The organism is Streptomyces sp. NPDC047081 (assembly GCF_040643775.1).
Classification (GTDB): domain Bacteria; phylum Actinomycetota; class Actinomycetes; order Streptomycetales; family Streptomycetaceae; genus Streptomyces.
Window position 1 is genome coordinate 599,971 of the sequence record NZ_JBEYUY010000001.1, and the last position, 55,777, is coordinate 655,747.

55 protein-coding genes and 1 tRNA gene (2 of these 56 running past the window's edge) are annotated in these 55,777 nt (G+C 70.8%); 23 read left to right on the plus strand and 33 right to left on the minus strand.

The window, feature by feature from the left end:
• From ABZ848_RS02720 to rsmI, 4 genes are all read right to left on the minus strand, one after another.
• Nucleotides 1-61, minus strand: the beginning of a protein-coding gene (locus tag ABZ848_RS02720) for a ubiquitin-like domain-containing protein (protein ID WP_360824065.1). 1,331 nt of this gene lie to the left of the window's left edge; only the first 61 of its 1,392 coding nucleotides appear in the window; its start codon is at nucleotides 59-61; its stop codon lies off the left edge, out of view.
• Between the two features lie 116 nt (nucleotides 62-177).
• The gene (locus ABZ848_RS02725; protein ID WP_360824068.1) at nucleotides 178-1,059 is read right to left on the minus strand and encodes a TatD family hydrolase; all 882 of its coding nucleotides are present in this window, start codon (nucleotides 1,057-1,059) and stop codon (nucleotides 178-180) included.
• 37 nt (nucleotides 1,060-1,096) lie between these two features.
• Nucleotides 1,097-1,546 (minus strand): hypothetical protein, encoded by a 450-nt coding sequence (locus ABZ848_RS02730; protein WP_360824071.1) that lies wholly within the window; start codon nucleotides 1,544-1,546, stop codon nucleotides 1,097-1,099.
• Between the two features lie 245 nt (nucleotides 1,547-1,791).
• Entirely contained in the window at nucleotides 1,792-2,652 is an 861-nt protein-coding gene (gene rsmI, locus ABZ848_RS02735; RefSeq protein ID WP_242765667.1) for a 16S rRNA (cytidine(1402)-2'-O)-methyltransferase, read from the minus strand.
• Nucleotides 2,653-2,748: 96 nt separating this feature from the next.
• On the opposite strand from rsmI, the gene ABZ848_RS02740 reads away from it, so the two are divergent.
• The 3 genes from ABZ848_RS02740 (at nucleotide 2,749) to ABZ848_RS02750 (ending at nucleotide 7,974) form a co-directional block, all read left to right on the plus strand.
• Nucleotides 2,749-4,488, plus strand: a complete 1,740-nt coding sequence (locus ABZ848_RS02740; protein WP_360824074.1) for a phospholipid carrier-dependent glycosyltransferase — start codon at nucleotides 2,749-2,751, stop codon at nucleotides 4,486-4,488.
• A gap of 88 nt (nucleotides 4,489-4,576) precedes the next feature.
• Entirely contained in the window at nucleotides 4,577-6,205 is a 1,629-nt protein-coding gene (locus tag ABZ848_RS02745; protein WP_360824077.1) for a penicillin-binding transpeptidase domain-containing protein, read from the plus strand.
• A 95-nt stretch (nucleotides 6,206-6,300) separates the two neighbouring features.
• Nucleotides 6,301-7,974: a penicillin-binding transpeptidase domain-containing protein gene (locus ABZ848_RS02750; RefSeq protein WP_360824080.1), complete on the plus strand. Its 1,674-nt coding sequence runs from the start codon at nucleotides 6,301-6,303 to the stop codon at nucleotides 7,972-7,974.
• Nucleotides 7,975-8,241: 267 nt separating this feature from the next.
• Here the strand turns inward: ABZ848_RS02750 and ABZ848_RS02755 are convergent, their stop codons facing one another.
• Nucleotides 8,242-8,601 carry an SsgA family sporulation/cell division regulator gene (locus ABZ848_RS02755; RefSeq protein ID WP_360824083.1) on the minus strand — a complete coding sequence of 120 codons (360 nt, stop codon included), beginning with the start codon at nucleotides 8,599-8,601 and terminating at the stop codon, nucleotides 8,242-8,244.
• Nucleotides 8,602-8,769: 168 nt separating this feature from the next.
• Between ABZ848_RS02755 and ABZ848_RS02760 the strand changes: the two genes are divergently transcribed.
• The 6 genes from ABZ848_RS02760 (at nucleotide 8,770) to ABZ848_RS02785 (ending at nucleotide 13,699) form a co-directional block, all read left to right on the plus strand.
• Nucleotides 8,770-9,828, plus strand: coding sequence for an energy-coupling factor ABC transporter permease (locus tag ABZ848_RS02760; protein ID WP_360824086.1), 1,059 nt, complete (start codon nucleotides 8,770-8,772; stop codon nucleotides 9,826-9,828).
• A 1-nt stretch (nucleotide 9,829) separates the two neighbouring features.
• Complete coding sequence (cbiQ, locus tag ABZ848_RS02765) at nucleotides 9,830-10,591, plus strand: cobalt ECF transporter T component CbiQ (RefSeq protein ID WP_360824089.1); 762 nt, start codon at nucleotides 9,830-9,832, stop codon at nucleotides 10,589-10,591.
• A complete protein-coding gene (locus ABZ848_RS02770) occupies nucleotides 10,579-11,373 on the plus strand; it encodes an ABC transporter ATP-binding protein (protein ID WP_360824092.1) in 795 nt (264 codons plus the stop codon). The genes cbiQ and ABZ848_RS02770 overlap by 13 nt, the downstream gene beginning before the upstream one ends.
• Nucleotides 11,374-11,383: 10 nt before the next feature.
• The gene (locus ABZ848_RS02775; RefSeq protein WP_360824095.1) at nucleotides 11,384-11,854 is read left to right on the plus strand and encodes a MarR family transcriptional regulator; all 471 of its coding nucleotides are present in this window, start codon (nucleotides 11,384-11,386) and stop codon (nucleotides 11,852-11,854) included.
• A 145-nt stretch (nucleotides 11,855-11,999) separates the two neighbouring features.
• Entirely contained in the window at nucleotides 12,000-12,461 is a 462-nt protein-coding gene (locus tag ABZ848_RS02780) for an organic hydroperoxide resistance protein (RefSeq protein ID WP_360824098.1), read from the plus strand.
• Nucleotides 12,462-12,535: 74 nt separating this feature from the next.
• Nucleotides 12,536-13,699 (plus strand): serine hydrolase domain-containing protein, encoded by a 1,164-nt coding sequence (locus ABZ848_RS02785; protein ID WP_360824101.1) that lies wholly within the window; start codon nucleotides 12,536-12,538, stop codon nucleotides 13,697-13,699.
• 1 nt (nucleotide 13,700) lies between these two features.
• Here the strand turns inward: ABZ848_RS02785 and ABZ848_RS02790 are convergent, their stop codons facing one another.
• On the minus strand, nucleotides 13,701-13,976 hold the full coding sequence (locus ABZ848_RS02790) for a DUF1876 domain-containing protein (RefSeq protein ID WP_360824104.1): 276 nt from the start codon (nucleotides 13,974-13,976) through the stop codon (nucleotides 13,701-13,703).
• Between the two features lie 97 nt (nucleotides 13,977-14,073).
• On the opposite strand from ABZ848_RS02790, the gene ABZ848_RS02795 reads away from it, so the two are divergent.
• Nucleotides 14,074-14,817: a class I SAM-dependent methyltransferase gene (locus tag ABZ848_RS02795; protein WP_360824107.1), complete on the plus strand. Its 744-nt coding sequence runs from the start codon at nucleotides 14,074-14,076 to the stop codon at nucleotides 14,815-14,817.
• 36 nt (nucleotides 14,818-14,853) lie between these two features.
• Here the strand turns inward: ABZ848_RS02795 and ABZ848_RS02800 are convergent, their stop codons facing one another.
• Genes ABZ848_RS02800 through ABZ848_RS02810 form a run of 3 tightly spaced genes read right to left on the minus strand, consistent with a single transcriptional unit; the run spans nucleotide 14,854 to nucleotide 19,968 of the window.
• Nucleotides 14,854-17,613, minus strand: coding sequence for an alkaline phosphatase family protein (locus ABZ848_RS02800; RefSeq protein ID WP_360824110.1), 2,760 nt, complete (start codon nucleotides 17,611-17,613; stop codon nucleotides 14,854-14,856).
• Between the two features lie 4 nt (nucleotides 17,614-17,617).
• Nucleotides 17,618-18,976, minus strand: a complete 1,359-nt coding sequence (locus ABZ848_RS02805; protein WP_360824113.1) for an ABC transporter permease — start codon at nucleotides 18,974-18,976, stop codon at nucleotides 17,618-17,620.
• Entirely contained in the window at nucleotides 18,973-19,968 is a 996-nt protein-coding gene (locus ABZ848_RS02810; protein ID WP_360824345.1) for an ABC transporter ATP-binding protein, read from the minus strand. The genes ABZ848_RS02805 and ABZ848_RS02810 overlap by 4 nt, the downstream gene beginning before the upstream one ends.
• A 200-nt stretch (nucleotides 19,969-20,168) precedes the next feature.
• On the opposite strand from ABZ848_RS02810, the gene ABZ848_RS02815 reads away from it, so the two are divergent.
• Nucleotides 20,169-20,444, plus strand: coding sequence for a hypothetical protein (locus ABZ848_RS02815; RefSeq protein WP_360824116.1), 276 nt, complete (start codon nucleotides 20,169-20,171; stop codon nucleotides 20,442-20,444).
• Nucleotides 20,445-20,475: 31 nt separating this feature from the next.
• Here ABZ848_RS02815 and ABZ848_RS02820 read toward each other — a convergent pair whose 3' ends face one another.
• Entirely contained in the window at nucleotides 20,476-21,321 is an 846-nt protein-coding gene (locus ABZ848_RS02820; protein WP_360824119.1) for an EamA family transporter, read from the minus strand.
• Nucleotides 21,318-21,815, minus strand: coding sequence for a YbaK/EbsC family protein (locus ABZ848_RS02825; protein ID WP_360824122.1), 498 nt, complete (start codon nucleotides 21,813-21,815; stop codon nucleotides 21,318-21,320). The genes ABZ848_RS02820 and ABZ848_RS02825 overlap by 4 nt, the downstream gene beginning before the upstream one ends.
• 102 nt (nucleotides 21,816-21,917) lie before the next feature.
• Between ABZ848_RS02825 and ABZ848_RS02830 the strand changes: the two genes are divergently transcribed.
• Both ABZ848_RS02830 and ABZ848_RS02835 read left to right on the plus strand, forming a co-directional pair.
• A complete protein-coding gene (locus ABZ848_RS02830) occupies nucleotides 21,918-22,724 on the plus strand; it encodes a methyltransferase domain-containing protein (RefSeq protein WP_360824125.1) in 807 nt (268 codons plus the stop codon).
• Nucleotides 22,721-23,989, plus strand: a complete 1,269-nt coding sequence (locus ABZ848_RS02835; RefSeq protein WP_360824128.1) for a salicylate synthase — start codon at nucleotides 22,721-22,723, stop codon at nucleotides 23,987-23,989. Before ABZ848_RS02830 ends, ABZ848_RS02835 begins: the two co-directional genes overlap by 4 nt.
• On the opposite strand, the gene ABZ848_RS02840 is transcribed toward ABZ848_RS02835, so the two are convergent.
• Both ABZ848_RS02840 and ABZ848_RS02845 read right to left on the minus strand, forming a co-directional pair.
• Nucleotides 23,967-24,155: a DUF397 domain-containing protein gene (locus ABZ848_RS02840; RefSeq protein ID WP_360824131.1), complete on the minus strand. Its 189-nt coding sequence runs from the start codon at nucleotides 24,153-24,155 to the stop codon at nucleotides 23,967-23,969. The two genes, ABZ848_RS02835 and ABZ848_RS02840, sit on opposite strands and share 23 nt — an antisense overlap.
• The gene (locus ABZ848_RS02845; RefSeq protein WP_360824133.1) at nucleotides 24,152-24,997 is read right to left on the minus strand and encodes a helix-turn-helix transcriptional regulator; all 846 of its coding nucleotides are present in this window, start codon (nucleotides 24,995-24,997) and stop codon (nucleotides 24,152-24,154) included. The genes ABZ848_RS02840 and ABZ848_RS02845 overlap by 4 nt, the downstream gene beginning before the upstream one ends.
• Nucleotides 24,998-25,132: 135 nt before the next feature.
• On the opposite strand from ABZ848_RS02845, the gene ABZ848_RS02850 reads away from it, so the two are divergent.
• The 3 genes from ABZ848_RS02850 to ABZ848_RS02860 are packed head-to-tail and all read left to right on the plus strand — an operon-like array spanning nucleotide 25,133 to nucleotide 26,082.
• Nucleotides 25,133-25,591, plus strand: coding sequence for an ATP-binding protein (locus ABZ848_RS02850; protein ID WP_360824136.1), 459 nt, complete (start codon nucleotides 25,133-25,135; stop codon nucleotides 25,589-25,591).
• Complete coding sequence (locus ABZ848_RS02855) at nucleotides 25,560-25,826, plus strand: type II toxin-antitoxin system Phd/YefM family antitoxin (protein WP_360824139.1); 267 nt, start codon at nucleotides 25,560-25,562, stop codon at nucleotides 25,824-25,826. Before ABZ848_RS02850 ends, ABZ848_RS02855 begins: the two co-directional genes overlap by 32 nt.
• The gene (locus ABZ848_RS02860; RefSeq protein ID WP_360824142.1) at nucleotides 25,819-26,082 is read left to right on the plus strand and encodes a type II toxin-antitoxin system RelE/ParE family toxin; all 264 of its coding nucleotides are present in this window, start codon (nucleotides 25,819-25,821) and stop codon (nucleotides 26,080-26,082) included. The genes ABZ848_RS02855 and ABZ848_RS02860 overlap by 8 nt, the downstream gene beginning before the upstream one ends.
• 4 nt (nucleotides 26,083-26,086) lie before the next feature.
• Here the strand turns inward: ABZ848_RS02860 and ABZ848_RS02865 are convergent, their stop codons facing one another.
• The 4 genes from ABZ848_RS02865 to ABZ848_RS02880 form a co-directional block, all read right to left on the minus strand.
• Nucleotides 26,087-26,638, minus strand: coding sequence for an isochorismatase family protein (locus ABZ848_RS02865; protein ID WP_360824145.1), 552 nt, complete (start codon nucleotides 26,636-26,638; stop codon nucleotides 26,087-26,089).
• 39 nt (nucleotides 26,639-26,677) lie between these two features.
• Complete coding sequence (locus tag ABZ848_RS02870) at nucleotides 26,678-27,127, minus strand: hypothetical protein (protein ID WP_360824148.1); 450 nt, start codon at nucleotides 27,125-27,127, stop codon at nucleotides 26,678-26,680.
• 175 nt (nucleotides 27,128-27,302) lie between these two features.
• Complete coding sequence (locus ABZ848_RS02875; protein ID WP_360824151.1) at nucleotides 27,303-29,660, minus strand: MMPL family transporter; 2,358 nt, start codon at nucleotides 29,658-29,660, stop codon at nucleotides 27,303-27,305.
• A 171-nt stretch (nucleotides 29,661-29,831) separates the two neighbouring features.
• Nucleotides 29,832-30,431, minus strand: a complete 600-nt coding sequence (locus ABZ848_RS02880) for a TetR/AcrR family transcriptional regulator (protein ID WP_360824154.1) — start codon at nucleotides 30,429-30,431, stop codon at nucleotides 29,832-29,834.
• Between the two features lie 172 nt (nucleotides 30,432-30,603).
• On the opposite strand from ABZ848_RS02880, the gene ABZ848_RS02885 reads away from it, so the two are divergent.
• Entirely contained in the window at nucleotides 30,604-33,846 is a 3,243-nt protein-coding gene (locus tag ABZ848_RS02885; RefSeq protein WP_360824156.1) for a S41 family peptidase, read from the plus strand.
• Nucleotides 33,847-33,991: 145 nt separating this feature from the next.
• Here the strand turns inward: ABZ848_RS02885 and ABZ848_RS02890 are convergent, their stop codons facing one another.
• The 4 genes from ABZ848_RS02890 to ABZ848_RS02905 form a co-directional block, all read right to left on the minus strand.
• Nucleotides 33,992-34,222: a hypothetical protein gene (locus tag ABZ848_RS02890; protein ID WP_360824159.1), complete on the minus strand. Its 231-nt coding sequence runs from the start codon at nucleotides 34,220-34,222 to the stop codon at nucleotides 33,992-33,994.
• Nucleotides 34,223-34,308: 86 nt separating this feature from the next.
• Entirely contained in the window at nucleotides 34,309-35,193 is an 885-nt protein-coding gene (locus ABZ848_RS02895; protein WP_360824162.1) for an SDR family oxidoreductase, read from the minus strand.
• Entirely contained in the window at nucleotides 35,190-36,206 is a 1,017-nt protein-coding gene (locus tag ABZ848_RS02900; RefSeq protein WP_360824165.1) for an alpha/beta hydrolase, read from the minus strand. The genes ABZ848_RS02895 and ABZ848_RS02900 overlap by 4 nt, the downstream gene beginning before the upstream one ends.
• Nucleotides 36,203-37,792: an NAD(P)/FAD-dependent oxidoreductase gene (locus tag ABZ848_RS02905; RefSeq protein ID WP_360824168.1), complete on the minus strand. Its 1,590-nt coding sequence runs from the start codon at nucleotides 37,790-37,792 to the stop codon at nucleotides 36,203-36,205. Before ABZ848_RS02905 ends, ABZ848_RS02900 begins: the two co-directional genes overlap by 4 nt.
• 126 nt (nucleotides 37,793-37,918) lie before the next feature.
• On the opposite strand from ABZ848_RS02905, the gene ABZ848_RS02910 reads away from it, so the two are divergent.
• Complete coding sequence (locus tag ABZ848_RS02910) at nucleotides 37,919-38,569, plus strand: MerR family transcriptional regulator (RefSeq protein ID WP_360824171.1); 651 nt, start codon at nucleotides 37,919-37,921, stop codon at nucleotides 38,567-38,569.
• 23 nt (nucleotides 38,570-38,592) lie between these two features.
• Here ABZ848_RS02910 and ABZ848_RS02915 read toward each other — a convergent pair whose 3' ends face one another.
• Nucleotides 38,593-39,396, minus strand: a complete 804-nt coding sequence (locus ABZ848_RS02915) for an exodeoxyribonuclease III (RefSeq protein WP_360824174.1) — start codon at nucleotides 39,394-39,396, stop codon at nucleotides 38,593-38,595.
• A gap of 78 nt (nucleotides 39,397-39,474) precedes the next feature.
• Here ABZ848_RS02915 and ABZ848_RS02920 point away from each other — a divergent pair, with 78 nt between their 5' ends.
• Nucleotides 39,475-39,951, plus strand: coding sequence for a GNAT family N-acetyltransferase (locus tag ABZ848_RS02920; protein WP_360824177.1), 477 nt, complete (start codon nucleotides 39,475-39,477; stop codon nucleotides 39,949-39,951).
• 33 nt (nucleotides 39,952-39,984) lie between these two features.
• Here ABZ848_RS02920 and ABZ848_RS02925 read toward each other — a convergent pair whose 3' ends face one another.
• The gene (locus ABZ848_RS02925; protein ID WP_360824180.1) at nucleotides 39,985-40,644 is read right to left on the minus strand and encodes a response regulator transcription factor; all 660 of its coding nucleotides are present in this window, start codon (nucleotides 40,642-40,644) and stop codon (nucleotides 39,985-39,987) included.
• Nucleotides 40,617-41,978 (minus strand): sensor histidine kinase, encoded by a 1,362-nt coding sequence (locus ABZ848_RS02930; protein WP_360824183.1) that lies wholly within the window; start codon nucleotides 41,976-41,978, stop codon nucleotides 40,617-40,619. Before ABZ848_RS02930 ends, ABZ848_RS02925 begins: the two co-directional genes overlap by 28 nt.
• Nucleotides 41,979-42,176: 198 nt before the next feature.
• Between ABZ848_RS02930 and ABZ848_RS02935 the strand changes: the two genes are divergently transcribed.
• Together ABZ848_RS02935 and ABZ848_RS02940 are read left to right on the plus strand one after the other, a co-directional pair.
• On the plus strand, nucleotides 42,177-42,950 hold the full coding sequence (locus ABZ848_RS02935) for an ABC transporter ATP-binding protein (RefSeq protein WP_360824186.1): 774 nt from the start codon (nucleotides 42,177-42,179) through the stop codon (nucleotides 42,948-42,950).
• Complete coding sequence (locus ABZ848_RS02940) at nucleotides 42,944-45,433, plus strand: FtsX-like permease family protein (RefSeq protein WP_360824189.1); 2,490 nt, start codon at nucleotides 42,944-42,946, stop codon at nucleotides 45,431-45,433. The genes ABZ848_RS02935 and ABZ848_RS02940 overlap by 7 nt, the downstream gene beginning before the upstream one ends.
• Before the next feature lie 19 nt (nucleotides 45,434-45,452).
• Here ABZ848_RS02940 and ABZ848_RS02945 read toward each other — a convergent pair whose 3' ends face one another.
• From ABZ848_RS02945 to galU, 8 genes are all read right to left on the minus strand, one after another.
• Entirely contained in the window at nucleotides 45,453-45,815 is a 363-nt protein-coding gene (locus ABZ848_RS02945) for a hypothetical protein (protein ID WP_360824192.1), read from the minus strand.
• 114 nt (nucleotides 45,816-45,929) lie between these two features.
• A tRNA-Ala gene (locus ABZ848_RS02950) sits at nucleotides 45,930-46,003 on the minus strand.
• Between the two features lie 112 nt (nucleotides 46,004-46,115).
• Nucleotides 46,116-47,354 carry a gephyrin-like molybdotransferase receptor GlpR gene (glpR, locus tag ABZ848_RS02955; RefSeq protein WP_360824195.1) on the minus strand — a complete coding sequence of 413 codons (1,239 nt, stop codon included), beginning with the start codon at nucleotides 47,352-47,354 and terminating at the stop codon, nucleotides 46,116-46,118.
• Nucleotides 47,355-47,551: 197 nt separating this feature from the next.
• Nucleotides 47,552-48,208 carry a GNAT family protein gene (locus ABZ848_RS02960; RefSeq protein WP_360824198.1) on the minus strand — a complete coding sequence of 219 codons (657 nt, stop codon included), beginning with the start codon at nucleotides 48,206-48,208 and terminating at the stop codon, nucleotides 47,552-47,554.
• A gap of 20 nt (nucleotides 48,209-48,228) precedes the next feature.
• Entirely contained in the window at nucleotides 48,229-48,744 is a 516-nt protein-coding gene (locus tag ABZ848_RS02965; protein WP_360824200.1) for a MogA/MoaB family molybdenum cofactor biosynthesis protein, read from the minus strand.
• Nucleotides 48,741-49,253 (minus strand): cyclic pyranopterin monophosphate synthase MoaC, encoded by a 513-nt coding sequence (gene moaC / locus ABZ848_RS02970; RefSeq protein ID WP_360824203.1) that lies wholly within the window; start codon nucleotides 49,251-49,253, stop codon nucleotides 48,741-48,743. The genes ABZ848_RS02965 and moaC overlap by 4 nt, the downstream gene beginning before the upstream one ends.
• Nucleotides 49,254-49,383: 130 nt before the next feature.
• Nucleotides 49,384-50,706 carry a gephyrin-like molybdotransferase Glp gene (glp, locus tag ABZ848_RS02975; RefSeq protein ID WP_360824206.1) on the minus strand — a complete coding sequence of 441 codons (1,323 nt, stop codon included), beginning with the start codon at nucleotides 50,704-50,706 and terminating at the stop codon, nucleotides 49,384-49,386.
• A 4-nt stretch (nucleotides 50,707-50,710) separates the two neighbouring features.
• Complete coding sequence (gene galU / locus ABZ848_RS02980) at nucleotides 50,711-51,613, minus strand: UTP--glucose-1-phosphate uridylyltransferase GalU (RefSeq protein WP_360824208.1); 903 nt, start codon at nucleotides 51,611-51,613, stop codon at nucleotides 50,711-50,713.
• A gap of 133 nt (nucleotides 51,614-51,746) precedes the next feature.
• On the opposite strand from galU, the gene ABZ848_RS02985 reads away from it, so the two are divergent.
• Nucleotides 51,747-52,331: a 5-formyltetrahydrofolate cyclo-ligase gene (locus ABZ848_RS02985; RefSeq protein ID WP_360824211.1), complete on the plus strand. Its 585-nt coding sequence runs from the start codon at nucleotides 51,747-51,749 to the stop codon at nucleotides 52,329-52,331.
• A gap of 75 nt (nucleotides 52,332-52,406) precedes the next feature.
• Here the strand turns inward: ABZ848_RS02985 and ABZ848_RS02990 are convergent, their stop codons facing one another.
• On the minus strand, nucleotides 52,407-55,166 hold the full coding sequence (locus tag ABZ848_RS02990) for a penicillin acylase family protein (protein WP_360824213.1): 2,760 nt from the start codon (nucleotides 55,164-55,166) through the stop codon (nucleotides 52,407-52,409).
• A gap of 239 nt (nucleotides 55,167-55,405) precedes the next feature.
• Between ABZ848_RS02990 and ABZ848_RS02995 the strand changes: the two genes are divergently transcribed.
• A protein-coding gene (locus tag ABZ848_RS02995) for a potassium/proton antiporter (RefSeq protein WP_360824348.1) crosses the window boundary here: on the plus strand, nucleotides 55,406-55,777 show its beginning. Its footprint extends 1,164 nt past the window's final position; 372 of the gene's 1,536 nt are visible here — the first part of the coding sequence; it begins with the start codon at nucleotides 55,406-55,408; the stop codon falls past the right edge of the window.

The following is a 55,777-nucleotide window of genomic DNA, read 5'->3' on the forward strand; positions in this document are numbered from 1 at the left end:
GTGGTGGCGGGTACGCGTTCGGGCCGTACGCCTCGTACGTCTCGTACTGGGAACTGCTCACGCCGACACGCTCCAGGGGCCGTGGGGTCCAGAGGGGTCCGGATCGGGTCCCAGAACCTAGCGGAGCGGCCGTCACTCTCCAAAGCGGCACGGCTACGCACAGTCGTGCGTTATGGGTCAGTAATCGAAGGCGCGGGCGGTGTTCGAGGCAAGGGCCGTCGCCAGCGCGTCCTCGTCGATGCCGCGCACGGCGGCCATCGCACGCACCGTGACCGGAACGAGATACGGGGCGTTGGGCCGTCCGCGGTACGGCGCGGGCGTCAGGAAGGGCGCGTCGGTCTCCACCAGGAGCAGCTCCAGAGGGGCCACGGCGACGGCGTCCCGGAGGTTCTGGGCGTTCTTGAAGGTGACGTTGCCGGCGAAGGACATGAAGTATCCGGCGCGGGCGCAGAGCTCGGCCATCTCGGCGTCGCCGGAGTAGCAGTGGAAGACGGTGCGCTCGGGGGCGCCCTCCTCCTTCAGCACGCGCAGCACGTCGGCGTGGGCGTCGCGGTCGTGGATGACGAGCGCCTTGCCGTGCCGTTTGGCCATCTCGATGTGGGCGCGGAAGGAGGCCTCCTGCGCCTCCTTGCCCTCGGGTCCGGTGCGGAAGTAGTCGAGGCCGGTCTCGCCGACGCCCTTGACCTGCGGGAGTGCGGCGAGGAGGTCGATCTCGGCGAGCGCCTCGTCGAGCGCCCCCGCGCCCCCTGGTTCCCGCGCGCCCTGCCGGGACCAGCCATCGGGATCGCCGTGGACGATGCGCGGGGCCTCGTTCGGGTGCAGGGCGACGGTCGCGTGGACGCTCTCGAAGGCGGCGGCCGTCTCGGCGGCCCAGCGCGAGCCGCGTATGTCGCAGCCGACCTGCACGACCGTGGTCACACCCACGGACGCGGCCTTCGCGAGTCCCTCCTCCACCGTGCCGGACTGCATGTCGAGGTGGGTGTGGGAGTCGGCGACGGGCACCCGGAGGGGCTCCGGGAGCGGCGGTGCCGCGTTCTTCTCGGACTCTTTCGAAGGCATGCCCCGATCCTACGAAAGGGGCATGCAGCCGAAGCCGTCAGCTGGCCTTGCGGTGGGACTGGAAGGGGTGCAGGAGGTCGGAGAGGTGCCAGTGGTGGCGCTCCACGACTTCCCCGACCGAACCGTCGGCACCGGCCCCGGCGCCCTCGGCCGCCGGCTGCGGCACCTCGACGGGCCCGGCCTTCGGCGCCTTGTGCTGGTGGCGGTGCGCGGCCTCGCGGACCGACGAGACCTGCCCGGGCCGCATGATCCGTACGACATGGGCGTCGCAGTTCTGGCACGTCGGCTTGGACAGCGGGGAGGGGACGACCTGGCCGCCCGCGACGTACATCACGAACTCGTGGCCCTCGGCGTCCGTGTGGTGCTCAATCTCGTACGACTGCTCCCAGCCGTGCCCGCAGCGCATGCAGGCGAAGGAATACGACTCGTGCACGACTGCGGTCGCCGCACTGCGGAGGCCGGTCTGCTGCCCTGCGATCTCGCTCATGCCAGCTCCTCTGATCTGCTGGACCAAGGGACGGGTGCGTCCCTTCACCCAGTAAGACGCGCGAGCGGGGGCTGATGCATCAGGTCTGTCGACTGTTGGAGCCGATTTGGACTTTCCTTGCCATACCGGCCCTCCGCATCGGTCAGGGCTTTGCTTTTCACGACAGCCCTTTGCCTGCCCGTGGGGCGCGCGCTCAGCAGAGATGCGCCCTGCTCAGAGGGGGTGTGGCGGAGTTCACGAAGACCTCAGGAACCGCTCGCGGAAGCGGCGTTCTTCGCGGCCACAACCGCGTCGAAAACCTCCCTCTTGGGCAGCCCGGCATCCGCCGCGACCGCCGCGATGGCCTCCTTGCGGCGCTCGCCCGCCTCCTCGCGCACGCGCACACGGCGCACGAGCTCCTCCGCACTCACGGCGTGCGCGCCCCTCTCGGGCGCCCCCTCCACGACCACCGTGATCTCCCCGCGCACACCCTCCGCCGCCCACGCCGCGAGCTCCTCCAGCGGACCGCGCCTGACCTCCTCGTACGTCTTGGTCAGCTCGCGGCAGACGGCCGCGCGCCGGTCGCCGCCGAACACCTCGGCCATCGCGGCGAGGGTGTCGTCGAGCCGGTGCGGGGCCTCGAAGTAGACGAGCGTGCGCCGCTCCTCGGCGACCTCGCGCAGCCGGGTCAGCCGCTCGCCCGCCTTGCGCGGCAGGAACCCCTCGAAGCAGAACCGGTCGACGGGCAGCCCGGACAGCGCGAGCGCGGTCAGCACGGCGGACGGTCCGGGTACGGCGGTGACGCGGACGTCCTTCTCGACGGCGGCGGCGACCAGCCGGTAGCCGGGGTCGGAGACGGACGGCATGCCGGCGTCGGTGACGAGCAGCACGCGCGCGCCGCCGACGAGTTCCTCGACGAGCTCGGGCGTACGGGCGGCCTCGTTCCCCTCGAAGTACGACACCACGCGCCCCTTGGGGGTGACCCCGAGCGCCTGCGTCAGGCGCCTGAGGCGGCGGGTGTCCTCGGCGGCCACGACGTCCGCCGCGGCCAGCTCCTGGGCCAGCCGGGGCGGCGCGTCCGCGATGTCGCCGATGGGGGTGCCTGCGAGCACGAGGGTTCCGGTCACGCCCCCATCCTCCCAGGGGCCGACAGGGGTGAACGCATTCGAACCCTTACCGCGCATGCACGGGACTCACACAGAACGGTTCCCTACGATGGCGCGGTGACCAGTACCGCGTCCTCCCCGGACACCCGGCAAGGCCAGGCACCCGAAGACCAGCGGCCGTCGTGGCAGCAGCGGCTGCGCCGTTTCGGATACGCGGCCGAGCCCAGAAGCGACGTCCGTGAGCGCCTGGTGCCGCCGTTCGTGCAGCCCAGCCCGCGGCTGTGGCAGGTGCTGGGCGTGCCGCGGGCGCTGGCCGAGCGGATCACGCGCTGGTCCGGCTGGGGCGGTCCGCTGCTGGTGACGCTGATGGCGGGCGTGATGCGGTTCTGGCATCTGGGCAGCCCGAAGGCGGTGATATTCGACGAGACGTACTACGCCAAGGACGCCTGGGCGCTCGTCCACCGCGGCTTCGAGGTCAACTGGGACAAGAACGCCAACGACCTGATCCTGTCCACGAACGGGCACGTCACGATCCCGGCGGACGCGGCGTACGTCGTGCACCCGCCGGTGGGCAAGTACGTGATCGGGCTCGGCGAGCTGATGTTCGGGTTCAACCCGTTCGGCTGGCGGTTCATGACCGCGCTGCTCGGCACGCTGTCGGTGCTGCTGCTGTGCCGGATCGGCCGCCGCCTGTTCCGCTCCACGTTCCTCGGCTGTCTCGCGGGCGCGCTGATGGCGGTGGACGGGCTGGAGTTCGTGATGAGCCGCACCTCGCTGCTCGACGGGGTGCTGATGTTCTTCGTGCTGGCCGCGTTCGGCTGCCTGGTCGTCGACCGGGACAGGGCGCGCGAGAAACTCGCCGCCGCGCTCCCGGTCGGCCCGGACGGGCAGGTGCGCCCGGATCCGTACGCGGCGGAGGAGACGCGCCTCGGCCGGCGCCCCTGGCGCTGGCTGGCGGGCCTCATGCTCGGCCTCGCGATCGGCACCAAGTGGAACGGCCTGTACATCCTGGCCGCGTTCTGCGTGATGGCCGTCCTCTGGGACGTCGGCTCCCGCAGGGTGGCGGGCGCGCGGCACCCGTACAGCGCGGTCCTCAAGCGGGACACGGGGATCGCCTTCCTGGCCATGGTCCCGGTCGCGATCGTCACGTATCTCGTCTCCTGGATCGGCTGGATCCTCTCGCCGACCGACGGCTCCGGCGGCTACTTCCGCAACTGGGCGGTGACCGACGGCAAGGGCGGCGACTGGACCTTCCTGCCGGACTGGGTGCGCAGCCTGTGGCACTACGAGCACGAGGTCTACAAGTTCCACGTCGGCCTGTCCTCGCCGCACACGTACATGTCCAACCCGTGGAGCTGGATCGTCGACGGCCGCCCGGTCTCGTACTTCTACGAGTCCCCCTCGCCCGGCACGGACGGCTGCCCCGCGAACGCCGGCGGCAAGTGCGCCCGCGAGGTTCTCGCGATCGGCACGCCGCTGCTGTGGTGGGCGGCCTGCTTCGCGATCCTGTACGTGCTGTGGCGGTGGCTGTTCCGCCGCGACTGGCGGGCCGGCGCCATCGCCTGCGGCGTCGCGGCCGGCTACCTCCCCTGGTTCATGTACCAGGAGCGCACGATCTTCTTCTTCTACGCCGTCGTCTTCGTGCCGTTCCTGTGCCTGGCGGTCGCGATGCTGCTCGGCGCGATCATCGGCCCCCCGGGCGCGAGCGACACCCGCCGGGTGGCCGGCGCGACGGGCGCGGGCGTCCTGGTCCTCCTGATCGCCTGGAACTTCATCTACTTCTGGCCGCTGTACACCGGCACCGCGATCCCGATCGATGACTGGCGTTCACGTATGTGGCTGGATACCTGGGTATAGCGGACAGTAAAAGGAAACACCCCTCACAGCTCCCCCTCGGGCCACATACAGTGCGAGGACCGACAGGGGAACGGGGAGGGGGCCCTTCATGGGCAAGGGGGTCAAGGCCGCCGTCATAGGCAGTGTGTTCGCCGTGATGGTGGGGGGCGCGGGGTACGGCGCCTTCAACATCGTGTCCGCGCTGAACGACGACGGGGGCTCGGGGGCGGGCGGCTCGGCGTCCGTGAAGACCGGGCCGCCGAGCAAGGACGAGATCGAGCAGGCGTCGACGAAGTTCCTGACGGCCTGGGCCAAGGGGGACGCGGCCGAGGCGGCGACGTACACGAACAACGACGCCGGCGCCGAGCCGCTGCTGACGGCCTACGGCGAGAGCGCGCACATCAAGGACGTGAGGATCACGCCGGGCGCGGCCACCGGCGCGACCGTGCCGTTCACGGTCAAGGCGACGGTGTCGTACGAGGGGACGTCCAAGCCCCTGTCCTACAAGAGCGAACTGACCGTGGTGCGCGGGAAGACCACCGGGCGGGCGCTGGTCGACTGGCAGCCCTCGGTCGTCCATCCGCAGCTGAAGACGGGCGACACCCTGGTCACGGGTGAGGCGGCGGACCCGCCGATCGAGGCCGTCGATCGCAACGGCGTCGTACTGACCAAGGACAAGTACCCGTCGCTGGGCCCGATCCTGGACGAGCTGCGCGCCAAGTACGGCGATTCCGCGGGCGGTACGCCCGGGGTCGAGCTGTCGATCCGGCACGAGGCGGAGGGGGTGGCCGACACCTCGCTGCTGACGCTCGCCGAGGGGAAGGCCGGCAAGCTGCGGACCACGCTGAGCGCGAGCGCGCAGGCGGCGGCCGAGACCGCGGTGAAGAAGTACGCCGAGTCGTCCGTGGTCGCCGTCAAGCCCAGCACCGGCGAGGTCCTGGCCGTCGCCAACCACCGCGCGGACGCCTTCAACGCGGCCTTCCTGGGCCGCCTCGCGCCCGGCTCCACGATGAAGATCCTCAGCGCGGCCACGTTCATCGACAACGGCATCATCAGCATGAACGGCCCCGCGCCCTGCCCGCCGAGCGCGGTGTGGCAGAGCCAGACCTTCACCAACCTCAAGGGCCTGGAGCCGAACGAGAACGCGACCCTCGCCGACAGCTTCGCGCGCTCCTGCAACACGGCCTTCGTGAAGTACGCCGACGAGGTCAAGGTCGACTCCCTGACCAAGGAGGCCGAGGACCGCTTCGGGCTCGGGCGGGACAACTGGAAGACCGGCATCCCGTCCTTCGACGGCTCGGTCCCGGCCTCCGGCGGCCCGGACACCGCGGCCAACCTGATCGGCCAGGGCCAGGTGCAGATGAGCCCGCTGAACATGGCGTCGGTGACGGCGACCGCGATCACCGGCACCTTCCGGCAGCCGGTCATCGTCTCCCCGAAGCTCGACGACCGCGCGCTCGCCACCGCCCGGGGCCTGTCCTCGGGGACGGTCGCGCAGCTGCGCGCCATGATGAACCGCACCGCCACCAGCGGCACCGCGGCCGGGGTGATGGCCGGGCTGAGCGGCAGCATCGGCGCGAAGACTGGTTCCGCGGAGGTCGACGGTCAGGCCAAGTCCAACAGCTGGTTCACCGGATACCGCAACGACATCGCGGCGGCCGCCATGACCCAGGACGGCGGCCACGGTGTGGACGCGGCGGGTCCGATTGTCGCAGCTGTGCTACGGAGTGGCTCCTGAAGTCACCCGTACAGGACGGGACTCTAGGCTGTTGCCGTCGTTGGGATGCATGAGGGCGACGGGGACCCTGGGGAATTCGTAAAGGAACGGAAGCCGTGGGCAACAGAAGGCGCGTCGCCGAGCGACGGAAGACCAAGCCCGCCGTGATCGGCGGGATGATCGCCGTGGTCGTCGGCGGGGCCGGTATCGGCGTCTACGCGCTGTGGGGCGGCGGGGCCGCGGCGGACGACCGGGCGACGGGCTCGTCCGCCTCGGCCGACCACAAGGCCGTCAAGACCGGGCCGCTGTCGGCGGCCGAGGTGCAGACGACGGCCACGAAGTTCCTCACCGGCTGGCAGACCGGCAAGGTCGCGCAGGCCGCCGCCGTCACGAACGACACGACGGCGGCCACCGCCCTGCTCACCGGCTACACCAAGGACGCCCACATCACGGGCGTCACGGTCACGCCCGGCACCCGCACCGGCGACAAGGTCCCCTTCTCCGTCAAGGGCACGGTCTCCTACAAGGGCACCAAGAAGCCCATCGCGTACGAGAGTTCGCTGACGGTCGTGCGCAACAAGGCCGACGGCAAGCCGCTCGTCGACTGGCACTCCGCCGTCGTCCACCCGGACCTCAAGGACGGCGACACCCTGGTCACCGGCGAGTCCGGCACCCCGCCCATCAAGGCGTACGACCGTCACGGCGGCGAGCTGACGGCCGCCAAGTACCCCTCGCTGGGGCCCGTGCTGGACGGTCTGCGCGAGAAGTACGGCAAGATCGCCGGCGGCAAGGCGGGCGTCGAGCTGGACGTCGTACGAGGAAAGGCCTCGCAGAAGGCGAAGCTGTCCGACAAGACGCTGCTGACGCTGACCAAGGGCACGCCCGGCAAGGTGAACACGACCCTGAGCCCGGTCTACCAGGCCGCGGCCGAGAAGCAGGTCGCCGCGCAGGACAAGTCGTCGGTCGTCATGATGCGCGCCTCGACCGGCGAGATCCTGGCCGTCGCCAACCACAACCCCAGCTTCAACGTGGCCTTCCAGGGCTCCCTCGCCCCCGGCTCCACGATGAAGGTCGTGACCTCGACGATGCTGTTCGAGAAGGACCTGATCCACCCCGACGAGTCGCACCCCTGCCCCAAGACGTACAAGCTCGCGGGCTGGACCTTCCACAACGACGACGACTCCGAGATCAAGCAGGGCACCTTCAAGGTGGCGTTCGGGGCGTCCTGCAACAACGCCTTCATCAACTTCGCGCCGAAGCTGTCCGACAGCGACCTCACCGAGGAGGCCCAGCAGGTCTACGGCCTGGGCATGAACAACTGGGCCATCGGCGTGCCGACCTTCGACGGCTCCATCCCGGTGCAGAGCGGCGCGCAGATGGGCGCCTCGCTGATCGGCCAGGGCGGGGTGCGCATGAACCCGCTGAACATGGCGTCGGTGTCGGCGACGGTGGCCTCGGGCGCCTTCCACCAGCCGTACCTGGTCGACCCGTCGGTGGACCACCGCACGCTGGCGAAGGCCTCCCGCACGATGTCCTCGCAGACCCAGGCCGAGCTGAAGGAGGTCATGTCCTACACGGCCTCGTACGGTACGGCCGCCAAGGCGATGGCCGGCATGTCGGGCTGCGGCGCCAAGACGGGCTCGGCCGAGGTCGACGGGCAGAAGAAGCCGAACGGCTGGTTCACCGCGTACTGCGGCGACCTCACCGCGGCGGGCGTGGTCCAGGCGGGCGGACACGGCGGCGACACGGCCGGACCGATCGTGGCGGCCCTGCTGAAGCTGGGCGGCTGAGCTAGGGCCTGTCCGGCGGATCAGGCCGCGGGAAAGCGACGGTGACTCATCGGCGCAGCTGAGCGGGGCTTGGTGCTCCCCCACTGCCTTAAGGGCGTGGGAGGTACCCCCAAGCTGCAAGGCGGAGGAGGGCGTCGACGCGGTGGGGGCACCTCCCGGCCGAAGGCTGGGGGACGTCGGCAACCGACGACAACGCCGCTGGGGGTACCCCCTCTGGGGGAGGGCGTGCCAAGCCCCGCGTCCGCGGCATGATCCGCCGGACAGGCCCTAGCGCCGTACGGGTTCCGCGGTGGCCAGATAGGTCCGCCGCAGGAACCTCATGAGGGTCTTCGTCTCGAACTGCACGACCGAGACGCCGTGCGCGGAGTGGAACTCGACCACGGCCTGTACCCGGCCGCACGGCCAAACTCGGACCTCTCCGCTGCCGGCCGGGGCCCGCAGCCCCTGTTCCAGCAGGGAGCGGGCGAAGGTCCACTCGTCGGTGCCGGGCAGCCCGACCCGCACCGAACGCGGGTCCGCCTCGGGGTCGTACCGCAGCACCACCGGTACGGCCCCTCGCTCTTCCTGCACCTTTTCGTCCGCGTCCGTGACGATATGGGCTCGCGCGTACTGTTCGACTACAGACATCGGACGACCCCTTGACGCTGAGTGACCTAGGCGAAAGCTGTGCATCCGCTTCCTCTCCAATGTCGCATATTTTCCGGTCACCGCTTCCCGACGACGGACATCTCACATGCCCGGTGACGACCGACTGGCTCTTGCAAATCACTCGCAATAAGCCACTATCATCGAACGGTGCATGTGCCTGACGGATTCATCAACGCGCCCACCTCCGCCGTGACCGGTGTCGTCGCCGCGGGTGCCATCGCCGTGAGCCTGCGCGGCGCACGCCGTGAACTGGACGAACGCACCGCGCCACTCGCGGGTCTGGTGGCGGCGTTCATCTTTGCCGTACAGATGCTCAACTTCCCCGTCGCCGCCGGAACAAGCGGGCACCTGCTGGGCGGCGCGCTGGCGGCGATCCTGGTCGGGCCCTACACCGGGGTCCTCTGCGTCTCCGTCGTGCTGCTCATGCAGGGCATCCTCTTCGCGGACGGCGGGCTGACCGCGCTCGGCGTGAACATCACGGACATGGCGATCGTCACCACCGTCGTCTCGTACGCCGTCTTCCGCGTCCTGGTGAAGCTGCTGCCGCGCGGACGGCGCTCGGTCACCGTCGCCTCCTTCGTCGCCGCGCTCCTGTCGGTGCCGGCCGCCGCGGTCGCCTTCACGCTGATCTACGCCGTCGGCGGGACCACCGACGTCTCCATCGGCAAGGTCGCGACCGCGATGATCGGCGTGCACGTCCTGATCGGGATCGGGGAGGCGGCGATCACGGCGCTGACGGTGGGTGCGGTGATCGCCGTGCGCCCGGATCTCGTGCACGGGGCGCGCGGGCTGGAGCAGCGGCTCAAGTTGCGTGTGAACGGCGTGCTCGTGGACGCGCCCGCCCCCCATGGGGCGCGCACGGCGCCCGTCGCGGCGCGCACCTCCCGCCGCGCGCTGTGGATCACGGGCCTCGTCACCTCCCTCGTCCTCGCGGGCTTCGTCAGCTTCTACGCCTCCTCGAACCCCGACGGCCTGGAGAAGGTCGCCCACGACAAGGGCATCGACAGCAAGGCCGAGAAGCACGCGTCGGCGGACTCCCCGCTCGCCGACTACGGGGTCGAGGACGTCGAGAACGCCCGCCTGTCCGGGGGGCTGGCGGGCGTGATCGGCGTCGGTGTGACCGTGGTCGCGGGGAGCGCGGTCTTCTGGACCGTGCGCCGCAGGCGTACGCCGGACGTCTCGCCGAGCAGCACGAGCGCCGTCTGACATGGGCGCCGGGCACGCGCACAGGCTCTACCGGCACGGGCACTCCCCCGTGCACGCCCTGCCGCCGCACACCAAGCTGGCCGCCGCCTTCGCCTTCGTGGTGGTCGTGGTGTCGACGCCGCGGGAGGCGATGTGGGCGTTCGGCCTGTACGCCGTCCTCCTGGGCGTCGTCGCGCACCACGCGCGCGTGCCGGCCGGCTTCCTGCTGAAGCGGCTGCTGATCGAGGTGCCGTTCGTGGCGTTCGCGGTGCTGATGCCGTTCGTCGCGGAGGGCGACAAGGTGGACGTCCTCGGGCTGTCCCTGAGCGTGAACGGCCTGTGGGGCGCCTGGAACGTCCTCGCCAAGGGCACCCTCGGCGTCGCCGCGTCCGTCCTCCTCGCCTCCACCACCGAGCTGCGCGAACTGCTCCTCGGCCTCCAGCGGTTGAAGCTCCCGCCGCTGCTCGTGCAGATCGCGTCCTTCATGATCCGTTACGGCGACGTCATCACGGACGAGATGCGGCGCATGCGGATCGCGCGGGAGTCGCGCGGTTTCGAGGCGCGGGGCGTGAAGCACTGGGGGGTGCTCGCCAAGAGCGCGGGCGCCCTCTTCATCCGCTCCTACGAGCGCGGGGAGCGCGTGCACCTGGCCATGGTCAGCCGTGGCTACGCCGGTTCGATGCCGGCCATCGACGAGGTGACCGCGTCCCGGGCGCAGTGGTCGTACGCCCTCGCGCTCCCCGCTGCCGCCCTCGTCGTCTGCCTGCTGGGATGGACCCTGTGAGTACCGCTTCCCCCGCCTCCCTGGAGGTCTCCGGCCTCGCCTTCGCCTACCCCGACGGCCACCAGGCGCTGTTCGGCGTGGACTTCTCCGTCGCGCGCGGCGAGCGGGTCGCGCTGCTCGGCCCGAACGGCGCCGGCAAGACCACCCTCGTGCTCCACCTCAACGGCATCCTGACCGGCGGCGCGGGCTCGGTGGCGGTCGCCGGGCTGCCCGTCGGCAAGAAGCACATGGCGGAGATCCGGCGCAGGGTCGGCATCGTCTTCCAGGACCCGGACGACCAGCTCTTCATGCCGACGGTCCGCGAGGACGTGGCGTTCGGGCCGGCGGCGGCCGGGATCAGGGGCGCCGAGCTGGAGGCACGCGTGCGTACCGCGCTGGAGCGGGTCGGCATGCGGGACTTCGCGGACCGCCCGCCGCACCACCTCTCCTTCGGCCAGCGCCGCCGGGTCGCCGTCGCGACCGTCCTCGCGATGGAGCCGGAGATCCTCGTCCTGGACGAGCCCTCCTCCAACCTGGACCCGGCCTCCCGCCGCGAACTGGCCGACATCCTGCGCTCCCTGGACGTCACGGTCCTCATGGTCACCCACGACCTCCCGTACGCCCTCGAACTCTGCCCCCGCTCCCTGATCCTCAGCGAGGGCGTCATCGCGGCGGACGGCAAGACGGCGGAGCTGCTCTCCGACGACGCCCTGATGCGCACCCACCGCCTGGAGCTGCCCTTCGGCTTCGACCCGCGTTCCGCGTCGGCCGGTTCCGCGTCGGCCGGGCGGGACCGTCCGTGACAATGGGCGCGTGACGAACGAGGACCGTACGGCGCCCGAGGGCTCGCTGCTGCTCGACGACCAACTCTGCTTCGCGCTGTACGCCGCCCAGCGCGCGGTGACGGCCGCGTACCGTCCGGTCCTGGACGAACTCGGGCTCACCTACCCGCAGTACCTCGTCCTGCTCGTCCTGTGGGAGCGCGGCGAGACCACGGTCAAGGAGCTGGCGGCGGCGCTGCGGCTGGACTACGGCACGGTGTCGCCGTTGCTCAAGCGGCTGGAGAGCGCGGGGGTTGTACGCCGGGAGCGCGCGGCGCACGACGAGCGCTCGGTGCTCGTCGCGTGCACGGGGCGCGGGGAGGAACTGAGGGAGCGCGCGGCGCGCGTCCCCGGCGCACTCCTCTCGGCGACGGGCCTGGGCGCCCCGGAGGTGGCGAAGTTGCGCGAGGAGTTGTGGAGGCTCGCGGAGAGGGCGCACGAGGCGTCCGAGCGCCGGGCGTGAGACGAGCACGAGGACACCGCCCGTCGCCCCACCTCGGGTTACCCGAGGTTATTACCCCCTGGTAGCCGACCCCCTCCCTACCGGCCGGTACCTTGTGCACGATGTACTTGCGCGCACTCGTTTTGGGGGGCCAACCATGAGCGCCATGAGTGACGACCTCGGTGTCGACACCCACCCTGTCGACACCCGCCCGACGAAGATCATGTACGTCGCCGAGGCAACCGCACACGGCGGCCGGGACGGCTACGTCACCAGTCAGGACGGGCAGATCGAGCTGAAGGTCGCGATGCCGCCGGAGCTGGGCGGGGACGGCAACGGCACCAACCCGGAACAGCTCTTCGCGGCCGGTTACAGCTCCTGCTTCCACAACGCGCTGGTGCTGGTCGGCCGCCGCTCCGGCTTCGACCTGACCGGCTCCACGGTCGCCGCGAAGGTCGGCATCGGCCCGAACACACAGAAGGGTTACGGCCTCGCGGTCGCCCTCAGCGTCTCGCTGCCGGTCCTCGACCAGGACATCGCGGCCAAGCTGGTGGACGCGGCCCACGAGGTCTGCCCGTACTCCAATGCGACCCGCGGCAACATCGACGTAACGATCCTGTTGGGGTAGCGACACCGGGGAATCGCAGGCTGTCAGGGGGTGTTGCCCCCACAGTCGCAGGTTGGCCGGAAGGAAGTGCGGGCGTGGACGTGAACGGCACAGTCGCCGGGGGCTTCGAGCCGGTCCGGGAGGCGTTCGCGCGGAACTTCCAGGTGCTCGGGGACCGGGGCGCCGCGGTCGCCGTCTACCGGGACGGGCACAAGGTCGTCGACCTGTGGGGCGGGACCAAGGACGTCGACGGGACGGAGCCGTGGGAGCACGGCACCGCGCAGATCGTGCGCTCGGCGACCAAGGGCGTCGCCGCCGCCGTACTCCTGCTGCTGGCGCAGCGTGGGGAGCTGGACCTGGACGCGCCGGTCGGGGAGTACTGGCCGCAGTTCAAGGCGGCCGGGAAAGAGCGGACGCGGGTGTGGCAGGTGCTCGCGCACCGGGCCGGGGTGCCGGTGCTGGACCGGCCGTTGACGCCCGCCGAGGCCGCGGATCCCGCGCTCGGCGCGGAGGCCGTGGCCGCGCAGGCGCCGGTGTGGGAGCCGGGGGCGGAGCACGGGTATCACGCGCAGACGTACAGCTGGCTGACCGGTGAGCTGGTGCGGCGGGTCACCGGGCGCGGGATCGGCGAGTGGATCGCGGACGAGATCGCCGGGCCGGTGGGGGCCGAGCTGTGGCTCGGGCTGCCGGAGGGCGAGCAGGCGCGCGTGGGCCGGGTGGCGCAGGTCGATCCGCCGGCCGACCCGCACGGGCTCCGGACGCGGCCCAAGCGAGCCGTCTCCGAGGCCTATGCCGACCCCCGGTCCCTCACCCGCCGCGCCTTCGCCGCCATCAGCCCCCTCCCCGACGAGAACGACCCCGGCTACCGCGCCGCCGCCCTCCCCGCCTCCAACGGCATCGCCACGGCGGACGGGCTCGCGCGTTTCTACGCCTCGCTGATCGGCGAAGTGGACGGCGGGACACGGCTGTTCACGCCGGAGACGGTGGAGCTGGCGCGCGCCGAGCGCAGCGCCGGGCCGGACCGGATCCTCGTCGTGCACACCCGGTTCGGCCTCGGCTACATGCTGCACGGCGCGGCCTCGCCGCTCCTCGCCCCGACCTCCTTCGGCCACCCCGGCCGCGGCGGCGCCCTCGGCTTCGCCGACCCCGAGTCGGGCATCGCCTTCGGCTACGTGACCAACGGTTTCAGGAAGAGCGTGACGGCGGACCCACGGGCGCAGGCGCTGGTCAGGGCGGTACGAGACGTCGTACTGCCGTAGGTCATACGTTGATGGGATGCGACGTCCGCCCGGACGCCGAGTCGATCTCGCCGTGGGCCTTGGTCAGCAGCTGCATCGCGATCTCGTTGAGGGCGCGGGCGCCGGCGATCTCCTCCCCCACCCGCGGCTGATTGGAGTCGGTGTGGTGGCGGCTGGCGTGGCCGCGGGTCCGTATCTCGGTCCCGTCCGGCAGCCGTACCAGCGCGACCGCTTCGGTGTGTTCCTCGTCCTCCTGGAACTCCAGCTCGACATGCCATCCGACTGTGCTGTGCGTCATGACGATCACCTCCGGAACACCTCCTTCCAGAGTGCTCCTCCCGACCCCTCGGGCGCATCCACTGGCGGATCCCCGTCGCGTCCGTAGCATCGGGGGCATGGCGACCCTGTGGGAGCTCATGCGTGACTGCATTCCCGACGACCACGCCCGCCAGGTGACCTCGCGCTACTACCTCGACGAGGCCATGAGTTCGCCCGGGCCGCCGGAGCTGGTGGTGGATCTGGGGTGCGGGCGGGGCACCTCGGCGAAGCTGTTCCGGAAGCACGATCCCGAGGTGCGGTGGGTCGGCGTCGACATCCGTGACTCGCCGGAGGCCGGGCAGCGGAAGGACGGACAGGGGTCGGTCGTGCATTACGACGGTGTCCGGCTGCCCTTCCGGTCCGGCTCGGTGCCGCTGGTCTACTCGCACCAGGTCTTCGAGCACGTATCGCATCCGCGGGAGCTGCTCGCCGAGGTGGGGCGGGTGCTGCGGCCGGGCGGGCTGTTCATCGGGAGTACGTCGCAGTTCGAGCCGTATCACTCCTTCAGTCTGTGGAACTACACCCCCTACGGCTTCCGGACCCTCGTCGAGCAGGGCGGACTCGCGATGGAGGAGGTGCGGCCCTCGCTGGACGGGGTCGCGCTGATCATGCGGAGCTACACCGGGCGGCGGGCCGAGTTCGGGCAGTTCTGGCACAAGGAGTCGCCGCTCAACACCGAGATCGACCGCTGGGCGAAGAAGTCCGGCCGGCAGGCGGCGCTGGCGAACCTGCGCAAGCTCACGTACTGCGGCCAGTTCGCGTTCCGGGCCAGAAAGCCGGCCCATGACATACATGCACCAGGGGCCCCGGGCCGGAACTGACTCCGGTCCAGGGCCCCTTGGCGGCAGCGGGATCGGTCAGCCGTCGTTCTCCGAGGACGGGAGGTACGCGCCCGGTACGTCGTTCGGGGCGTAGACCTTCTTGTCGCCGGGGTACGGCTTGGTCCAGTTGTGGGTCTGGTACCAGGTGTAGCGGTTCATCTGGGTCGGGTTGGCGTAGTCGGGCACGGCGTTCGGGCCGGTCAGGCGCTGGTGCTTGGCCCACGCCTGCCACTCGGCCGCGAGGGCCTGCTGGGCCTCCGGGACCGCGGTGGTCGTCGGCGCGGCGGCCGCCTTGGTGTCCTGGGGCGCCGGGTTGTCCGAGCCGCAGGTCGGCTGCGGGCTCACGCCGAGGGTCAGGGAGGTCCGGTTCGGGACCGCCGTGAACGGCGTGGTGTCCGCCTTCGGGGTGAAGGCGCCGTACATCGGCGTGGCGGCGCTGTCGAGCTGGTTCATCGGGTGGATGCCGAGGATCTGCTCGATCGTGCGGATCATCGTGATCTGCGAGTAGTAGTGGCTGTCGACCGTGCCGTGCTTGGCGTACGGGCTGATGACCTGGACCGGCGCCCGGTGGCCGTCGACGTGGTCGAGGCCGTTCTGGGAGTCGTCCTCGACGACGAAGATCGCCGAGTCCTTCCAGTACTTGCTGTGCGAGATCTCGTCGACCATGCGGCCGACGGCGAGGTCGTTGTCGGCGACCTCGGCGGAGGCGTTGGCCGGGCCGCCGGTGTGGTCGTTGGAGAACCAGAACATGTTCAGGTTCGCCGGGCCGTTCTTCTCGAAGTCCTGCTTCCAGATCTGCTCTTTGTAGATGTCCGGGACGTCCAGGTCGAAGAGCGGGAAGCCCTGCACCGACACCTTGTTGAGCGAGGGGATCGCCGAACCCGTCTGGATGGGGTACTGCGTCTGCGCGCCCGTCGACTCCATGTTCTTGGTGTCGCAGTACAGGTTCTGCCAGGTCGCCCCGGCCGGCTTGGTCTCCAGGGACTGGAACTCGCCGAAGTCCTTGACCGACTGGCCGGCCGCCTGCGCGCCGGTCCAGATGAAGCCGGTCTTCTGGTGGCCGAGGGCGTCGTTCTCGGTGTCGTAACTGCGCGTGTACTCGCCGGCGGAGGACTCGGTGTACTCCGGGTTGTCCGACTGCATCAGCCAGTTGTGGCCCTCGGCGGAGTTCGTGCCGACGTCGTAGAAGTTGTCGTAGAGCCCGAACTGCTCGGCCAGGGCGTGCTGGTTGGGCGTGACGTTCTCGCCGAAGGTGGTGACCGAGGGGTCGCCGTTGCCCTGCGGCAGGTCGCCGAAGACCTGGTCGTAGGTGCGGTTCTCCTTGACGAGCAGGAAGACGTGCTTGATCGTCGACGGGTCGCCGAGGCGGACCGGGACCGGCAGTGCCTTCGGGTGGCTCTTGCTCTTCGCCGCCGTGAGGACCGAGCCGGACGTCCAGCCGTTCATCTTGAAGACCTTGGCCGTCTGCGACCGGATGGTGCGGTCGTCGGGCAGCGTGAACTGCGTCAGGCTCGACGTCGTGTCGTGGGTGTTGTGGCCGGCCGCGGTGGTGGGGCGGCGGGCGTCGATGCCACGGGTGTTGGAGACGACGATGTTCTTGCCGACGGTGGCGATGCCCGAGGGGAAGTAGTCCGTGGGGAGCAGGCCGACGTAGCGGGCGGGCTGCTGCGGGGAGGTGTAGCGGTAGACGGCGACGGCGTTGGCGCGGCCGAGAGTGACGAGCAGGCGGCCGTCGTCGGTGAGCGTCACGGCGTTGGGCTCGTAGCCGACCGAGGCCTCGGGCCAGGGCTGGGTGGCGATGGTCTGGACGACCTTGTCCTTGGCCGAGTTGATGACCGAGACGCTGTTGTCGGCGGTGTTGGTGACGAACACCGCGCCCTTGCTCGCGTACACGGCGGTCGGGTGCAGACCGACGTCGATGCTGTTGACGGCGGCCGACGGGTTCGCCGTGTCGATGACGCTGACGGTACCGGTGGTGGCGGCGCCGGTGTCGGGGTCGGCGACGACGTCGGTGCCGTACGAGTTGATGGTGGTGTCGCCGGCCTTGGCCGGGCGTCCGCCCTCGTTGCTGACGTAGAGCTTGCCGCCGACCAGCGCCAGACCGCGCGGCGCGTTGCCGACTGCCCAGGTCTGCTTGATGGTTCCGGTGGCGGCGTCGATGGCGACGACCTTGTTCTGGCCGTTGACCGCGGAGTAGACGGTGGAGCCGTCGGCCGAGAAGACGGCCGCGCCGACCAGGGCGTGCTTGGTGCCGTCGACCGGGATGGTGACGGCCACCGGGTTGGAGAGGGTGCCGTCGGCGGCGACGGTGAACCTGGTGTAGCCGTCGGCCTGGCCGAGCCACAGCTGGGTGCCGTCGGGCGAGTAGGTCGGGCCCTCCTGGCCGACCGCGCCGCTCTTGATGCGCAGGTCGTCGGCCGCGTTCGTGCCGATCTTCTGCTTCACCTGGCCGGTGGCCAGGTCCATGATGACCAGGGAGGCGTCGCCGTCGGCGACCGAGGCCGCGAGGTGGCTGCCGTCGGGGCTGACCGTGGACGACATGATCTTGCCGTCGTTGACGACCGTGCGGGTGCCGTACGGCTTGATGTACTGGTCGCTGGAGATGACCTGCCCGTTGGCGGTCTCCTGGGCGACCTGCTGGGTGCCGAACTGCCATGTCGAGGCGACCGCGGTGCCCGTGACGCCGAGGGCGACGGTGATGCCCGCCGTCACCAGCAGGGCCCGGCGGCCGACGCGTCTGCCGAAGAGGGTGAACTGCTCCTTCTCGCTAACCCGGCGCTGCCGTGTTACCTGCATGGAACTATCCCTTCGAGGTGGTGTCGAGCAGCTCGACGTTGCCGTCGAACTGCCACAGCGGGTTGGGCGCGTCCCCTGTCGAAGTGCGCACCAGGAAGTAGCCGTTGACTTCCTTCGGCCCGTCGCCGTCGGCGACGAACCGCCCGTCGGATCCGATGTCGAGCTGGTAGATCGCCGTCCCCGCGACGGCGACGCCCGGCAGGTGCCAGGTCACGACACACCGCCAGTCGTTGCCCGCGCCCTCCTGGGCGTCCTGGCCGTCGCTCTTGGTGCACGCGGCCGAGGCGCGCAGCTGGGCCTCGGTGACGGCGGGCCGGTGCAGCTGCTCGGTCTGCAGCCGGTAGAGGTGGCCGAAGGCGGTGGCGAGGGACCGCTGGACCTTGTCCTGCTTGATCCCGGAACCGAGCGAGGGGGTCGCCACGGCGACCGCTGCGACGGTTACGGCGGTCAGGGCGGCCAGCGGCAGCAGGCCGACGGTGAGCGCGCGGCGCCCGGCCCCGTCGTACGCCGGGTTGGTGAAGTCCCGCCGCAGGAACAGCAGATACGCCAGCGCGGTCGCGAGCACGGCCCACACCAGGCTCACCGCGACGCCGATCAGCAGCGGGCCGAGCTGCATGGGGCTGGTGAACAGGCCGTTCCAGGAGATGAAGGCGTACCCGGGCAGCGCCAGCCGTACGGCGACGGGCAGCGGCAGCATCTGCGCGACCTGCATCGCGAGCGCGACCAGCGCGGGCAGCAGCAGGCCCATCGGGGAGCGGCCCAGCGCGACCGAGCCGAGCAGGCCGATCGCGGCGAGCGCGAGGGTGGGGGCGAGTGCGGCGAACCACGCGAGCAGGACGCGTACGGCGGTGTCGCCGGGCGCGAGGAGATGCCCGTCGAGGCCGACGAGCGGCTGGTTGCCGACCGCCAGGAGCCCGCCGACCGTGCTGGACACGGCGAGCCCGGCGACCAGCAGCAGGATCACGGTGAGTCCCGCGAGGGACTTCGCGGCGAAGATACGGCGGGGCGAGCGGACGGCGACCAGGAGGTGGCGCCAGGTGCCGAGCCGGTCCTCGCAGGCGAACACGTCACCGGCGACGACGGAGGTCAGCAGCGGGAGCGCCCAGGTGCCGGCGAATCCGAGCATCACGAGGGGCCCGGCCCAGCCGGTGGCGTGCATCCAGCGGCCGAAGAGGGTGTCGGAGGGGAGGGTGCTCTGCTGGCTGACGCCCGCGACGAAGAGGGCGGGCGCGATCCAGCAGGCCAGCACGAGGAGCCGGACCCGCCACTGGGAGACGAGCTTGACGAGCTCGAAGCGGTAGCCGCGGGAGACGGAGACGCGGGGGGTGATGGCAACGCTGTCTTCGACGACGGTCGCGGTCATCGACCGGCCTCCTGCTGCTGCTCAGTGCGGCCGGTTTCCTGCGGCTCGGTGCTCTCGGCGTCCTGCTGTTCGGTCAGGGCCAGGAAGGCCGCCTCCAACGGCGAGACCACCGGCGCCAGTTCACGCACCGCGACCCCCGCGCGCACGAGGGTCGCGACCAGCTCGTCGAGAGCCGGTACCAGTCCTCGTACGACGATCAACTGGTCGTCCTGCCCCGCCGCGCCGGAGTCGTCGACCAGCCGTATCCCGGTCGTCCCGTCGGCCAGGCGGCGCGCGGCGGCCGTGTCCGACGTGCGCAGCCGGTAGTCGAGTTCGCGGTTCTCGGCGGCGAGTTTGTTGGGAGGGCCGGAGAAGACGACCCGGCCGGTGGCCAGAATGGTGACCTCGGCGCAGAGCGCCTCCAGGTCGTCCATGCGGTGGCTGGAAAGGACGACGGCCGTGCCGTCCGCCGCGAGCCGGGTCAGGACCCGGTGGACGTGTCTCTTGCCGGCCGGGTCGAGGCCGTTGGAGGGCTCGTCGAGGACGAGCAGCCGCGGCTTGGTGAGCAGGGCGGCGGCGAGGCCGAGCCGTTGCCGCATGCCGAGGGAGAAGCCGCGGGTCTTGTCGTCGGCGACGTCGGTGAGCCCGACCTGGGCGAGCGCGTCGTCGACGCCGGCCGACCCGGCGTCGAGGCCGCGGAGTTCGGCGAGCGCGGCGAGGTTCTGGCGGGCGGTGAGCTGGGGGTAGAGACCGGGCGCGTCCACGAAGCCGGCGACGCCGTCGGGAACGGCGAGGGCCCGCTCGACGGGCGTACCGAGAATCTCCAGCCGGCCCCCGTCCGGAACCGCGAGGCCCAGCAGCAGCCCGAGCAAAGTCGTCTTGCCCGCGCCGTTCGGTCCCACCAGGCCGTGGATCTGACCCCGTGCCACGTCCAAGTCGACGCCGTCGAGTGCGACGACCTCGCCGAAGCACTTGGTGATCCCTCGGGCCCGGACTGCGTGGAGTGTGTCCATGAGTCCCATGAGTCCCTTCTTCCGCAACCCCAAGGGACCTTATGGACGACGCACAACCCTCACACAGGCGTTTGACTGAACGCCCGCCGAACGGTTCGTCAAGGCAACGGCAAGTCGGCCAAGGGACAGCCAACTTCAAGCCACGGATGGGTGGGCGGGGAGAATCAGCTCGTCACGTCGACCGAACCGAGGGAGAACCCGTGAGCAGACCGGTCCCACGCCGCGCGGCAGTGCTCTACGCGATGTCCGCGACCTGTGCCGCCATAGGCGTCCTCCTGTGGGCGCGCAGCCGGGCCGGCACTCCCACACTCCACTCCACCTCCTACGGGGACTTCCTGGCAGCCGATGCCTACACCCCGTCGGCCTGGCGGGTGTGGTCACCGGCCGTACCGGAAGACCACCTCGGCCTCTACCTCATCGCGGCGGCTCTGGTACTGGCCGTGGTGGCAAGGCTGCTCCCCGGCCGGCGCGGCTGAGCGACCCGCTCGCCGTCATGCCCCGTACCGCCTACCCCGCCCGCAGCATCAGCCCGATCCCGCACACCAGCAGCGCCGCCGCCGCGATCCTCGGCGCGCCGAACCGCTCCTTGAAGAACACCGCCCCGATGGCCGCGCCCACGATGATCGACGACTCGCGCAGGGCCGCGATCGGCGCGAGTTCCGCCTTCGTCTGGGCCCACAGGACCAGCGCGTACGCCAGGAAGGAGAGCGCGGCACCGAGCAGGCCCACGGAGGCGAACGGCCGTAGCAGGGCCAGGGTTTCACCGCGCCAGTGCCACAGCGCGTACGACGGGATCGCGATGCCCTCCACCGCCATCAGCCAGGCGATGTACCCGAGGGAGGACCCGGAGGCCCGCACCCCGAGACCGTCGACGACCGTGTACGCGGCGATGGTCAGGCCGGTCGCGAGGGCCGCGCCGATCGCCGGCCAGTTGGGGCGGCTGCCGCGCAGGCCCCACAGGGCGACGCCGGTCAGGCCCGCGCAGGACAGGGCGATCCCGGCCGCCGCCCACCCGTCGGGCACCTCGTGCGCGAAGACGGCGGCGAGGAGGGTGACGACGAGCGGCGCGGTGCCGCGCGCGATCGGGTACGCCTGCCCGAAGTCACCGAGCCGGAACGACCGCATCAGCAGCGCGAAATAGGCGATGTGGATGAGTGCGGAGACGAGGAGGTACGGCCATGCGGCGGCCGCGGGCACAGCGACGAACGGCATCATCGCCAGCCCGATGACCATCCCGCCGCCCGCGATCAGCGTGAACCCGACCAGCTTGTCGGTGATCTGGTGGGCGATCGCGTTCCAGCCGGCGTGGGTGACGGCGGCGAGCAGGACGGCCGAGGCGGCCAGAGGGGTCACGGGGTGCGCTCGCGCACGTCCACGAGGGTGGCGCCGGCGTGCGCGACGAGTTCCTTGGGCTCCATCGGGAACACGGCGTGCGGGTTGCCGGCCGCGGCCCACACCACCTCGTGCTCCAGCAGCGACCGGTCGGCGAGCACCCGCGTCCTCGTCCGGTGCCCGAAGGGCGGCACGCCCCCGATGGCGTACCCGGTCGTCTCGCGTACGACGTCCGCCTTGGCCCGCGTGACCTTCTCGGCGCCGAGTGCCTCGCGCACCAGCTCCACGTCCACCCGGGACGCCCCGTCCATCAGCACCAGCACCGGGACCCCGTCGGCGGCGAAGATCAGCGACTTGCAGATCTCGCTCAGTTCGCACCCGATCGCGGCGGCGGCCTCGGCCGCGGTGCGCGTCGCGTCCGGGAAGCGCCGGACCTGAGCGTGCAGGCCGCCGAGGCCCAGCTCCTCCAGTGCGGCGGCGAAGAGAGGATGGGCTCCAGATTCCGAAGGCGTCATGAACGGCACGCTAGCGGTACGTGTACGGAGCAGGCGACCGAGTTACCCATGCACCCCTCACCACCTGTGACTGCGCTGTGACGCGCCGTGACAATGGTCACCATGACGCGCTACCTCTTCGACAACACCGGCATCCAGACCGAGAACCGTTTCCAGGCCCTCGAAGCGTGCTACGACCCCTTCTCCCGCCGCCAGTTGGCCCGGACCGGCCTGGCGCCGGGCTGGAGATGCCTCGAAGTCGGCGGGGGCGGCGGCTCCCTGGGCGACTGGCTCGGCGAGCGGGTGGGCCCCGGCGGCGAGGTCACCATCACCGACCTGGACCCCCGCTGGACGACCCGCGACCGCCCGCCGCACGTCCGCGTCCTGCGCCACGACATCGTCCAGGAGCCGCTCCCCGCGGACGGCTACGACCTCGTCCACGCCCGCCTGGTCCTCCTCCACCTCCCCGAGCGCCTCGACGTCCTGGACCGCCTGGTCGCGGCGCTGCGCCCCGGCGGCCTGCTGGTCCTGGAGGAGTTCGACTGCACCTGGCAGCCGGTGCTGACCGCCCCCGACCCCGCCTCGGCCGCCCTCTACGAGCGCGTCCAGGCGGCCCTGATGGCCCAGTTGGAGAAGCGGGGCGCGGACGGCATGTGGGGCCGCAACGTCTTCGGCGCGATGGCCGACGCGGGCCTGAGAGACCTGACCGCGACGACGTACGCCGAATCCTGGACGGGCGGCGGCACGGGAGTGGGCCTGCACCAGGCGAACGCCCGCCAGGTCGCCGACGGACTCCGCGCGGAGGGCATCACGGACGACGAACTGTCCCGCTACCACGCCCTGTTGGCGGACCCGGCGTTCACGGTGAACTCGCTCCCGCTGATCAGCGTGACGGGCCGGCGCCCGATCCGGAAAGCGGTGACCCGATGACGACCACACACCTGCGCTACCGCGAGACCCGCCTCCCCCGCACCGAGGACCCCCTCACCCTCATCGTCCGGCTCGTCCGCAGCGGCCTCTTCGACCCGTACGTCGTCTACGAGCGCGACGGCGCCTGGTCCCTCGCGGGCGGCGCGCTCGCCTCGGTCCGCCTGGGCCCCGACGCCCGCGACCTCGGCGAGGTCGAGGAGCGGTTCGCGACGATGCCGGTCGCGGGCTGGCGGGCGTACGGCTGGGCGGCGTTCGAACTGGGCCCGGCACTGGCGGGCCTCGCCCCCGAGACCGACGGCGACCTCCTCCACCTGATCGTCCCGGCCGACGAGATCCGCGTATACGGCGACGACGTGCTGGTCCGCTGCGTAAACCCGGCCCGCCTGGACCGCATCGTGGCCCTGATCGACACCCCGGCGACGGAGACGGGCGTCTCGGTGTCGCCCCCGCTCGACCTCCCCCTCGCCGACACGGGCAACTACCGCGCCGCGGTCTCGGCGGCCCTGTTGGAACTGAACGGCCCCGGCCCGCTGGAGAAGGTCATCCTGTCGCGCCGGGTGCCCGTCCCGGACTCGGTCGACCTCGTGACGACGTACGCGCTGGGCCGCCGCGCCAACACTCCGGCGCGCTCGTTCCTCCTGAACCTTGGCGGGATCCGGGCGGCGGGGTTCAGCCCGGAGACGGTGGTGGAGGTGTCGGCCGACGGCCATGTCCGTACGCACCCCCTGGCAGGCACGCGCGCGCGTACGGGTTCGGCGGCGGAGGACGCCCGCCTGCGCGCGGACCTGCTCAGCGACCCGAAGGAGATCCACGAGCACGCGGTGTCGGTACGCCTTGCCCTGGACGAGATGTCCACGGTCTGCGACGACACGTACGTCAGCGAATACATGACGGTCGAACAACGCGGCACGGTCCAGCACTTGGCGTCCCGCGTCACGGGCCGCCTCCGCCCCGACCTCGGCCCCTGGCACGCCTTCGCGGCGATGTTCCCGTCGGTGACGGCGACGGGCATCCCGAAGGCTCCGGCCTACCCTCTGATCCGCGCGCTGGAAGGCCGCCCAAGGGGCATGTATTCAGGGGCGGTTCTGACCTGCGACGCCTCCGGCGCACTGGACGCGGCGCTCGTGCTGCGCACGGTGTACGAACGCGAGGGCGAGTGCTGGCTCCAGGCGGGGGCGGGGGTGGTACGCCAGTCACGCCCGGAGCGGGAGCACGAGGAAACGTGCGAGAAGCTGCGCAGCGTCAGCGTGTGGGGACGCCGGTGAGGAAGGCGGTCCAAGTGGTGGGGGTGACGGTGAGGTGGGGGGTGTCGGGGGTCTTGGAGTCGCGGATGTGGATGGTGGTGGGGGTGGTGGCCACCTCGACGCACTCTCCGGGTTCGCCGCTGTCGCTGTAGCTGCTCTTGAACCAGTGGAGTTCGGTGGCGCTCATAGTCTCCCCAGCACTTCCTCGATAAAGGCCGACGACTCTCCCGGCGGGAGAGCCTGGGCCCGAATCATCCCGTATCGCAGTTCAAGGATACGAAGATCTCGGGGACTTGATACCGGGCGCCCATTGAATGCTCCGTCGGAGCGTCCAATTGCCGAGCCGTCGGCGAACTTCAGCATCTGGATCAGCCCCTGGGTGCCGGCATGCTCCCGGCGCCGGGTCGGCATGACCTGAATCGTCACGCTCCTCAACTGCCCCATCTCCAGCAGGTGTTCGAGCTGTCGACGCAGCACGTCATCCCCGCCGTAGGGGCGCTCCAGCGTCACCTGCTCCATGACGAAGCTGAGTGCAGGAGCGGGGTCCCGCTCGAAGATGGACTTGCGAGCCATACGTGCGGCCACCTCCCGCTCGATCACCTGCGGGGAGAGCGGAGGCTGCGTCATCTCGAACAGCGCCGTCGCGTACTCCGGCGTCTGCAGCAAGCCGTGAATGTTGTGGTTGCCGTACATGAGGAGCTCAACCGCCCGCGCCTCCAAATCCGCCAGCTCTCGGATCTTCTTCGGGTATCGGGCCTTCCGCATGTCCTCCATGAAGGCCCTCAGATGCCCCTGCGCCTTCAGCACCGTGTCCGCCCTGTCCAGGAACTCCGGCCTGGGAATCCGCTGCCCCCGCTCCATCTTGCGGATCATGTCCTCGCCGTAGCCCATGATCTCGGCGAAGTCGGCCGTCCCCATGCCCGCCCCCTCGCGGCACACCTTCAGCAGGTGTCCGACGGCCTGCACGATCGGCTCGATCTCATCGCCCGGTTCCACATCCCAACCGGCCTCGTCCACACCCTCGTTCATAACCACCTCCAACGCGCCCCGTACCCGAGCGGCACCGCGGACAGCCGAGACAACCCGAGACAAACGCCGGACAGTCACCGAACACACACGCCCCGTGAACACCCACGGTAGGCAGAACCGGCCACGCTGAGTGACATGAATCAAGAAACCGCCATCCGCAACTTCACGGTCCTCCTCTCCCCCACCCCCCTGGGCGCCCGCCTGGCCCGCCTCCTCACCGCGGACCAACTCCGCACCTGGGGGCTCCCGTTGGACCCGGCGGAGCACATCGTGGCGGAGCTGGCGGCGAACGCGGCGACGCACGGCCGCGTCCCGGGCAGGGACTTCCGCCTGACTCTGTACGTCGTCGGCAACACCCTCCGTATCGAGGTGACGGACACGAGAGGCGACCACATGCCCAAGCTCCCGCAAGGCGCCCCCGACACCGAGTCGGGCCGGGGCCTGCTGCTGGTGGAGGCGCTCGCGCACCGGTGGGGCGTGGCGACGGGGCCGTATCCGCGGAAGACGGTGTGGGCAGAAGTGGGCCTAGGTGTACACATGCGTCAACATGTACCCTTGGTCCATGAGTCAGATGCCCATAGAGTCCATCCGTGACGTGCGCGCCCACCTGGCGGAGGTGGTCGAGCGAGCCGACCGCGATGACACGCCCACGGTCATCACTCGCCGGGGCAAGCAGGTCGCCGCGGTCGTCTCGATCGAGGTCCTGCGCAAGTACCAGGAATGGGAAGAGCGCGAGATCAACCGGATCATCGACGAACGCATGGCGAATCCGGCGGCCGGGATCCCGATCGAGGATGTCATGAGGGAGACGCTGGAGCGCAGTGAGTAAGTACCGCACCGTCTTCCGGCCGGAGGCTCAGGCAGAGCTGCGAAAGATCCCGCGGGACATGGCGCTCCGTATCCTGGTCAAGCTCACGGAACTCGAGACCGACCCGACCGGCTTCAACACCACCGCACTTGTCTCACAGCCCGACCGACGCCGACTCCGCGTCGGGGACTACCGCGTCATCTACACGATCGACAACGGAGAACTGGTGGTCTGGGTCGTTCACATCGGCCACCGCTCCACGGTGTACGACACCTGACGGCTCAGGAGAACTCCACGTCCTCCGCCTCCGTCACCGCCGCCCTCCGCCCCGGCGCCGAGTGGTACCGCCAGTACAGGTTCGTGTGCGCGATGACCTGGTCCGGCGTCGGTGCTCCCCACTCGCTGTTGTCGTTCGTCGTGTGCGCGTCGGCGACCAGGGTGACGTCGTAACCCCGGGTGAAGGCGCCGTGGATCGTGGAGCGTATGCACGCGTCGGTCTCCGCGCCCGTCACCACGAGGTGGCCGACACCGGCGGCCGCGAGGATCGTCTCCAGGTCCGTCGCCTCGAAGGAGTCGCCGTAGTTCTTGTGGACGACGGGTTCCGAGGCGCGGTGGGGCAGTTCGGGGACGTAATGCCAGTCGTCGCTCCCCTTCACCAGGCCTTCGTCGGAGTGCTGGACCCAGACGACCGGGACCTCCTGCGCGCGGGCCTTGTCGACGAGCGTGGCGATGTTCGCTACGACGGCGTCCCGTTCGTGTGCGGACGCCACGACGCCCCGCTGGACGTCGATCACCAGCAGGGCGGTCTTGGGTCGTTCCGGAAGCGTGGTCATGACTTCAAGCTAGCCGCAGCCACTGACAGCGGCTGTGGGTCAGGCCCAGGGTCCCTGCGAAACCGGCGCCTGCGGAGCGGCCGCCGCCTGAGCCGCCTCCCGGCGAGCCCGGCGCCCAGCGACCAGACCGCCCGCGGCGCCCAGCGACACCAGGCCCATGCAGGCCGCGCCGATGATGCCCTTCGCGCCGTCCATGCTGAAGTACAGGGCCGCGGCGGTGGCGCCGTTGAAGAGGAACAGGAACCACAGGGTGCCGGGGCGGCCCAGGAACGCCTTGATCTTCGGCTTCTTCGTGATGCGGGAGCCGGCGATCAGCGCGACGACGCCTCCGGCGATGGTGGCGGCGGTCTTGGCCGTGCCGTCGAAGAAGACCCCGGCGCCACCGGCGCTCATACCGAGGCCAGCGACGAAGAAGCTCCACAGCAGCAGGTCGGCGACGAACTTCTTGACGGCGGCGAAGGGCGAGCGGGCGGCGCGGGCGCGGGACATGGGACGGCCTTCCTGACCAGGGGGATTCGGTGATTTCGGATCTCTTCGATCTGTCCTCTACGATCCCGTCCGGCGCCCGCCACAACGAGGGAGCGGCCTCCCGAACCCATGGTGTAGCGGACTACACCATGCCGCGGTTCGGAAGGCCGCCGGGGAGATGCACGGGCAGGGGGCGTCAGGCCCGTACCAGCTCCCGGTCCTCGTCGGCGTCCGTGTCCCTCGGGCCGCCGTCGGCCATGTCCTTCAGGCCCTCGCCCTCGACGTCCACGTTCGGCAGGGCGCGGTCCAGCCACTTCGGCAGCCACCAGGCACGCCGTCCGAGCAGCGCCAGTACCGCCGGGACGATCGCCATCCGTACGACGAACGCGTCGAAGAAGACCGCGATCGCGAGGCCGAAGCCGATCATCTTGATCATGGACTCGCTGGAGGTGATGAAGCCTCCGAAGACGGCCATCATGATGACCGCGGCGGCGGCCACGACCCGGGCGCTGTGCCGGAACCCGGTCACGATCGCCTGGCCGGGGGTCTCCCCGTGGACGTACGCCTCCCGCATCCGTGTCACGAGGAACACCTCGTAGTCCATCGCCAGGCCGAAGACCACGCCGACCATGAAGATCGGCATCATCGACATGATCGGGCCGGTCTGCTCCACGCCCAGCAGTCCGCCGAGCCAGCCCCACTGGAAGACCGCGACGACGGCGCCGAGCGCGGCGAGCACGCTGAGCAGGAAGCCGAGGGCCGCCTTCAGCGGGACCAGGATGGAGCGGAAGACCGCGATCAGGAGGAGGAAGGCGAGACCGACCACCAGGCCCAGGTACGGGATGAGCGCGTCGTTGAGCTTCTGCGAGAAGTCGATGTTCATCGCGGTGGTGCCGGTGACCAGGACCTTCGCGTCCGTGTCGGCCTTCACCTCGACGCCCTTGTCCCGGATCGCGTGCACCAGGTCCTCCGTCTGCACGGAGGACGGCTTGGAGGACGGGATCACGGTGATCGTCGCGGTGTCGCCGGCCTTGTTGAACATCGCCGGGGTGACCGTGGCGACGTCCTTGAGACCCTTGATGTCGTCGCCGACCTTGGCTGCGGCGGCCTTGGGGTCGTCGCTGTTCTTCGCGTCGACCACGATCATCAGGGGGCCGTTGAAGCCCGGGCCGAAGCCGTCGGAGAGCAGGTCGTAGGCGCGGCGCTGAGTGGTCGACGTGGGCTGCGAGCCGTCGTCGGGCAGGCCGAGTTCCAGCTGCGTGGCCGGTACGGCGATCGTGCCGAGGCCGACGACACCGAGCAGCAGCACGGCGGCGGGACGCCGGGTGACGAAACTGGCCCAGCGGGTGGCGAGCCCGGGCCTGGCGAGGCCCGCGCCAGATGTGGCGCCCCCTCCAGAAGCCGAGCCTTCGCCAGAAGCGCCGCCGGCTCCAGAGGCCGCGCCCGCTGCAGGAGTGACGCCCGCCAAGGAAGCAGCGGCCGCTACAGAAGCCGCACCCGCACCCGCCCCGGCCCTCGCGCCCTTCCCCCGCTTCTTCTCCCCGGCCGCCCTGACCCGCCGCCCCGCATATCCCAGCATCGCCGGAATCATGGTCAGCGCGATGAGGACGGCCACCAGGACCGTCCCGGCCGCCGCGAGCCCCATCTTCGTCAGCATCGGGACGCCGACGACGGACAGCCCCGCCAGCGCGATCACGACCGTGAGGCCCGCGAAGACCACCGCCGAACCGGCCGTACCGGTCGCCCGGCCCACCGCCTCCTCACGGCTGCGCCCCTCCGCCAGCTCGCCCCGATACCGCGAGACGATGAACAGCGCGTAGTCGATGCCGACCGCGAGGCCGATCATCAGCGCGAGCGTGGACGTCGTATCGCCGAGGTCGAGCGTCTTCGCGAGGGTGGTGATGGTGGAGACGCCGATGCCGACGCCGATGATCGCGGTCAGCAGCGGAAGCCCCGCCGCGACCAGCGAGCCCAGGGTGATGACGAGGACGACCGCGGCGATCGCGAGGCCGACGACCTCGCCGGCCGCGCCCGGTTCGGCGCCCGACTGGAGCGCGTCACCGCCGATCTCGACGGTCAGCCCGGCCTTCTGCGCGTCGTGCCCGGCCGCCTCCAGGGCCTCCCGCGAGGCGTCCTTGAGCTCCATGCCGGAGACCTCGTAGCGGACGGACGCGTAGGCGACCGTGCCGTCCTTGCTGACGGCGTTCGACGTGAAGGGGTCGGCGACGGAGGTGACCTCGGAGCCGTCGGCCAGCTCCTTCACCGTCTTCTCGACGGTCGCCTTGTTGCCGGCGTCGGTCATCTTCTCGCCGGCCGGGGCCTTGAAGACGACGCGCGCGGTGGCGCCGTCGGAGCTGGAGCCGGGGAAGCGCTGGTCGAGCAGGTCGAAGGCCTTCTGGGCCTCCGTGCCGGGTATCGAGAAGGAGGTGGAGCCGGCGGCGGGCGCACTGGCCGCCGCGACCCCCGCGAGGGTCAGCAGGGCCACCCAGAAGAGGGCGACGAAGTGGCGTCGCCTGAAGGCGAACCGGCCGAGTCTGTAGAGGAACGTGGCCACGAAGGCGTACTCCCGGTCAGGTCGTGGTGTTGACGGGCAGGGGTGATCAGCCCGGCGGGGAGGCAGGGGTGATCGTCCCGACGACTTGAGCGGTGACGTCAGGTGGAGAGGTACTCGGGAGAAGTACTTCGGAGCAGTACTCCGGAGATGTACTTCGGGGAGTGGGGAGACCTACTCGGCGCCGAGTGCGGGGAGCACCACGGCGTCGATGTACGAAGTGAGGAAGGCCTGCGTCGGCGGCAGCTCGTCGATCATCGTGCGGGCGGCGAACCCGCCGAGCATCATGTGCATCATGTAGCCGATCGCCGGGTTGTCCGCACGGACCTCGCCCCGGTCGACCGCCCGCTGGAGCACCCGGCGGAACTCCGCCAGCTCCGGCTCGATCAGGAACTCCTTGAACGCTTTCAGGAGCTCCGGATTGCTGTGCACGGCCATGGCCAGACCCCGCATCAGCGCGGAGTTCTGCTCCATCTCGCAGTCGTCCGAACGCATCGTGAGGGCGTGCAGATCACCCCTCAGCGACCCGGTGTCGATGTCGGCGAGCCCCATGCCACCCGGCTTGTTGCTCCGTACCGCCTTCGCGACGAGCTCGGCCTTGCCGCCCCACTGGCGGTAGAGCGTGGCCTTGCTGGACTTGGTGCGGGCCGCCACGGCGTCCATGGTGAGGGCGTCGTAGCCGACTTCCCGGAGCAGGTCGAGCACGGCACCGTACAACTCGGCCTCACGCTCGGGCGTGATCCGACTGCGACGCGCCGTTGCGACCTCAGTCATGACACTCACCCTTCCCACTCCGTACGACACGGTTTCGTCTTCGTACGTGTCGAATGTAGCGCAAGCCCTTGAGAAACGAAACCGTTTCGTACGTGTCCTCAGTCACGCGACAGCCAAGTCAGGGGAATTTTCACAAGTTGCTCCGGTCCATCCCCCGGAAAAGCATGGGGAGGTGACCTATCTGCGCCTGCCCCACCTCAACGGTGACCTGTTGTGCTTCGTGGCCGAGGACGACCTCTGGCTGGCCCCCCTCGACGGCCCGGGCCGCGCCTGGCGCCTCACGGTGGACCGTACGAAGACGGGCCACCCCCGCTTCTCGCCCGACGGGACGACGATCGCGTACACGAGCTGGCGCAGTCTCGTTCCGGAGATCTACGTCGTGCCGGTGGAGGGCGGTCCGGGCAGACAGCTCAGTTACTGGGGCTCACCGGACACCCAGGTCTGCGGCTGGACGCCCCAGGGCACGATCCTCGCGGTCGCCTCCCACGGCGAGCCGTTCTCGTACTTCACCTGGGCCTACAAGGTCTCCCCCGACGGCGCTCCCGGCCGCAAACTCCCCTGGGGGCCGGTCTCCGACATCCAGGTCGCGGAGATCGACGGCGAGCGCCGCACGCTGCTGCTGACCGGCACCCCGCCCCACGAGCCGGCCGCCTGGAAGCGCTACCGGGGCGGTGCCACGGGCCGGCTCTGGCTGCACGGCGAGCGGCTGCTGGCCGACCTCGACGGGCATCTGCACTCCCCCATGTTCGTCGGCGGCCGGATCGCCTTCCTCTCCGACCACGAGGGCATCGGCAACCTCTACTCCTGCGCGTACGACGGCTCCGACCTGCGCCGCCACACCGACCACGACGCCTTCTACGCCCGGCACGCCTCCAGCGACGGCACCCGGGTGGTGTACCAGTGCGCGGGCGACCTGTGGATCGTCGACGACCTCGCCGCCGAACCCCGCAAACTGGACATCCGGCTGAGCGGTCCGCGCGCGGGACGGCGCCCCTACCAGGTGCCGGCCGCCCAGCACGTGGACGGCATCTCGGTGGACGAGACGGGCCGCGCGAGCGCCGTCGTCGTACGCGGCAGCCTGTACTGGCTGACCCACCGCGACGGCCCGGCCCGCACGATCACCGACACTCCGGGGGTACGGGTCCGGCTCCCGGAGATGCTGGGCTCGAGCGGCCAGGTCGCGTACGTGACGGACGCGGAGGGCGAGGACGCGGTCGAGATCGCCTACCTGCCCCGCGCGACCGGCGACCGCGAGCCCCGCCGGCTGGCCTCCGGCGAGGTGGGCCGGGTCCTGGAGCTGGTCTCCGATCCGCAGGGCGAGCGGCTCGCGATCGCCGCGCACGACGGGCGGCTGCTGCTGATCGACGCGACCGAGGACTCGAACGGTGAGGTCACCGAGCTGATCCACTCGATCAACGGGCCGGTACGGGACCTGGCGTTCTCGCCGGACGGCGCGTGGCTGACGTGGTCCCATCCCGGCATCGGCCGCTCTCTCCGCCAGATCAAGATGGCCCGTATCTCCCCGAAGGGTGGCGGCGACCGCCTGATCGTCGACGTGACGAACGGCCGCTTCGAGGACGAGAACCCGGTCTTCACGCGCGACGGCCGCTATCTGGCCTTCCTCTCCTGGCGCGGCTTCGACCCGGTGTACGACGTCCACACCGGCGACCTGTCCTTCCCGCTCGGCTGCCGCCCGTACCTGGTCCCCCTCTCCTCGGCCACCCCCTCCCCCTTCGCGCTGACCCCCGAGGGCCGTCCGGCGGCCGGCGGACTGGACCCCGTCGACGAGGACGAGGGCGACGGAGCGGTGACCGTCGAGGTCGAGGGCCTGGAGAACCGGGTCACACCCTTCCCGGTCCCGGCCTCCAAGTACTCGGCGCTGTACCCGGTCGCGGGCGGCGGCCTGGTCTGGCTGCGCTGGCCGATCTCGGGCGCCCTCGGCGAGACCTTCGCCAACCCGGACGACACCAGCGGCCGCCCGACCCTCGAGTACTTCAACATCAGCAAAGCCAAGAAGTCCGAACTCGTCGACCACCTCGACTGGTTCGCGGTCAGCGGCGACGGCACCCGCCTGGTGGTGGTCGACGAGGGCGACCTGCGGGCCGTCCCGTCGTCCGAATCGGGAGACGGCGATACGACGGTGTGGATCGACCTGCGCCGCATCCTGCACGAGGTCGACCCGGCCGCCGAGTGGCGCCAGGCGTACGAGGAGGCGGGCCGGCTGATCCCGGCCTACTTCTGGGACCCGGGGATGTGCGGCATCGACTGGCAGGGGGTCCTCGACCAGTACCGCCCGCTGGTCGAACGGGTGGCGTCGCCGGACGAGTTCGCGGACCTGCTGCGGGAGGTGCTGGGCGAACTGGGCACGTCGCACGCCTATGTGACGGCCGCCCGCCGCAACGAGGGCCCACCGCACTACCAGCGCTGGCAGGGGTTGCTGGGCGCCAACTTCGTGCGCAGGGAAGAGGGTTGGGTGGTCAAGCGCATCCTGCCCGGCGAATCCTCGGACTCCAAGGCCCGTTCGCCGCTGGCCGGTACGGGCATCCGGGAGGGCGCGGTGCTGACGCACGTCGACGGCCGCCCGGTGGACCCGCTGACCGGCCCGTATCCCCTGTTGGCGGGCGCGGGCGGCACGACCGTGGAACTCACCTTCACCCCGGCGGAGGGCGAGGCGGGCCGCTCCCGCCGGGTCGCGGTGGTCCCGCTGCTCGACGAACGCCCGCTGCGCTACCAGGACTGGGTGGCCAAACGCCGGGCGGTGGTACGGGAGTTGAGCGGCGGTCGCTGCGGCTATCTGCACATCCCCGACCTGGGCGGCTCGGGCTGGGCCCAGTTCAACAGGGACCTGCGGATGGAGGTCTCGCGGCCCGCGCTGATCGTGGACGTGCGCGGCAACGCGGGCGGCAACATCAGCGAACTGGTCATCGAGAAACTGACCCGCACGATCCTCGGCTGGGACCTCACCCGCAACGCCCAGCCGGTGTCGTACGCCTCCAACGCCCCGCGCGGCCCGGTGGTCGCCCTGGCGGACGAGGCGACGTCGTCGGACGGCGACATGATCACGGCGGCGTTCAAGCTGCTGAAGCTCGGCCCGGTGATCGGCCAGCGCACCTGGGGCGGAGTGGTCGGCATGACGGGCCGCCACCAGCTGGGCGACGGCACGGTGATCACGGTCCCGATGAACGCGGCGTGGTTCGACGCGTACGGCTGGGGCGTGGAGAACAAGGGCGTGACCCCGGACCTGGAAATCCTCCGCACACCGCTGGACTGGGCAGAGGGCCGCCACGCCCAACTGGACGACGCGATCAAACTGGCCCTGGACCTGCTGGAGACCAACCCCCCGGCAACGCCCCCCACTTACTCGGACGTACCGGACCGCTCCCGCCCGAAGCTGCCGCCGCGTACAACGCCGTAAGGGCGCGCGCTTTGTGCTTTTGCTTTTAGGGGCGCGGGGCTGTATCGATGTGCGGCTCCGCCGCGTGGGCGCGACCAGCACAGAAGCGGGGCACCCCAGAACACAGGGTGCCCCACCTCAAGTCGGCCGAAGCCAAGCGCAGCGGCTACGCGTCGTAGTCCTGGTCGAGGCGGTCCTGCTCCTCGCGCTGCATCCGCTCCGTCTCCTCGTCACGCATGCGCTCCTGGCCCTGCCGGCCGCGCTCCTGGCCCTCACGGCCAGGCTCCTGGCTCTGCCGACCGCGCTGCTGGCCCTGCTCACGCGCCTGCTGGGCCTTCTGCTTGGCCTGCTCCTGCCACTGCTCCGACTTGTCCTGGAACTGGTCCTTCATACCCATGTGGGTTCACTCCCGTGAGTGAGGGGAACGGTCCCGAGCCGGGACCTCGACCAGATTCACACGCCCGGACAAACCGCGCATTTCGATCAGTTACGGCGAGTAGCGCGAGCCTCCTCGTCGGCCGCCCCACCTGCACCGACGAGCCCCGACCGCATGCCCTCCAACCGGGTACCGAACCGCTTCATCTCCCGCTGCCCGACGGTCCCGATGAGCCCCGGCAGATACCCGCGCACCCCCTGCATCCCGCGCAGCCACCACTGCCCGTACACATGGCTCGACCGCCGCTCGATCCCGGCCACGATCCGGTCCACCGCCGGACCCAGCGGATACGTCTTGTTGGACGGCCACGGCAGCCGCTGCCTCAGCTCCCGCATGACCTCGTCCTGGTCGGCCCCGCGCACCATGTCGGTGTCGGTCCAGGACAGGTACCCGACCCCGACGCGTACGCCCTTGTAGCCGACCTCGGCGCGCAGACTGTGCGCGTACGCCTCCACGCCGGACTTGGACGCGCAGTACGCGGTCATCATCGGCGCCGGTGTGATCGCGGCCAGCGAGGCGATCTGCAGCAGGTACCCGCGGCTCTCCATCAGCACCGGCAGGAAGGCCCGTGCGGTCACCGCCGAGCCGATGAGATTGACCTCGATCACCCGCCGCCAGGCCTCGGGATCCGAGTCGACGAAGGGCCCGCCGGTCGCGACACCGGCGTTGGCGACCACGATGTCGACCTTCCCGAACCGCTCCTTGACCTCCCGCGCCACCCGGGCCATCGCCTCGTGGTCGGTCACGTCGGCGTACCAGTGGTCGCTTTCGCTGTGCAGCCGCTCGGAGACCTGCTTGAGGGCATCGGGTTCGAGGCCGACCAGCGCGACCTTGGCGCCGCGCGCCGACAGCTTCCGCGCGAGCAGCTCACCGACACCGCGCGCGGCGCCCGTGACGACGGCCACCTGTCCTTCGAGACTGACCTTGCTCATGCGCCCTCCTTGAGCGTCTCGACGGACTCGGCGGTCCGGTCGATGCCGGTGCGGTTGGCCGCGTCGGCGATATCGGCGATATCGGCGGTGCCGGCGGTGTCGGCGGTGTCGGTGCTCGCGTACGTCGTCACGAGTTCCCGGATCCGGCCGCTGACCAGCTCCGGCGCCTCGACCGGGGTCATATGGCCGAGCCCCGGCAACTCGGTGCTGCCCACGCAGTTCGGCAGCGCGGCGGCCAGCGCCCGCGCGTGTACGGGCGGCGTGAGCCGGTCCGCCGTACCCGCGATCACCGCGGTCGGCACCTTCAACTCCCGTACGCCGTGGTCGAGGTCGAGCCCCGCCAGCACCTCCGACCAGGCGTGGCGCACGGCGCGTGGACAGGCGTGCACGATCCGCGCGCACGCCTCCACCATGTGCGGGGCGGAACCGGCGCCCATCGTGGCGTACTTGAGAATCCGCCGCGCGAGGGGCGTGACCGGCCCGAGCGGGGCGCGCGACCCCAGCACGCGCGCCGTCAGCCAGGTGCGCACGCCCCCGGCGCGGAACGGCAGGACGAGCGACTCCGCGACCAGCCGTGAACTGCCGGTGCTGCACAGCAGTACGGCGGCGGCGTGTTCACGGAACCGGGGGCGCGTGGACGCGGCCATGACGGTCATCCCGCCCATGGAGTGCCCCACGATCACCGCACGCTCCCCGGGCGCGAGCGTCTCGCCGAGCACCGCCTCGAGATCGTCCGCCAGCGCACGGGTGGTGCAAGCGGGGCTCGCGGGACTGCGCCCGTGCCCCCTCTGGTCGTAGGCGATGACCCGGTGGTCCACGGCCAGATCCCGTATCTGCGCCGCCCAGAAGGCCGTCGAACAGGTCCACCCGTGCGCGAGAACGACAGGGGGCGCCCCCTCGGGCCCGTGCACCTCGACATGCAACCGCGCACCGTCGGCGGACACGGCGACGAGCTCGCGGGCGGGGGTGGGCGGGGCGTAGGGCCCGGAGGCGACATGCATCAGCCGGCTCACGCATCCACCTCCGCCTGCGAGTTGACGGACGCGTCCGCGTTGCCGGGGGTGCCCGCAGCGTCCCGCGTGCCCTCCTCCACCGGCCCGCGTCCCTCGGCCGCCGTACTCGCCCCTCCCGACCCCCGGATGAGTTCGTACTCCGCGAGATCCACCCGCCGTGTCGCGCTGCGGAACTCCGTCGTCGTGCCCGGCCAGATCGTGGTGTTGCGGCCGTTCGCGTCGAGGTACCAGCTGGTGCAGCCGCCGGTGTTCCACACGGTCCGCTTCATGCGCTCCTGCACACGCCGGTTCCACGCGGCGACCGCGCCGGGGCGCGCGTCGAGCGCCGCACGCCCCCCGAGGACGTCGAGCTGCCGTACGTAGTCCGCCATGTAGTTGAGCTGCGACTCGATCATCAGGATCATCGAGGAGTTCCCGAGCCCGGTGTTGGGCCCGATGATGGTCATCCAGTTCGGGAACCCGGCGGCGGAAGCACCCCGCAGCGCCTCCATCCCGCCCTTCCAGGCCTCCGCGAGGGTCTTGCCCTCGGCCCCCACCACCCGGTCCGCGATCGGCATGTCGGTGACATGGAACCCCGTACCGAAGACGATGGCGTCGACCTCCGCCTCGCTCCCGTCCGCGGCGACGACGGTCGACCCGCGGATCTCGCTCACCCCGCTCGCGACGACGTCGACGTTCGGCTGGGCGAGCGCCGGATAGTACGTGCTGCTCAGCAGGATCCGCTTGCAGCCGATGCGGTAGTCGGGCGTGAGCTTGGCCCGCAGGGCGGGGTCCTTGATGGCCCGCGCCATGTTCCGCTTGGCGAGCTGCTCGACCAGGCCCAGTTCGTTGGGCCGCTTGGTGAACGCCTGGACCTGCAGCTCCCGGATCCCCCACAGCAGCCCGCGCCGCGCCTGCGTGGTGAACGGCAGCGCCCGGTGCAGCGCCCGCTCCGCACCGCTGATGGCCCGGTCGACGCGGGGCATGACCCAGGGGGGCGTGCGCTGGAAGACGGTGAGCCGCCCGACCTCCGGCTGGATGGCCGGCACGATCTGGATGGCCGACGCGCCCGTCCCGACCATCGCGACCCGCTTGCCGCGCAGGTCGTAGTCGTGGTCCCAGCGCGCGGAGTGGAAGACCTGCCCGGGGAAGGACTCCAGCCCCGGAATCTCGGGGATCTTGGGGTCGGACAGCGGCCCGGTGGCCGACACCACGATGTCGGCGCTCAGCCGCCCGCTGCTGGTCTCGATCTCCCACCGCAGCTTCTCGCCGTCCCAGGTCATCATCTTGACCTCGGAATCGAAGCGGATGTGGGGCCGCAGCCGGAAGACGTCCGTCACGTGCTCCAGGTAGGCACGGATGTGCTCCTGGCCGGAGAAGGTGCGGGGCCAGTCGGGGTTGGGCGCGAAGGAGAAGGAGTACAGATGCGAGGGCACGTCGCACGCGCACCCGGGATAACTGTTGTCGCGCCAGGTGCCGCCCACGCTGTCGGCCCGTTCGAGGACGACGAAGTCGGTGATCCCTTCCCGCCGCAGCCGCACGGCGGCCCCGAGCCCGCCGAACCCGGACCCGATCACCGCCACCCGCACATGCTCCCGCTCAGCCATGCCGATGCCTCTCCTGCGCGACTCCGCCAGTGAACACTGGCGCAATGGGACTGTAGAGCAGCTCCGTACCGATGGGTAGGGGGCGGGGAAGGGAAAGTTACCGGCGGTACAACATAGGCTGCGCCCGTGACGGAGAAGCGTGAGTACCGCATGGAGGAACTGGCCCGGCTGGCCGGCATCACAGTCCGCACCCTGCGCTTCTACCGCGAACGCAAGCTGATCCCGCCGCCCCGCCGAGAGGGCCGTATCGCCTGGTACGACGACCACCACCTGGCCCGTCTGCGCACGATCGCGGCGCTTCTGGAACGCGGCCACACCCTCACCGGCATCGCGGAACTCGCCGAGGCCCTCGACCACGGCCGCGACGTCGCCGACGTCCTCGGCGTCGCCCCCACCGAGGAGGAGCCGGTCCGCCTCACCCCCGAGGAACTCGCCGCCCGCTTCGAGGGCCAGGTCACCCCGGAGAACCTCGCGGCCGCCCTCGACCTCGGCTACCTCGGCACCGACGGCGACGAGATCGTCCACATCAGCCGCCGCCTGCTGGACGTCTCCGCCGCTCTGGTCCGCGAGGGCATCCCCCTGGCCGAGGTCCTGGAGGCCGGCAAGAAGGTCCGGGAACACGTGGACGACCTGGCGGAGATGTTCGCCGAGGTAGTCCTCCGCCACGCCACCGAGGACGACCTGCAGCGCCTGCGCCCCCTGGCCCGCAGCGTGGTCGAGGCGGAACTGTCGCTCGCACTGGACCGCCGCCTGCGCAAGCGGAGCGAGGGCAGCTGACGGCCGTAGACCCGGATGTGGGTCTAGAGGTCGTACACGACCGTGACCGGCGCGTGGTCCGACCAGCGCTCGGCGTGCGTGGCCGCGCGCTCCACATGACCCTTGATCGCCTTGGCGGCTAGACCCGGCGTTGCGACGTGGTAGTCGATGCGCCAGCCGCTGTCGTTGTCGAAGGCGCGTCCGCGGTACGACCACCAGGAGTACGGCCCCTCGACCTCGGGGTGCAGGGCCCGTACGACATCGACGTAACCCCCGTTCTCCGCGTCGAGGACCTGCCCCAGCCACTCCCGCTCCTCCGGCAGGAAGCCGGAGTTCTTCTGGTTGGCGCGCCAGTTCCTGAGGTCGGCGGGCTGGTGGGCGATGTTCCAGTCGCCGCAGACGACGACCTCGCGCCCGTCGGCGGCGGACCGCTCGCGCAGTTCCTTGAGGTACGCGAGGAACTCGCCCATGAAGCGGACCTTCTCGTCCTGGCGCTCGGTTCCGACCTCGCCGGACGGGAGGTAGAGGGAGGCGACGGTGACACCGGGCAGGTCGGCCTCGACGTAGCGCCCGCTGACGTCGAACTCCGTCGACCCGAAGCCGACCTGGATACGGTCGGGCTCGCGGCGCGTATAGAGGGAGACGCCGGCGCGGCCCTTGGCGGCGGCCGGCGCGTGGACGACGTGCCAGCCGTCGGGCGTGCGGACGTGTTCGGGCAGCTGCTGCGGCTCCGCGCGCACCTCCTGCAGGCAGAGCACATCGGCGGAGGTCCCGGCGAGCCACTCCACGAAGCCCTTCTTCGCGGCGGCGCGCAGTCCGTTCACATTGGCGGTGGTCACAGTGAGCACGCGCGAACGATACCGGCACACTGGACGGAGCCAGATTGCCCGCCCCCTCGATATCCGCATAGGTGTACGGTAACCAGCATGATTATACGCCGCGTCTCCTTCGACCACCCTGACGCCGTGAAGCTGAACGACCAGGTCCAGGCCGAATACCACGTCCGCTACGGCGACGGCGGAGACGCGACCCCGCTGGACCCGTCGCACTTCGATCCCCCGAACGGCGTGTACTTCATCGCGTACGACGAGGACGACAGCCCCGTCGCCACCGGCGGCTGGCGCGCCCAGGACGCCAACGACGAGGGCTACGCCGACGGCGACGCCGAGCTCAAGCGCATGTACGTGGTGGAAGGGATGCGCGGCCGCGGGCTGGCCCGCCGCATCCTGGCCGCCCTGGAAGAGGACGCACGCTCGGCGGGCCGCGCACGCATGGTCCTGGAAACCGGCACCAAGCAGCCGGAGGCCATCGCCCTGTACACGTCCAGCGGCTACGAACCGTGCGAGAAGTTCGGGTACTACCGCGAGTACGAGTCGAGCAGATGCTTCGCGAAGGCGCTGTGAGGGCTGCCGGCACTCGGTTCGCGGGCCGGGCGCTCAGCCTCTGAGGTACGCCAGCACGGCGAGCACCCTCCTATGGACGTCGTCCGCCGGGGGCAGGTCCAGCTTGGTGAGGATGGAGCCGATGTGCTTGCCGACGGCCGCCTCGGAGACGACCAGTTCCCGGGCTATCGCGCCGTTCGACCTGCCCTCCGCGACCAGCGCCAGCACCTCCCGCTCCCGCGCGGTGAGCCGCGCGAGCGGGTCGCGGCGCCGGCGCAGCAGCTGCCGTACGACCTCGGGATCGACCACCGTGCCCCCGCCCGCGACGTCCCGCAGCGCGTCCACGAACTGCTCCACCTGCCCCACCCGGTCCTTGAGCAGATAGCCGACGCCGGTCCCGTCCCCGGAGTCCAGCAACTCCGCGGCGTACGACCGCTGCACGTACTGGCTGAGCACCAGCACCGGCAACCCGGGCCGCTCCGCCCGCAACCGCACCGCCGCGTGCAGCCCCTCGTCCTGAAAACCGGGCGGCATGCGTACGTCGGTCACGACCACGTCCGGCCCGTGCGCGGCGACGGCGTCGACCAGGGCCTGGGCGTCCCCGACGGCCGCGACGACCTCGTGCCCGAAACGCCCGAGCAGCCCGATCAGCCCTTCGCGCAGCAGCACGCTGTCCTCGGCGAGGACTATGCGCAGGGCGTGATCGGCCGGCAAGGAATCTCCACTCTGAGCAGGGTCGGTCCACCGGGCGGGCTGGACACTGCGAGTCTGCCATCGAGCACTGACACCCGGTCCGCGAGCCCGGTGAGCCCCGTCCCGGCGCCCGGCTCCGCACCCCCGCGCCCGTCGTCCCCGATCCGCAGCACGAGCCGCCCGTCCTCGTACCCGCCACTCACCTCGGCCCGCCCCGCCCCGCTGTGCCTGGCCACGTTCGCGAGCGCCTCGCGCACGACGAAGTACGCGGCGGACTCCACGGCTTGCGGCAGCCGCGGCAGCTCCAGTTCGACGTCCACCGGCACCGGGCTGCGATCGGCCGCGTCGGTGACGGCCGCCTCCAGGCCGTAGTCGGCGAGCACCTTCGGGTGGATGCCCTGGATCAGCTCACGGATCTCGGCGAGCGCCTGCCCGGCTTCGTCGTGCGCCTTCGCGATCTGGTCGGCGAACGGTCCTGGCGGCGCGTCAAGTCGGGCGAGGCCCAGCGTCATGGTGAGGGCGACGAGCCGTTGTTGCGCGCCGTCGTGCAGGTCGCGCTCGATGCGGCGGCGCTCGGCCTCGAAGGCGTCGACGAGGCGTGCGCGGGAGCGCACGAGTTCGGTGAGGCGCGCGTTGTCGGTGGTGCGCGCCGGGGTGAGGAACGTGCGCGCGAGCTCAACGCGCGCGCCGGCAGCGGCCCCCAGGGCATACGCGCCCACGCAGAGGAGTGCGAGCCCGAGCGCGGAGACGGCACACGCGCCGCCCCAACTCTCCACGCTCCACAACTTCACCACCTTCGCCTCACCCTGCACCCCGACCAGCACGGGCGCGCCCACCATGGACAACGGAACACCGGCGCCCAGGACGACGGCGAGCGCGTCGAGCGGCCACAACACCACCCCGAGCAGGACGGCATACGCCAGCTCGCGCCAGGTGGCCGCCTCCCGCAAGCTCGTCGCGAGCCAGGCGCGCAACCCAGGCGCGCCCGGGATCTTGTGCGCCCCTTGTGGCGGCCGATGCGCCGCGCTCGGGGCTAGGTGAGCGGCGCCCACCGACAGGTCAGGGGCGCCCGGCGCCGAATGCGCGCCTTCCGGCGCCCAACGCGCCCCCACCCCAACCCACCGCAACCGCCACCGCTCAACAGCGGCCACCGGCAGCCCGATCAGCGCCGTCAGCAGAAGCAGCGGCAGTCCGACGAGCACGACGGCCAGCGCACCCCCGGCCACGGCGCCGCACACGATCACCACAAGGACGACGGCCCCGAACACCGCCCCGCCACCCAGATAGGCGACCGCCCGCCACGGCCACGCCGACCGCAGGTACCCGCGCCTGCCCAACGCCCGCCAGATCTCCATGACGATCACGTTAGAAGGGGCTCACGGCCCGGACCATACGGCTCGGTGGAGCTCCGGGGTATGCCTGGCCCTACCCCCAACTCTCACCCCTGCCGCACTGATTCAGACCCCCGCGCCGAGGTTTCGTAGTCCCGCAGTCACCGAACCACCGACCGCACCGCCGGCCGAATCACCACGAGACACGGGGACCGAGAGCAGATGACAACCCATACCAGCGGCACGGCCGACCCACTCGAAACCCTCAACGCGGTCGAACTACGGGACGTCCGCCGGGAGTTCGGCACAGGCGCCGGCAAAGTGACCGCACTGGACGGCGTCACCCTCACCTTCCCGCGCGGCACCTTCACGGCGGTGATGGGCCCCTCCGGCTCCGGCAAGTCCACGCTGCTCCAGTGCGCGGCCGGCCTGGACCGCCCCACCGCCGGCTCGGTCCGCCTCGGCGGCACGGAACTCACAACCCTCACCGAACGCAGACTCACCCTCCTGCGCCGCGAACGCATCGGCTTCGTCTTCCAGGCCTTCAACCTCCTCCCGTCCCTGACCACGGAACAGAACGTCGCCCTCCCCCTCCGCCTGGCCGGCCGCAGAGTCCCGAAAGCGCAGGTCCGCGAGGCCCTGCACCGAGTCGGCCTCGGCACCCGCACCCACCACCGCCCCACCGAACTCTCCGGCGGCCAGCAGCAACGCGTCGCCCTGGCCCGCGCCCTGATCACCCGCCCCGAGGTTCTGTTCGCCGACGAGCCGACGGGCGCCCTCGACACCCGGACCGGCAAGGACGTACTCACGCTCCTCCGCGCCCTGACCGACACCGAGCACCACACGATCGTGATGGTCACGCACGACCCGTTGGCGGCGTCGTACGCGGACCGGGTCGTCTTCCTGGTCGACGGAGCCGTGAACGGCGAACTGACCGGCGCGTCCGCGGCCGAGATCGCGAACCGCATGACCACCCTGGAGGCCGCCCCGTGCTGAGCATTGCCCTGCGCACCCTGCGCACCCGCTGGGCGACCTTCACCGGCAGCTTCGTCGCCCTGGCACTCGGCGTCTGCCTGCTCACGGTCATGGGCCTGGCTCTGGCATCGTCCTTCGAGGCCCCCGAACGCCGACCGGAACGTTTCGCGGCGGCCGAGGTGGTGGTCCAGGGCCAGGACGCCCTCCGGGTACGCACACCGTCTGGCATCCGCACGAAGAAGCTCGCAAGCCCACGCCCGATCCCGCCGCGCACGATCGCCGCGCTGCGCAAGCTGGGCCCGGTCACCGAGGACCGCTCCTTCGCCGTACGGGCAAAGGGCGCACCGCGAGACCTGCTGGGCCACCCGTGGTCAACGGCCCGTTTCGCCCCGTACGAACTGACCACGGGCCGAGCCCCCCGAACCACGAACGAGGTCGTGGCGACCGGCACCTGGACCTCCGTGGGCCAACACCTGCACACCACCTCGGGAACCCTGAAGGTGGTCGGCACCGTCCGCGAACTCCCCTTCGAGAACGCCCTGTTCTACACAGACCCCCAAGCGGCCCGACTCGCCCCGGTGAGCACGCAGTTGGTGGTACGGGCGGATGCGGCGGAGGTGCGGCGGTTGGTGAACGGGGGCGGCGCGAAGCGCACTCAAGACGAGCACGCTGATGACTACGCCACCAGCAACCCCGTTCGCGTCCTGACCCGCGACTCGCGACACCTGGCCGACGCCGATCCGGACCGGGACCGCGAGGCGCTCACCGCGCTGAACGCCCTGTTCGGAACGGCCGGCGGCGTCACCGGCTTCGTATCGGTGTTCGTCGTGGCGTCGACGTTCGCCTTCGCGGTGGCGCAACGGCGCCGGGAGTTCGGGCTGCTGCGCACCGTGGGCGCCACGCCGGGTCAGATCCGGCGGACGGTCTGCGCGGAGGCGCTGCTGATCGGCACGCTCGCCTCGGCGGCCGGCTGCGCGCTGGGCGGGTACGCCGCCCCACACCTTGCGTCCCGGGTGGTCGACGGCGGCCTGGCGCCGGCGTGGTTCCGGATCGGCGCCTCCACATGGCCGTACCACCTGGCCTTCTGGACGGGCCTGCTGGTCTCCCTGTGCGGCGCGGCGACCGCGTCCTGGCGAGCAGGCCGAACCCCGCCCACCCAGGCCCTGCGCGAGGCGTCGGTGGACGGCGCACCCCTGACCCGAGGCCGCCTCGTCGCCGGTACGGTCCTGCTGCTGACGGCGGCCGCCACCCTCACCGTGACTCTCCTCACCGACCCTGGCGACCTCCTCCACCGCAAGACCTACGTCAGCCGCCCGATGCTCCTGATCACGGCGGTCGCCCTGCTCTCCCCCGCGCTGATCCGCCCCCTCGTCCGCCTGATCGCCCGCTTCCCGGGCGCCGTCGGCACGCTGGTCCGCGAGAACACCGCGACAGCCGCCCGCCGCACCGCGTCCCTGGCGGCCCCGATCCTGATCACGGTGGCCCTGACGGGCTCCCTGCTCGGCACGACGGCAACCCTGAACGCCGCGAGATCGGCGGAGACCCGCTCCCGCACCACCGCCGACTTCGTACTCACGTCGCCCGTCCCCTTTACCAACACAACCCTCAACCACCTGCGCGAGTTCCCCGACGCCGTGATCTCCCCCACCGCATCGAGCACGATCTACACAATCGAGGACGACGTGGCCCTCATAAGCTCCGAAGCCCGAGCGGCCGACCCCCGCGCCCTCGCCGCAACGACCCGCCTCCCCCTCACCGCCGGCCGCGTCACCGACCTCGACGACGACTCGATCATCGTCAACGAGGAGTGGCAGACCCACACCGTGGGCACCAGGGTGACCGTCTGGCTCGCTGACGGCACCCGCAAGTCCCTCCGCATCGCGGCCGTCATGCCGACGGGCACGGGCGACAACGGCGTGTACGTCACCCAGGCGAACGCCCCGCGCGCCCCCGTGAACCGGATCGACGTAGCGCTACGAGGCGACACGGACCCGACGAAGACGGCGGCGACCCTGCGCAGCCTGACGGCGGGCTCGGGCGCCGAGCTCCTCACCCGTCAGGAGTGGCTACGGCGCACAGCTCCCGCAGACGTCTGGTCCCCCGCGGACCGCACCACCCGCCTGGGCTTCCTCCTGGTCCTGGGCATCGCGCTCCTCTATACGGGCATCTCGGTGGCCAACACCCAGCTCATGGCGGCCTCCGACCGCCGGCGCGACCTGGCAACCCTGCGCCTGACGGGCGCAACCCGCGCCCAGCTGGTGCGCCTCACCACCGCAGAGTCCCTGACAACGGTGGCCCTGGCCACGATCCTGGGCCTCCTGGTGACGGCCTTGAACCTGATCCCCATCTGGACGGCCCTGACCCTGCACTCGGCGAGCCCATCCCTCACTCTCCCCTGGCAGCCCCTGGCCACCACGACAACGGCATGCACCCTCCTGGCCACCACCGCGGCCCTGCCCTCAACGGCCCTCGCCCTGCGCCGCGCCCCAAGACGCTCCCTCTGACGAAGCCTCACACATCCCCTCATGGGCCGAAGACGGCCAGGGCATGCGCCCCGAGCACCACAGAGACGATCAGACAGGCGACGGCGACGCCGGCGGCCGTGCGCCGCCCCAGAAGAAACCGGCGTGGCAGGCAGGGAACCAGCGCGGCACTGGTCCACGCCGCGGGCACCAGCCGGGGAAGCCACGTCTCCGCCCGGTCGTTGACCAGCAAACAGTGTTCGACCCGCGGTCCGGTGGCACCAAGGTAGAAGAGGCAGTCGTTCTCGAAGTTCACGGACAGCAGCGCAGTGAGCCCCCACCACACGGTGGTGAGGACGGCGGCGGTCACCGCGACACCGAAGACCGACCAGCCTCCAGGACCACGCGGCGCGGCTGCGTCCATACCCTGCTCCCCCGGCGAGGAACTGTTTCGCCGAGGGTATAGGTCCTGCACTCCACTGCTGCACGGCATGCCAAAGCCCCTACTGGTCATCACCAGTAGGGGCTTTGAGCTGCGTGGACCTGAGGGGATTTGAACCCCTGGCCCCCTCGATGCGAACGAGGTGCGCTACCGGACTGCGCCACAGGCCCTTGCAACGAGTGAAACTCTAGCACCCCGATCCGCGTGCTTGGAAATCCGTTCCCGGGCGGCGGACGGCGGCAGCAGTACAGGTGGGACGGGTGAGAGGCCGCGCGCAGCCGCCTACTCGTTGGCGGCCCGCGGCCGCTCGCCGTCCTCGTACTGATCGAACAACGGCGTACGCCCCCGCTCCCGTGCCCGCCGTGCGGAAGCCGCCCGGCGGGCGTCACTACGCCCGTCGTCGTCGGCCCTCTCCTCCGCGGGCGCGGTCTCCGACGCTTCCGCGGCATCCCGCCGCTCGGCACCGGAGCCGCCCTGCGCCTCCTGGTCCGGCGTGACGGAACTCGACCGCGCCGAACTCCACGCGTCCGGCGCCCCGAGGTCCACGTCCGAGGTCGCCCGCGGAGCGACCGGCGCGGTCACGTACGTCGGCAACGGCACCGGCACCGGATCCCAGCTGTCCCCGTGCCCGGGCCGCCGCTGCCGCTCCCGCTGCTGATCGACCCACTCGGCGTGGTCGGTCTGCTCGACGAGCGCGCGCCGGTCGGCGGCGAGCGCGGACAGCCCGGGGTCGGTCGCGGGCTCTGGCACTCCCTCCGGCTCGTCGACGTCCGCCTCGCCGGCGGTACGGCGCCGCGGCTGCCGCGCCCGCTCCCGCAGGCGCTGGGCGGCGGCCTCGGCGCGGCGGCGGTCCATCTGGTAGGCGAAGCGGCGGCGCTCCTGGGTGCGCAGGTAGGCGATGTACCCGCTGAGCAGCACGGCGGGCACGCCGGGCGCCCACAGGAACGCGAGCCCACCTACCGCGGCGACGATCGCGCCGAGCGTGAAGGCGATGAAGAGCACCACGGTTGTGCGCCGACGGCGCGCGAGCACCTTCGTGCGCCGGGCGCGCGCGGCGGCCGCCTCTTCGGCGGGCGTGCGCCGGGCCGCGGGCACGCGCTTGCGCGCGGGCGCGGAGTCGGAAGGACGCGCGGGCGCGGATCCGGAACCGGGCGCCGGCGCTTCCGCCTGTTCACGCGCCGGTTGCGCGCGCCCGGAAGCCGGCGCCGGCGCCTCTGCCCGGACCTCCGCCCGCGCCTGCGGCCGGGTCGGAGGCATGGCGAAGGCCCGGACGTCCACCGAGTCGGTGACGACGTCCGGAGCGTCGGCGCTGGGCTCCCCCTCGTCGGTGGAACGCGCGCGCAGGTCCTTGGCGTACCGGCGCTCCATGCCCGCCCGTCCGGACAGCAACCGGATGGCCGTGCTGAAGCGTTCCGTCGGACGGGCCTCGTTCAGCTCGTCCTGCCTACGGAGCCACATCGGCACCAAGTAGGCGGCCCAGGCCCCGACAATGACTGCGTAGATGAGGCCGCTGCTGCTCACGCCTCACACGGTAGAGGGGTTTGCGTGAGGCCATCTGCCAATTGGGCCGGTGTGTCGCACGATCTGGCTGATATTTCGAACTTTTTTTGTGACCGATGCGATCAGCAGCCCACCGAGGGCGCGAATTTAATGCCTTGAGACGGTCACCGAGCGATCAATTTCGAACAAGCATTCAATTTGCCGGTGCTTTGGGCGGGCTATGCGGGATTCCCCGGGGTGTTCTGCGGGTTCCGCGGGGTGTTACGGGACGCGTCGTGCGACGTCTGCTGGGAGCGTGCCCGCTGCCAGCGGTTGAGCAACCCCTCAGGGGCCTCTTCCGCGGTGAGGGCGAAGACCAGGTGGTCGCGCCAGGCGCCGTCGATGTGGAGATAACGCGGCCTGAGCCCCTCCTCACGGAATCCGAGTTTCTCCACGACCCGGCGGCTGGGCCCGTTCTCGGGTCGAATGCAGACCTCGATGCGGTGCAGACCAACGGTCCGGAAACAGTGGTCCACGACGAGCGCCACGGATGTCGGCATCACGCCGCGGCCGGCCACCGACTCGTCGACCCAGTAACCGATGTGCCCCGAACACATGGAGCCCCAGGTGATTCCCGCGACCGTCAACTGCCCGACGAGGCGCCCCTGGTACTCGATGACGAAAGGCAGCATCCGGCCCGAGTTCGCCTCGGAACGCAGATGCCGGACCATCTGCCGATAGGTCGGCCGGTGCGCGATGGGCCCGCTCGGCGTGGGCGGCGGGATGGTCGCCTCCCAGGGGCGCAGCCAGTCCCGGTTGCGCCGGTTGACCTCGCGCCACGCCCGCTGGTCGCGCAGCTTTATGGGCCGGAGGACGATGTCGCCGTCCACCAGCACGACGGGCCAGGACGGGCTGTTCAGCTCGCACCCCCACTGATGGCGCCGGGTCTCGGGTGGTCGCCGCCGCGGACCTGGTCGACGGCGTGGACCAGCAGGGGCTCCAGGACGGCCAGTCCGTCCTTCACCCCGCCGGTGGAACCCGGCAGGTTGACGATCAGGGTCCCGGCCGCCACTCCGGCCAGCCCCCGGGAGAGCGCGGCGGTCGGCACCTTCTCCCGTCCGAACGCCCGGATGGCCTCCGCGATGCCCGGCACCTCGTAGTCGATCACCTTGCGGGTCGCCTCGGGCGTGCGGTCGGTGGGCGAGATGCCGGTGCCGCCGGTGGTGACGACGACGTCGTAACCGGCCTCCACACCCGCGCGCAGCGCCGCCTCCACGGGCTCGCCGTCGGGGACGACCCGCGGCCCGTCGACGGCGAAACCGAAGCCTTCGAGGCCCTTGGCGATCAACGGGCCGCCCTTGTCCTCGTAGACCCCGGCGGCGGCGCGGTTGGAGGCGGTGACGACGAGCGCGCGATAGGGCACGGCGCTCATGTCCGGCTCCAGTGGCCCGACTTGCCGCCCGTCTTCTCCTCCACGCGCACGTCCGTGATGACCGCTCCCTTGTCGACCGCCTTGACCATGTCGATCACGGTGAGTGCGGCGACGGAGACCGCGGTGAGAGCCTCCATCTCGACGCCCGTACGGTCCGTGGTCTTCACGGTGGCGAGGATCTCCACGGCGTCGTCCGCGACCGACAGATCCAGTTTCACACCGGACACCGACAACGGGTGGCACAGCGGGATGAGGTCCGGGGTGCGCTTGGCGCCCATGATGCCCGCGATGCGCGCGGTGGCGAGGGCGTCGCCCTTGGGCATCCCCTCACCGCGCAGCAGATCGACCACGCGTGGTGAGACGAGGACGCGCCCGCTGGCGCGCGCCGTGCGCGCCGTCACGTCCTTCTCGGACACGTCGACCATGCGGGCGGCGCCCGCCTCGTCGATGTGCGTCAGGCGGTCCTGCGCGGAGGATCCGGGGGTCTCCCCCCGGGAAGGCACAGTCATGGTGTGTGGCACTCCCGGTCCGGGCCCGTCGCGGTGCGGCGCATGGGCCTGTTGTGCGCGACACGGTACCCCCAAGTCGGCGCAAACAACTGCCCAGGACCGCCCCACGGACCGCCACGCGCGCGTGGGCTCAGCCGAGCAGGACGACCTCGACCTCGGTGCCGGGTTCCACGGACTCCACGTCCTCGGGTACGACGATCAGCGCGTCGGCGTGCGCGAGGGCCGCGACCAGGTGCGATCCGGCCCCACCGACCGGCGTCACGGCCCCGTCGGCGTACGTGCCCCGGAGGAACTGCCGACGACCCTTCGGCGAGGTCAGCGCCTTGCCGGTGGTGAGGGTCGCGCGCGCGCGCGGCCGGTGGACGTCGTCGAGCCCCATGAGCGTGCGGATCGCGGGCCGCACGAACAGCTCGAAGGAGACGTACGACGACACCGGGTTGCCGGGGAGCGCCAGCAGCGGGGTGTGGTCGGGGCCGATGGAACCGAAGCCCTGGGGCTTGCCGGGCTGCATGGCGAGCTTGCGGAACTCGATGCCGCTGCCCGCCTCGTCCTCGTCACCTACGTGGGACAGCGCCTCCTTGACGACGTCGTACGCCCCGACGCTCACGCCCCCGGTGGTCACCAGGAGGTCGGCGCGGACGAGCTGGTCCTCGATGGTGGAGCGGAGGGTCTCGGCGTCGTCGGGGACGGCGCCGACGCGGTAGGCGATGGCGCCGGCGTCGCGGGCGCAGGCGGTGAGGGCGAAGCTGTTGGAGTCGTAGATCTGGCCGTTGCCCAGGTCCTCGTCGGGCTGGACGAGTTCGCTGCCGGTGGACATGACGACCACACGCGGGCGCGGGCGCACGCGTACTGTGCCGCGCCCGATCGCGGCGAGCAGCGCGATCTGCGGCGGCCCGAGGACCGTGCCCGCGTCGAGCGCGCGGTCTCCGGCCTTCACGTCGCTGCCCTTCGCGCGTACGTGCGCGCGTGCCTCGGCCGGCCGGTACACGTGCACGTGCCCCTCGGCGCCCTCGGGCGCCAGGGCCCGGGCGCGCATCCCGGCCACCGGACCCTCGCCGAGGCCCCCGTCGGTCCACTCGACCGGGACGACGGTCTCGGAACCGGGCGGCAGCGGGGCGCCGGTCATGATGCGGGCGGCCTGGCCGGGACCCACGTGGATCAGCTCGGCCTGGCCCGCCGCGACATCCCCGACGACGTCCAGGACGGCGGGGAACTCCTCGCTCGCGCCCGCGACATCCGCGACCCGTACCGCGTACCCGTCCATGGAGCTGTTGTCGAACGGCGGCAGCGAGACCGGCACCGTGACGTCCTCGACCAGGACGCAGCCCTGCGCGTCCAGGAGGTTCAGCTCGATGGGTTCCAGGGGGCGAACGGTCGCGAGGATGTCCTCCAGGTGCTCGTCCACCGACCACAGGTGGTCCGGGCCGGCGGTGCGGGGCGCGGCGCTGCTCAAATCGCTACATCTCCTCGGCTACGTAACTGCGAAGCCAGGTCCGGAAGTCCGGGCCCAGGTCTTCACGTTCGCACGCGAGTCTGACAATGGCACGCAGATAGTCGCCGCGGTCCCCGGTGTCATAGCGGCGGCCCTTGAAGACGACGCCGTGCACGGGGCCGCCGACCTTCTCGTCCTGGGCGAGCTGCTGGAGGGCGTCGGTGAGCTGGATCTCGCCGCCGCGGCCGGGCTCGGTCTTGCGCAGTATGTCGAAGACGTGCGGGTCGAGGACATAGCGGCCGATGATCGCGTAGTTCGACGGGGCGTCCGCCGCGTCGGGCTTCTCGACCATGCCGGTCACCTTGACGACGTCGCCGTCCTCGGTGGTCTCCACGGCCGCGCAGCCGTAGAGGTGGATCTGCTCCGGCGCGACCTCCATGAGCGCGATCACGCTGCCGCCGTGCCGCTCCTGGACCTCGACCATGCGCGCGAGCAGCGGGTCGCGCGGGTCGATCAGGTCGTCGCCGAGCAGGACGGCGAAGGGCTCGTGACCCACGTGCGGGGCGGCGCACAGCACGGCGTGACCGAGCCCCTTGGGGTCGCCCTGGCGCACGTAGTGCATGGTCGCGAGGTCGCTGGACTCCTGGACCTTGGCCAGCCGCCCGGCGTCGCCCTTCTTCTGGAGCGCCGACTCGAGTTCGTAGTTGCGGTCGAAGTGGTCCTCGAGGGGGCGCTTGTTGCGACCTGTGATCATGAGGACGTCGTCGAGGCCCGCTGACACGGCCTCCTCGACCACATACTGGATCGCCGGCTTGTCGACGACCGGCAGCATCTCCTTGGGAGTGGCCTTGGTGGCCGGCAGGAACCGGGTACCGAGGCCGGCTGCGGGAATGACAGCCTTGCTGATCCTGGGCTGGGACTGAGTCATGCCCGCAACCTTATCCGGTGCCTTTGTAGGGAATCTGTGGCTCCGGTTAATTGGCTCTCATATGAGCACATTAGGAAGGGTACGGGTACGACCTGTGGGTCACAGCGGACGTGCAGCCGAGACTGACAAGCGAATGTTGCGGCGAGAGTTCCTCGCGGTGAGGAACAGGTTGACGGCGGATGACCTGCGGGAAGCCGCGGGCGCGCTGGCGGAGCGCGCGCTGGAGCTACCCGAGCTGGCGCGGGCGCGCTCGGTGGCGGCGTACGTCTCCGTGGGGAGCGAACCGGGCACCCTCGCGCTCCTGGACGCGCTGCACGCGCGGGGCGTGCGGGTCCTGCTCCCGGCGCTCCTGCCCGACAACGACCTGGACTGGGGCGCGTACACCGGCGAGGGCTCCCTCGCCCGCGTCCAACACAGCGGAAAGATGGCGCTGTTCGAGCCGTCGGGCGAGCGCCTCGGCCCGGACGCCGTGACCGGGGCCGACGTGGTGCTGCTGCCGGGGCTGGCGGTCGACGGGCGCGGGATGCGGCTGGGGCGCGGCGGAGGATCGTACGACCGCGTGCTCGCGCGACTGGAGCACGCGGGCGCACACCCCGCACTGGTGGTGCTCCTGTACGACTCCGAGGTCGTCGAGCACGTTCCCGCGGAGGCGCACGACCGGCCGGTGAGCGCGGTGGTGACGCCGTCGGGCGTGCGCCGCTTCCAGAACGGCGCGTGAAACGCCGCGGGGCGCGCGGCAACCGCCACGCGCCCCACAGACGCAACCTGCGCCTCTCGGCTCACCGCCGGAGGCTCACGGCTTCAGCACCAGCGTGTCGCTCGTGCTCTTGTCGACGGCCTTCTCCGAGAAGTTCCAGTCGAGCAGTTCGCCGTCGGCCCACTTGCTCGTCTGGTCGGTGTAGTGGGAGCTGTAGGCGTGGCCGGAGGCTCCGGTGAGGTTGATCCACTTCGACTTGTCGAGGTCGTCGAGGTTGACCACCATGCGCATCGACGGGACCCACACGACGCCGTAGCCGCCGGCGGCGTTCCAGCCGGTGGCGTTGACCGTGGCCTCGCCGCCGCTGAGCTTCCAGGGGCCGCGGTTGAGGACGTACTTCAGGAAGCCGGGGCCGTCGGTGCCGAGGGTCTGGTTCTTCAGGAACAGGCGGTGCAGCCGGCCCCAGCTCCAGGTGTCGATGTCCTTGCCGAGCTTGGCGGTCAGCTCCCAGCGGGCGTCGATCATGGCGCGCTTGAACAGGTCGTCACGGTTGTTCTCGGCGCCCGGCCGGGTGAGCGACTTGGGCGTGGTCCACCAGTCGCTCTTCGGGTCGTCCATGAGCTTGCGCACGACCTCGAACCAGCGGTCGCCGCCGTCCGGCTGCGCCTGGTCGGCGTCGCGCTCGCCGCACTCGCGGACCTTCTGGGTGTCGTCCGCGGGCCCGGTGGTGTTGACCGGGTCGACCCACAGGCACTGGCCCTTGACGCGCAGTTCCTTGGGCAGCTTGTTGCCGAAGGCGAGCTTGAGGATGTTGCGCCAGACCGCGTTGAAGTAGGCGGCCGCGGCCGAGTCGGCGTCCTGGGTGTAGTCCCAGCCCTCCAGCAGCTTCTGCGCCTCGCGGACGTCCTTGTCCCCGACGTCGATCTTCAGCAGCGCGGGCACGAGCTTCTGGGCGATCACGCTCGTGTCGTCCAGCTGCATCTGGCGCATGTCGTCCGTGGAGATCTTGCCGCCGCCCTTGATCTTCTGCTCGATCAGGTCGGTGATCCGCTGGCTGCGAGTGCCGTAGCCCCAGTCCGTGGTAAGCGTGTAGGGGTACTTGTCCGGATCGATGACGGCCTGGTTGGCGGTCACGATGTAGCCGCGCTTCGGGTTGTACTCGTAGGGCAGCGCGTCCGACGGGATGTACCCGGTCCACTTGTAGCTGGAGTCCCAGCCCGGCGCGGGGAGCGAACCGTCGTCCTTCTTCGCGCGCGTGGGGATCTTTCCGGGCAGCGTGTAGCCGATGTTGTCCTTGTCGGCGTAGATCAGGTTCTGCGAGGGGACGTCGAACAGCTTTGCCGCGGAGCGGAATTCGCTCCAGTCCGAGGCCTTGTCCATGGCGAAGACGGCGTCCATGGTCGTGCCGGCGTCGAGCGCGGTCCAGCGCAACGCGATGCCGTAGCCGTCGCCGCGGTCCGGGGCGGCCGTGTCGACGGTGGCCTTCTTGCCGACCTTCACGAGCTCGTCGTCGCGGTCGGACAGCAGGGGCATGCCGTCGGCAGTCTCACGGACGATGATCTTCTTCGAGGCGCCGCCGGCGACCTTGATGGTCTCCTCGCGCGTCTTGAAGGGCTTGACCGTGCCGTCGTACAGGTAGCCGTCGCCGCTGAGCTTCTCCAGGTAGAGGTCGGTGACGTCGACCTCGGAGTTGGTCATGCCCCAGGCGATGTCGCCGTTGTGGCCGATGACCACGCCGGGCATGCCCGCGAAGGTGTAGCCGGTGACGTCGTACTGGCACTTGCTGGAGACCGTGCGGCAGTGCAGGCCCATCTGGTACCAGACGGACGGCAGCGAGGCCGACAGGTGCGGGTCGTTGGCCAGCAGGGGGTGGCCGGTGATGGTGTGATCCCCGGCGACGACCCAGGAGTTGGAGCCGATGCCCTGGCCGTTCACGCCGACGGCCGTGGGAACGTCGTCCAGGACGTCGTAGAGCCCCGAGAGCTGGCTCGTCAGGGCTGAGCCCGCCGAGGTCGACGAAGAGGCCGTAGAACCGCTTGTGGACGTTCCGCCGGTCGACGTGGAGCCGTTCTGCTCGAACGTCTCGGTCAGTTCGTCGTACTGGCCCTCCTGGACGATCGCCTTGTTGGTGGCGTACGGGTAGTCCGGGTACAGGTCCTTGATCTGCTTCGGGCCCAGGCGGCTGGTCATCAGGGCGCGGTCGATCTCGTCCTGCATGTTGCCGCGCAGGTCCCAGGCCATCGCCTTCAGCCACGAGACCGAGTCGACGGGGGTCCACTTCGCGGGCTTGTAGTCGTTGGTGAAGCCCAGGGCGGCGTACTCGAGGGAGATCTCCTTGCCGTCCTTGCCCTGGAGATAGGCGTTGACTCCCTTGGCGTAGGCCTGGAGGTACTTCTTGGTGGAGGCAGACAGCTTGGCGTCGTACTCCTCCTTGGCGACGCGGTCCCAGCCCAGGGTGCGCAGGAACTCGTCGTTCTTGACCTGGCCCTTGCCGAACATCTCCGACAGGCGCCCGGAGGTCATGTGGCGGCGCACGTCCATCTCGTAGAACCGATCCTGCGCCTGGATGTAGCCCTGCGCCATGAACAGGTCCTCGTCGGAGTTGGCGTAGATCTGCGGGATGCCGTAGCCGTCGCGCTTCACGTCGACGGGACCTGACAGACCGTCGAGGGTGATCGAGCCCTTCGTCTGCGGGAACGACGCGCGGACGGTGCTGATCGACCAGTACGCCCCGTAGGCGACGCCTCCGATGATGGCCAGGACCAGCACCAGAACGACCAATCGGGCTTTGCGCCCCTTCTTCCTGCCGGACTTGCCGGGCTTGTCACCCGTTGTGGCGGTGGTGTTGGGGGGCATCGCTGTCCTTGCTGTCCTAACGCGAGCGGCAGGCGGGCTGTGACGTTGAATGAGCGCTGGAGCAACCATAGGCGCAGGGCCCACGGCCCCTTGACGCGGAGTCGGGAACGGGCGCGGAAGCGCGTTCGATCTTGCCTCCGGAAGCGTCAAGAAATCGTCAAGAGTTAGGTAAGGTAACGAAGTACTTGGGTGCGGAGTTTCTCGGCTTCGTGTCCTATGTACGTGAGCTCCCGCGCGGGATGCGTGTGAGTCAGGGAAGGGAACGGCCGCTGACTGTCCACCACCTCAACCAGCTTCTGCTCGTCTGCTCGCTCGTCCTGCTCGTCGCCGTGGCAGCGGTCCGGATCTCCTCGCGCAGCGGGCTCCCCAGCCTGCTCGTCTACCTGGGGATCGGCGTCCTCATGGGCCAGGACGGCATCGGTGACATCCACTTCGACAACGCCGAGATGACCCAGGTCATCGGATACGCGGCCCTGGTCGTGATCCTGGCCGAGGGCGGACTGGGCACGAAGTGGAAGGAGATCAAGCCGGCCCTGCCGGCCGCCTCCGCGCTGGCGCTGGGCGGGGTCGCGGTGAGCGTCGGGGTCACGGCGGCGGCCGCGCACTACCTG

Coding starts and splice junctions, on each gene's coding strand:
- ABZ848_RS02725 (WP_360824068.1), bottom strand. CDS start 1,059: ATGCCTTCGAAAGAGTCCGAGAAGAACGCGGCACCGCCGCTCCCGGAG.
- ABZ848_RS02730 (WP_360824071.1), bottom strand. CDS start 1,546: ATGAGCGAGATCGCAGGGCAGCAGACCGGCCTCCGCAGTGCGGCGACC.
- ABZ848_RS02745 (WP_360824077.1), top strand. CDS start 4,577: ATGGGCAAGGGGGTCAAGGCCGCCGTCATAGGCAGTGTGTTCGCCGTG.
- ABZ848_RS02755 (WP_360824083.1), bottom strand. CDS start 8,601: ATGTCTGTAGTCGAACAGTACGCGCGAGCCCATATCGTCACGGACGCG.
- cbiQ (WP_360824089.1), top strand. CDS start 9,830: ATGGGCGCCGGGCACGCGCACAGGCTCTACCGGCACGGGCACTCCCCC.
- ABZ848_RS02770 (WP_360824092.1), top strand. CDS start 10,579: ATGGACCCTGTGAGTACCGCTTCCCCCGCCTCCCTGGAGGTCTCCGGC.
- ABZ848_RS02780 (WP_360824098.1), top strand. CDS start 12,000: ATGAGTGACGACCTCGGTGTCGACACCCACCCTGTCGACACCCGCCCG.
- ABZ848_RS02790 (WP_360824104.1), bottom strand. CDS start 13,976: ATGACGCACAGCACAGTCGGATGGCATGTCGAGCTGGAGTTCCAGGAG.
- ABZ848_RS02795 (WP_360824107.1), top strand. CDS start 14,074: ATGGCGACCCTGTGGGAGCTCATGCGTGACTGCATTCCCGACGACCAC.
- ABZ848_RS02800 (WP_360824110.1), bottom strand. CDS start 17,613: ATGCAGGTAACACGGCAGCGCCGGGTTAGCGAGAAGGAGCAGTTCACC.
- ABZ848_RS02805 (WP_360824113.1), bottom strand. CDS start 18,976: ATGACCGCGACCGTCGTCGAAGACAGCGTTGCCATCACCCCCCGCGTC.
- ABZ848_RS02810 (WP_360824345.1), bottom strand. CDS start 19,968: ATGGACACACTCCACGCAGTCCGGGCCCGAGGGATCACCAAGTGCTTC.
- ABZ848_RS02825 (WP_360824122.1), bottom strand. CDS start 21,815: ATGACGCCTTCGGAATCTGGAGCCCATCCTCTCTTCGCCGCCGCACTG.
- ABZ848_RS02830 (WP_360824125.1), top strand. CDS start 21,918: ATGACGCGCTACCTCTTCGACAACACCGGCATCCAGACCGAGAACCGT.
- ABZ848_RS02835 (WP_360824128.1), top strand. CDS start 22,721: ATGACGACCACACACCTGCGCTACCGCGAGACCCGCCTCCCCCGCACC.
- ABZ848_RS02840 (WP_360824131.1), bottom strand. CDS start 24,155: ATGAGCGCCACCGAACTCCACTGGTTCAAGAGCAGCTACAGCGACAGC.
- ABZ848_RS02845 (WP_360824133.1), bottom strand. CDS start 24,997: ATGAACGAGGGTGTGGACGAGGCCGGTTGGGATGTGGAACCGGGCGAT.
- ABZ848_RS02850 (WP_360824136.1), top strand. CDS start 25,133: ATGAATCAAGAAACCGCCATCCGCAACTTCACGGTCCTCCTCTCCCCC.
- ABZ848_RS02855 (WP_360824139.1), top strand. CDS start 25,560: ATGAGTCAGATGCCCATAGAGTCCATCCGTGACGTGCGCGCCCACCTG.
- ABZ848_RS02865 (WP_360824145.1), bottom strand. CDS start 26,638: ATGACCACGCTTCCGGAACGACCCAAGACCGCCCTGCTGGTGATCGAC.
- ABZ848_RS02870 (WP_360824148.1), bottom strand. CDS start 27,127: ATGTCCCGCGCCCGCGCCGCCCGCTCGCCCTTCGCCGCCGTCAAGAAG.
- ABZ848_RS02880 (WP_360824154.1), bottom strand. CDS start 30,431: ATGACTGAGGTCGCAACGGCGCGTCGCAGTCGGATCACGCCCGAGCGT.
- ABZ848_RS02890 (WP_360824159.1), bottom strand. CDS start 34,222: ATGGGTATGAAGGACCAGTTCCAGGACAAGTCGGAGCAGTGGCAGGAG.
- ABZ848_RS02895 (WP_360824162.1), bottom strand. CDS start 35,193: ATGAGCAAGGTCAGTCTCGAAGGACAGGTGGCCGTCGTCACGGGCGCC.
- ABZ848_RS02905 (WP_360824168.1), bottom strand. CDS start 37,792: ATGGCTGAGCGGGAGCATGTGCGGGTGGCGGTGATCGGGTCCGGGTTC.
- ABZ848_RS02920 (WP_360824177.1), top strand. CDS start 39,475: ATGATTATACGCCGCGTCTCCTTCGACCACCCTGACGCCGTGAAGCTG.
- ABZ848_RS02930 (WP_360824183.1), bottom strand. CDS start 41,978: ATGGAGATCTGGCGGGCGTTGGGCAGGCGCGGGTACCTGCGGTCGGCG.
- ABZ848_RS02935 (WP_360824186.1), top strand. CDS start 42,177: ATGACAACCCATACCAGCGGCACGGCCGACCCACTCGAAACCCTCAAC.
- ABZ848_RS02945 (WP_360824192.1), bottom strand. CDS start 45,815: ATGGACGCAGCCGCGCCGCGTGGTCCTGGAGGCTGGTCGGTCTTCGGT.
- ABZ848_RS02965 (WP_360824200.1), bottom strand. CDS start 48,744: ATGAGCGCCGTGCCCTATCGCGCGCTCGTCGTCACCGCCTCCAACCGC.
- moaC (WP_360824203.1), bottom strand. CDS start 49,253: ATGACTGTGCCTTCCCGGGGGGAGACCCCCGGATCCTCCGCGCAGGAC.
- galU (WP_360824208.1), bottom strand. CDS start 51,613: ATGACTCAGTCCCAGCCCAGGATCAGCAAGGCTGTCATTCCCGCAGCC.
- ABZ848_RS02985 (WP_360824211.1), top strand. CDS start 51,747: ATGTTGCGGCGAGAGTTCCTCGCGGTGAGGAACAGGTTGACGGCGGAT.
- ABZ848_RS02990 (WP_360824213.1), bottom strand. CDS start 55,166: ATGCCCCCCAACACCACCGCCACAACGGGTGACAAGCCCGGCAAGTCC.